Source organism: uncultured Adlercreutzia sp. (assembly GCF_958431955.1).
Taxonomy (GTDB): Bacteria; Actinomycetota; Coriobacteriia; order Coriobacteriales; family Eggerthellaceae; genus Adlercreutzia.
This window is the reverse complement of sequence record NZ_CAUASN010000020.1, coordinates 1-50,117: the sequence shown is the minus strand read 5'-3', so window position 1 is coordinate 50,117 and position 50,117 is coordinate 1. Positions and strand designations below refer to the sequence as shown.

Sequence of the window (50,117 nt, the reverse complement as noted above, 5' to 3'; positions counted from 1 at the left end):
AGCTTCTTGCCCATCGCACGGCCCAGCGTGTTCTTCGGCAGCATGCCCTTCACGGCATGCTCGATCACGCGCTCGGGGTGCTTGGCCATGGCCTCGGTGAACGTCTCCTGCTTGAGCCCACCCGGGAACCCGCTGTGACGGTAGTAGGTCTTGGTGGCAGCCTTGGTGCCGGTGACCTTGATCTTGTCAGCATTGATGATGATGACAAAGTCGCCGGTGTCCACATGGGGGGTGTACTGCGGCTTGTGCTTGCCCTTCAGAATCTGAGCGGCAGCGGTGGCCACGCGACCGAGGACCTGGTCCTCAGCGTCGATGATGACCCACTCGCGCTCAACCTCACCGGGCTTTGCATGATACGTCTTCACTGTTTCCTCCATTAACTTGCAGGTTCTGTCCGACGGGTGAAGCCTCCGCTCCTCCCGAGCGCTGCGGCGCGGGGCCGCCTCGCCTGGAAGCGCGGAACCGTCTTCCAGAGGTGTTTGTTTTCAAAAGTGCACAGCCCTTGGATGCCGGTTTCCTACGCCAGCACGCGGTGCTTCGGGCCTGGACAACCCTCGGCGGGTGCGTTTCCTCAAGCTCGTGCGTTTACGGGGCTTTTGAAAGCGAACTTTTGCATTCTCACCCGCCCGCGCGTATATGTCAACGGAGGAAGTCGGCGAATACCCACAATCGTCAAAACTTTCCCGATAAGAGGCATAAGCCCACTCGTAGATGCGGGCCACTCGCATCTGGTCCGGCCTATCGCCTAAGCCTGCGGCAGCTTGAAGAGAACCCCGGCGTTGCCCTCGGCGAAAGCGGGGGCGCCCTGCGCATCCAGCACAAGACGGTCGCTCAGCCGATTGCCGGGCAGATCGCTCCCGATAACGGCTTCAGGCCATACGGCGAGGTAGCCAACAGGGGTGCCGTCCTGGTATTCGGGCATATCGACGACGAAGTAAACGACGCCATTTTCCGCGTAATCCACGACACCCGTCTCGCCCCTACCCGCTATGGCCCCATCGCTGCTTACGGCCAGAGGCGTGAAGTCGAGCAGCTCGAAAACGAACTGGTCAGCGGAGAAAAAGCTCTCGTCTTTGGGAAAAGACGCCGCGTCTATTAGCATGCTTCCGTCTTCCGCCACCTCGCTGTTTTCGCAGAAGCGTTCAGCCGACTGCCGGAGGTAGTCGTCGTCTATCGACGAGCCGTCGGAGCGGGCCAAGCTCAGCACGGCATAGGTTCGTGCGCTGTCTGCTCCCTCCGTTAACGGCATGAGAGCTTCTCCCGATGTTAGGCCGAGCAAGGTGATGTCGAAATCGCCGACGTGCTGGGTCTCTTCGATGCGCACGCCCTCCCCCCGCTGAAACAGCTCGGCCACCCGCCCCTGATCGGCGCTATCGGCAATGCCGGCCAAATCCTCGAAGGAGACGATTGCGTAGGCCGTCCCCGAAAGCGCCAGGCACACGGCAGCCACAGCGGCCACCTTGCCGAAAGCACCCATCGCACTCAAGCGGGGCAGACGGCGAGACCTTCGTTCCGCTGGCCCGGCGATGCCTTGGGACCCGCACGCCTTTCGCATAGCCGCACAGGTTCGCTGCTCGAAATCATCGGAAACAGGTAGCTCGTCGATGGCAATGCGGTAGTCGTTCCAATTCATAGCGATTCCTCCTCAAGCAGGGTTTTCAGCCGATCACGACCACGAGCCAGCCGCGTACCCACCGTCGCCGAGGGCACGCCGAGCATGGCGCTCATTTCGCGGAGGCTGTAGCCTTCGTAATAGTGAAGGTGAAGCACTACGGCATACTTCTCGGGAAGCGCCCTTATGCAGGCAAGCATCTCCCGACCGCGCTGCTCGGCCTCGGTCGCATCATCCGCAACCGCGCGGGCCTCGTCAAGCGGAACGTTGAGTCGCGATTTGCGCCGGCGCACATCGCTTGTCCGATTGAGTGTCGAGCGAATGAGCCACGCCTTCTCGTGTTCGGGATCCGCGAACACGAGCTTTTTCGACATGAGCGTGCAGAACACATCTTGCACCGCATCCTCGGCGTCGGCAACGGAATCGAGGCGGGTAGCCGCCAAGCGTACCAGCATACGCCCGTACTCCCGCGCAAGTCTCTCGATGCGATCTTCTTCCACCATCGCCTCGCTCCACCCTTCGCTGCCGCAATCTTCACCTTCACCCTACAACACGTTTCAGCAAGGCGTTTGTTTTCGCTCTCAAGCGAAAATCTGAAATGGCTGGGCAGCATACCGCGCAATCGTCGGCCGCGCAGCCCCGAGGAAGCGCTGGCGAACCGAGGGCCTTTCACCCTCTACCCGGATGCCAGCAACCTCTAAGAGCTCACATTCCCCAGAGGAGGAGGCTGAACGCCGCGATGGCTGCAACGCCGAGGGCCGCGACCCGACGGCCGGTCTTCACCTCGCAGAAAAAGAGTGCGGCCAGATAGCCGTAAAAGACTATATTTACCGTCACATCTGCCACCTCGCGAGGCAAACCCCAGAAATGCATCCCGACCATGCAGAGCACAATGATCGCCGTTGCGACAACTGCGATGACAAGCCAGGGATTTCTCGCACTCCAGAACTCGTTGGTGTTCTCATGCTCGATCCACCACAGAAGACCTCTCCGCTCCGACTTTCCTTCGCTCATGGCCAGCCTCCTTCCCATATCGGGCACCCTCGGAATGGGTGACCTGCCGTTGATTATATCCCCTGCCTTCTTTCCCCTTCCGCCGGCAGCCCGTTCGTGCGGCCGCCGTTACCGCGGGATATGTTACCTCCGACTAACGTTTGGGCGGGAGGCGCTTCCGCAGGCGCGCGGGTTGGCGCACAATGGTGGGCGCTGTGTGAAACCTTGGGGTGTAAGGAAGCCTGCATACTATGGAAGCAATGTCGCCGTTCGCGTTCATCACGTTGGTCACGCTCATCTCCGGTGCCGGGGGCACGGGGCTCGGCGGCCTTATCGGCGCCCTGTTCAAGAGCGAGTCCAACCGCACCATCAGCCTGCTTCTGGCCTTCGCCGGCGGCGTGATGACCGCCATGGTGTGCTTCGATCTTCTGGCCGAGGCCGAGGAGGCCGCCAACCAGATCTACGAGCACGGGGTGCTGCTGGTGATTCTGGCCGTGGCCCTGGGCGTGGCCGTGGTGTATCTGCTGAACCACCTCATCGACCGCAAGACGCGGGCCGAGGTGTCGCACACCGCCGACGCGGCGCATCCCGACACCCACGACGACATCGACGAGCTGGTGCACGCCGACCACCTGAACATGCACAAGCGCCACCACGACTCGCGGCTGTCGCTGTTCGTGGCCGGCATCGTGATGGCCTGCGCCATCGCGCTGCACAACATCCCCGAGGGCATGACCATCGGCGCGAGCTTCGCCGTGTCGAGCGACCTTATGTGGGGCACCGGCATGATCATGGCCGTACTCATCGGCCTGCACAACATCCCCGAGGGCATGGCCGTGGCCGTGCCGCTCATCTCGGGCGGTACCGGGCGCGTGAAGGCCACGCTGCTCACGGCGGCCTGCGGGCTGCCCACGGTGCTCGGCGCATGGCTCGGCTTCTGGCTGGGCGACATCGGGCCTTTGGGCCTCACCCTGTCGCTCGGTTTCGCCTCGGGCGCCATGCTGTATGTGGTGTTCGGCGAGATCATGCCCGAGAGCTACCTCATCTACCGCAGCAAGCTGCCCGCCTTCGCCGTCATGGTCGGCCTGGCGCTGGGCATGCTCATGATCTTCTTCTAGAAACCCCGTCGCCCTGCGGCGCCGTCCGCCCCGAAAGGACCCCCTATGCGAGCTGTAGTGCAGTGTGTAAGCGAAGCCAGCGTGAGCGTGGAAGGGAACGTCGTCGGCCGTATCGGGCGCGGGTACCTGATCCTTTTGGGCGTGGGCCACGGCGACAGCGAGGCGCAGGCGGAGCGGCTCTGGGAGAAGATCCGCAAGATGCGCGTGCTCGAGGACGAAAACGGCAAGACCAACCTGAGCTTGGCCGACGTGGAAGGCGAGGTGCTCGTCGTCAGCCAGTTCACGCTCTTCGCCAACTGCCGAAAGGGCAACCGTCCCTCCTTCACCGACGCCGCCGCGCCCGCCGAGGCCGATCGGCTCTACGAGTACTTCGTCTCCCTCGCCCGGCGCGACGTGCCCCGCGTGGACACCGGCGTCTTCGGCGCCATGATGGACGTGAGCCTGGTGAACCGAGGCCCCTTCACCCTCTGTCTCGACACCGACAACCTGTAGGGCCGGTGGCGAGAGCGGCGACTGCGAGCCGTCCTTCGACAAGCCGTCCGGCAGCCGCGATACCGGGCGCCATTTTAGGGCCCTACCAGTAGAGCTTCTCGTAGATGAGGCGGTGGGACTCATGTCCGTGCCAGTCGCGCAGGGCGATGGTGCCGGCGACGGTCCAGCCCTCGCGGACGAGCAGGTCGCGCATGGGGACGTTGGCCTCGTACACGTCGCAGCACAGATTGTGGCAGCCGGCGTCGCGGGCGATGCGCTGGGCGGTTCCCAGAATGTAGGCGCCCACACCGCAGCGGCGCGCCGACGGCTCCACGTTCACCCAGTGCAGCGCCCCGTAGTTGCCGTCGCCCTCGGTAATCCAGGTAAGGCCGCGGCCCTCCTCGTAGGCCGCGTCGCCTTCCACGTCCACGTCGAACATGCCGATGATGCGGCTTTCGCCCTTCGGCTCTGGCGCCGTATCGCCCTCATCCACGCCGAGCCACGCGGGATTGCTCACCACCACGTACACGCTGCCGGCATCCACCGCGCGCAAGAGACGGCGCGACGAGGGATAGCGCTTCGTGCCCTCCTTCACGCCGAGCTTCGCCATGGTGCGGCGCCCGTCGGCCAGAAGCTGCTGCAGCCGCGGCACATCCTCGCGCGTGGCCACCCGGGCCGCGTAATAGCCCAGCTCGCTCGCGCGCCCCTGGAACACGGGCACGTTGCCGCGGGCACCGTCATAGCGGCCGGGCGGGGCGCCCTTGCCGCCTTCCGCAGCATGATCGGCGCCGCCTTCGCTCTCGCGCTCGGTGATGAGGAACACCATCACCACAATCATGGCGCAGCCGAGCACGTCCATCGGCGTGACCGTGGTGCCAAGCCACACCGCCGAGATAATGGTAGCCGACACCGGCTCCACGCAGCCGACGAGACCGGCGCGCACCGGGCCCGCATCCGCGATGCCCTGCAGGTAGAACAGATAGGCGGCGAAGGTGCCCACGAGCACCATGAGCGCCATGACGCCCACCACCGCCGGCGTTACCTCCACGCCGAGGGTCCACGGCTGCACGCCGGCCATGGCCACCGTGCCGCCCATGGCCATGGCCAGACCCGTCACGATGAAGCTGCCCCATTTCGCCAGGGGCTTGCCGGGCATCAGCGTATAGAAGGCCAGCGCCACGGCTGACACGAGGCCCCAGCCAAGGCCCGCCGGCGCGATGGCCAGCCGCGAAAAGTCGCCCTGGGTGGCGATGAGCACCGTGCCGCCGATGGCGAGCACCAGCCCCGCCGCCTCGCGCGGACGCGGCAGGCGCCGGGTACGCAGGCACACGTATCCCATGATGAGCACGAGGCCCGTGCGCTCGAGCACGGTGCCGGTGCCGGCGTTGGTGTAGGCGATGGCCGAGAGGTAGCTCACCTGGGTGAGCAGCACGCCCAGGATGGCGAACCCGGCGATGTAGGCGAGGCTGCGCCCGTCGCGCAGGGCCGCCAGCAGATGGCGCGGCTCGCGCACCAGGCAGATAGCCAAAAAGATAACGGCCGCCACCGTGAGGCGCACGGCGGTGATCCACAGCACCGGCACGCCCAGCTCGGCCGTGAGCATTTGGGCGCAGTTGCCCGAGAAGCCCCAGCAGATGCCGCCGAGCGCCGCGAACACGATGCCGCGCAGCACATGGCTCTCCCCTGTCGCGGGCGTTTTCGCGGCCGGCTTCTCCGCCGGCGCCTGCGCGTCTATCGCATTCGCGGCTGAGTTCGCGCCGGCTGTACCCGCGAGCGCCGCGTTCGCGCCCTCCGGCTTCTCGTCCATTGCGCCCCTCCTCCCGTCGCACCCAGTTTCCAAGGCGATTTTGACAGGTTGCACAATTCCCGTAAAGGGGCGCGGGCGAAGTATTCCGGCGCCTTAAGCCCAGGGGTCTTCCGAAAAGAGCGGCTCGGGCGGGGCGGGGCGGTCGGAATAGGGGTCGTAGCCGTCGTCGTCCTCGTTTTCCGCCCGCAGGAAGGGGTCGTCGGGCGCAGGTCGGCCGACGGCTCCCGCCGCCCCCGCACCTTCCGCTGCCTTCGCCTTCGCGGCCGCCACCTGGCTCGGCAGCGGCTTCACCACGATGCGCGCGTGGGGGTCGCGCGTCGGATCGATGCTCACCGCGACGCCCCCTCTTCCCCGTCGCGCTCGCCGGCGCGGCTGATGTCGTAGGGGGTCGTCTGGTACACGTAGTAGTTCAGCCAGTTGGTGTACAGCAGCTGAGCGTGGGAGAACCACGTGGCCGGCGGCTCGGCGGCCGGGTCGTCACCGGGGAAGTAGTGGGCCGGCAGCGCCATGTCCATGCCGCGGGCCACGTCGCGGTCGTACTCGGCCTTCAGAGTCTCGCGGTCGTACTCGGGATGCCCGAACACGAAGAAGTTCTGCGAGTCGGTGGACTTCGCCACGTACACGCCGGCCTCGTCGGACACGGCGATGAGCTCCAGATCGGGATGGGCCTCAATGTCGGCGGCCCGCACCTCGGTGAAGCGCGAGTGCGGCGCGAAGAACACATCGTCGAACCCGCGCACGAGCGGCGAGGTGCGCTTGGCCAGGGTGTGGGGGAACACGCCGAACATCTTCTCAGGCAGCGCGTGCTTGGGCACCCCGTAGTGGTAGTAGATGCCGGCCTGGGCGCCCCAGCAGATGTGGAACGTGGAATGCACGTGGGTCTTCGACCACTCCATGATCTCGCACAGCTCGGGCCAGTAGTCCACTTCCTCGAAGTCGAGCTTCTCCACGGGCGCCCCCGTGATGATGAGGCCGTCGAAGTGCTCGTCGCGCACCTCGTCGAAGGTGGTGTAGAAGGCCTCCAAATGCTCGGCGGCCGTGTTCTTCGCGTCGTGGCTCACCGTTTGCAGCAGCTCCACCTCCACCTGGATGGGCGTGTTGGAAAGCCGCCGCAGAATCTGCGTCTCGGTGGTGATCTTGGTGGGCATGAGGTTCAACAGCAGCACACGCAGCGGACGAATGTCCTGGTGCATGGCGCGATGTTCCGTCATGACGAAGATGTTCTCGCTCTCAAGGGCCGCCGTGGCGGGCAGCGCGTCGGGGATGCGAATGGGCACGGCTTCCCCCTACTCTACGGCGGCGAGGGCCGCATCGATGTCGGCGATGAGGTCGGCGGCGTCCTCGATGCCGCAGGACAGGCGGATGAGATCGGGGGTGATGCCGGCCGCTTCCAGCTCGGCATCGTTCATCTGGCGGTGCGTGGCGTTGGCCGGGTGCAGCACGCAGGTGCGCGCGTCGGCCACGTGGGTGGCGATCTGGGCCAGCTTCAGGTTCGCCATGAACGTCTCGGCCGCCTCACGCCCACCGGCCACGCCGAAGCTCACCACCCCGCAGCTGCCCTCGGGCAAATACTTCGCCGCCAGGGCCGCTTCTGCATCGCCCTCAAGCGACGGGTGGCGCACCCAGGACACCTTCGGGTGCGCGGCCAAGTGCTCGGCGATGGCGCGGCCGTTGGCAGCATGCCGGGCCATGCGCAGATGCAGGCTCTCCAGCCCCAGGTTGATGAGGAAGGCGTTCTGCGGCGACTGCGCGCACCCCAGATCGCGCATGAGCTGGGCCGTGGCCTTGGTGATGTAGGCGCCGCCCTGGCCGAAGCGCTCGGTGTACACCACGCCGTGGTAGCTCTCGTCAGGCTCGGTCAGCCCAGGGAACTTGTCGGCATGGGCCGCCCAGTCGAAGTTGCCGGAATCCACGATGACACCGCCGACGGAGGCGCCGTGGCCGTCCATGTACTTGGTGGTGGAGTGCGTCACGATGTCGGCGCCCCACTCGATGGGGCGGCACAGCACCGGCGTGGGGAAGGTGTTGTCCACGATGAGCGGCACCCCGTGAGCGTGGGCCGCCGCGGCGAAGCGCTCGATGTCGAGCACGGCAAGCGCGGGGTTGGCGATGGTCTCACCGAACACGCACTTGGTGTTGGGACGGAAGGCCGCCGCCAACTCCTCGTCGGAGCAGTGCGGGTCCACGAAGGTGCACTCCAGCCCCATGCGGCCCATGGTGTGGGCGAGCAGGTTGTAGGTGCCCCCGTAGATGGCCGACGACGCTACCACATGATCGCCCGCGCCGGCGATGTTGAACACGGCGAAGAAGTTCGCCGCCTGGCCCGACGAGGTGAGCATGGCCGCCGTGCCGCCCTCCAGCTCGGCGATCTTCGCGGCCACGGCATCGTTGGTGGGGTTCGCCAGGCGCGTGTAGAAGTAGCCGGCCTCCTCCAGGTCGAACAGGCGCCCCATGTGCTCGGAGGTGTCGTACTTCCAGGTGGTGTTCTGGTAGATGGGCACCTGGCGCGGCTCGCCGTCGCCGGGGCGCCAGCCGCCCTGCACGCAGGTCGTTCCAATGGATTCGGTCATGGGGGCTCCTTCTGTGGTTGTAGCGCGTCGCCTCCGCCCGGAGTGCGGGACGCAGGCGGACGTGCGGTTCCTTCTCCGTTTCGCAGTCCCCTATTATAGAAAGCCACCGGCGCGAGCGCCGCCGCCCATCGGCCACAGGGCGAAGAAGACGCTGTCAGTCAATCAGCTCAAATGTGGCGCAAAATGGCGTTTTTGGTGCACAGCCACCGCGATTTCCTTCACTGAGCGCGTTTTCCCGTACCAAAAACGGCATTTTGAAGCCCTTCTTCACCGCTACGCGCACTCACGACGTGCGCCTTGCACCATTTCCGCAATTTCGCGCCATTTTTCGCACCTACTTCCCGCGCACGGCGTCCGACGGATGGATGGTCATGCTTTGGAAGCGGTCGGCCATGTAGGTGTCGCCGAACTCGTGGTCGTAGAACTGCTGGATGGGCGTGTCCACCGGGTCGTGGGACAGGCGCATGTACCAGCAGTCGAGCGATTGCAGCGTCATGACGGCGTCCACCAGCATGAAGCAGGCCGCCACCGCGGTGAGCACGTAGCGCCAGTTCCACGGGATGAAGTTCACGAGCCGCAGCATGAAGGGCAGAAGCAGCTTGATCCACACCACGCCGAGCAGACCCCAGCAGGCCATGAACGGTAGGCTCGTGCGACCGCCGAACAGCGAGCCGGGCATGTTGGAGTAATCCCAGGCCACCGCGCCGAACGCGTACTGCATGAACAGGCTCGTGAACGCCTCGAAGCCGCCGCCGATGACCGCCGCCACGAGGAAGATGACAATCCAGTTGCTCTTGTGGAAGCGGTTGAGGAACACCGTCATGAGCACCGCGCCGCAGCCGTAGATGGGCGAGAACGGCCCGAACAGAAGTCCCGCGCGGTCTTGCCACTGACCCGGCACCACGAACAGGAAGTGAACGATCTCCTCCATGAGCAGCCCCAGCACGCTGGCCACCACGAATATCCAGAACAAGTTGAAGAAGTTCAGTGTGATGTAGCCCTTGCCCGTGGGGTCGCGGCCGAGGGTGCCGTCCTCGCCCTCCTGGTGCTCCCGGCGCTCGCGGGCCTTGCGGTGGGCACGGCGCTCTTCCAGAAGCGTGGGGTCAAGATAGCTCTGCAGCGCGATGGTGAGCACCAGCATGACCAGGTAGAAGACAAGATCGATGCTCATGCCCGAGAGCATAATGGAGCACAGGCCGCCCAAGATGAGCAGCACGTACAACCCATAGGACAGAAGCGCCGCCCAACGCCGCTGGTTGCGCAGAAGCCGCACGCCGAAGACGATGAAGGTCGCGGCCAGGGCCACGAGCACCGCCAGGTGCAGGAAGGTGACCACGATGGTGGAGATGCCCTCGCCGCTCATGGCGCCGGATCCGAACATGGTCACGGCGCGGTAGATGGCCTTGCCGATGCCGGGCAGCGCCGCGCCGGAGCCCACGATGAGCAGCACGCCGAACACGCGCAGCACCACGGGCAGCCGCTTCTTGTCGGTGGGGCTCGTGAACTCGGCGGCGATGGTGGCCGTCGTCTCGTCGAAGGCCTCCTTCTTCTCGGCCACCACGTGCTTGGCCTCGGCGACGATCTCGCTCGGGTGCTCCACAGCCTGGGCCACCTCGCGCGCATCCTCGGCGGCCTGGGCAATCTTCTCCTCAGCGGCTGCGGCTATGCGCTCGGGGTGCCGCATATCATCAAGGACCTCGTGCACCTTCTCCTTGTCGCGGGCCACATCGGCCGCCAGCTGCGCGCCGTCGTTGTGCAGCTGGTCGTGCCACTCCTGGCGCGTCTCGGCGGCGTCGGCCCGCACGTACTCGCCGGCCTTCTCCAACTCGGAGGCCACTTCGTGCTCGATGTCCCGCGCGCGCTTCCCGTCGCCCATGGCCGTCTCCCTTCTCATCCGATGCCGATTCCAGCATCAGTATAGGAAGAGACACACGCAACCATGACCGGCGCGCCCAACGTCTGCCAACCCGATAATCCCCCGTTACAAGCCGGTTGACAGCAAGCCAACGAACCGAGGGGCGCCAGTCGATCTCGTTGCCAAGGCCATGGAGTCGCCGGGCTGCGACGGATAGGCCCCACTATTTGACTGAAAAGGAAAAAAAGGAAAAAATAGGAAAGAAAGGAAAAATAAGGAAAGAAAGGAAAGCGGCATGAGCGTGCGCGATACCATTTTCGCTCCCTCCTTCGGGAATCGGCCCTCAATGCTCGTCGGCCGAAACGGGCTCATCAACCGAATCGTCGAAGGGCTTGGGTCGGCGCCGGGTAGCCGCGACCGCGCCGTTCTTTTGCTCGGTCAACGCGGAAGTGGGAAGACCGTTCTTCTCTGGGAGCTAGCTGATCGCATGCGGAAGACGGGATTCGTCGTCGCCAACCCCACCATCGTCTCCGAGGATCTTTTGCCGCGTATCGTGGAGAAGCTCGCCGACGATGCAGGCTCTTTCCCCAAACGCCAGGTGAGCGGCGGGAGCGTCGGCGCCCTCGGCTTTTCCGCGGGACTTCAGCTCCAGCAAGCGCCTGAAAGCGGAAAGAGCCGGCAACAGCAGCTCACCGAGCTGTGCCGCGAACTGACACGCAAGGGCAAGGGCGTGCTCTTCCTCATCGACGAGCTGCAAGCCAGTTCCACCGAGCTGAGGCAGCTCGTCATCACCTACCAGGAACTCGTCGGCGAAGGCTTGAACGTTGCCCTTGTCATGGCGGGACTGCCTGGCGCCGTATCGGCCACACTCAACGACAGGGTTCTCACGTTCCTGAACCGCGCACCCAAAATAACCCTCGAACCCCTTGCCTTCGGCGACATCGACGCCTTCTACCGCCAATCGTTCGAGCAGCTCGGCCTCGCCGTCGCCCCTGACTTGCGCCGCGACGCGGCAGAATTCACGGCCGGCTCGCCCTATCTGCTTCAGCTCGTGGGGCATAACATTGTGCGCTACGCCCAGCCCGACGGCAGGGTGACCACATCCTGCCTCGCCGACGCCCTCGCCACCTCCCAGGCCGATTTCGAGAACGACGTGTGCCGTACCACGCTGGTCGCCCTCTCCGAAAAGGACATCGAGTTTCTAACAGCCCTCGCCTGCGATGGGGAGGAGTCGTCCATGGGCGCTATCGCTGAACGTATGGCGGTGACACCCGACTATGCCCAGAAGTACCGGAAGCGGCTCATCGACAGCGGCACCATTGAGGCGGCGGGGCGCGGACGCGTGCGCATGGCGGTGCCTTACCTGGCCGCGCACCTGCGCGGGGAGCTCGACCTCTAGCGAGCCGGCGCTTCGCCCCACGTCCTTCCCGGGCTGGCGTCCCCGTCGGAACGGCGCCTCACCCCGCGACCATCCTGGAGATGGCGGCCTCGCATGCCGCCCTCGCCGATTTTGCGTCATTATTTCCCGATTTCCACCACAGCGGTGCAGTCTTCGAGCAATCTCACAAAGCGTCTTTTCCAAAACCCCAGTTCAGGGCCATAAGCGTCGTGCTCCTCTGCCGCGCTTGGCCGCCGGGGAGGCGGAAATCGGGAAATATCGCCGCTTTTTGCCGAATGCGGCAATTCGCCCTATCCCCAGCAGGCGATGAGCAGGGCGATGGACACGAACACGACGGCCAGCCCCATCACGGCCATGATGTCGCTCAATTTGTTCACAGGCGTCTCCTCTCGCCACTTCCGCTTTCCTACTTCTTAAACGGATGGGCGGCCCCTTTTGTTGCGCGCCGCCCCACGATTCCACGAAAGCGCCACGACCCAGGAGCCCCACCCGGGGCACCCTTTCCATTCGCCAGAAGGCGACTGGTATGAAAACGCGAGCTGCCATCGGCGCAGACTGGCCGGTTTTCCTCCCCGTGCAACAATTTGGGGGGCCTCGTCGTATTACCCTGTAGAAGGGAAGGAGTCGCTTCGTGCACGAGGAATTCGAGAATATCGTCCTGCGCCAGCATCCGATGGTCTATCGGCTCGCGCTCAGCCGGCTGCGCTGCCATGCCGACGCGGAAGATGTCTGCCAGACGGTGTTCCTGCGGCTCTACCGAGCCGCCCCCGTGTTCGACGACTCGGAGCACGAGCGCGCATGGCTCCTGCGCACGACTATAAACTGCTGCAAGGACCTGCACCGCTCGGCATGGCGCCGCCACGTTGTCGTCGGCGAGAGCGGGCGCAAAGCCGCCGAGAGCGCCCTCATCGACGCGTCGATTCAAAGCGCAGGCGAGCGTGTCTGTGCAGAGACCCTCGCGGATTCCGTCGCCGATGCCATGGGAAAGCTCTCCGAGAAGCAGCGCACCGCCATCCATCTCTTCCACTTCGAGCAAATGACCTGCGACGAGATTGCCGACGTCATGGGGGAGCGTCCCTCCACCGTACGTTCTCACCTACGGCGTGGGCGCGCCATCCTCCAACGAGAGCTAGGAGACCTGCTATGAGTTTCAGCGACAGCTTCGGCCCCGCCTATCGCGCCGCCGTCGAGAGCACGCCCGTTCCCGACGACCTGGCCGCCCGCATTATCGGCCATGCCGTCCAAGAAGGCGCCGCGCCGGCCGCAGCGCGGGCCCGCAACCGCTGCGGTACCGTGGGCAGCCGCAACCCCTTGCGTCTCAGAGCAGCTCGGGTCATCGCCTGCGCTGCGGCCGCGCTCGCCCTCGTAGCAGCGCTGCCGGTGGCGTTGTCCCGCGGCGAGTACGAGAATCCCCCTGGAGGAACTCTCCCCCAGGAGGAGGCGCCGGCAGCCGCGCAGACCGACGACAGCGAAGCCGAGAGCAACTCGCCGACACCAGCGCCGCCCGGTCTCGCCCTGAAAGCCTACGCCGCCGATGGCACGGAGCTTTCCGCGCCCGAGCACGGCAAGGAAGAAAACGACCCCTGGGGAGAGCCCATCGTTCTCGGGCAAGCTCCCTTTGCCCTCTTCTACCCAAGCGGGGCCAGCGGATCGGGAGCCGACACCCTGTGGCCCGAGGAGGGCGGCGCCATCACCGCAGCCGTCTTCCTCCCCGAGACGTTCACCCTGGAAGGCGCGAACATCCAGCGCATCCAGATCTATTCCTCTGGATGCGAACTGTATCTGCAGAGCATCGACAGGGACGTGAAGGGAATGCTGAAGGTGGGGCTCGAGGGACTCGACCCACGGCGGCGGGGGTCGCAGGTTGGCTACGAGGACTGCGACGCCCTCTCTTTCTACGATCGGATGGAAAAGGACGACGCCGGCCGCGCCCATACCCACGAGGACGTGTTCCGCATGAAGCGCATGGGCTCGGTCATCGACCTCTCCAAGGAGGACGATGGCCGCGTAGGCACGCGCGACATCCAATTCGGGCTACTCGCCCTGGCGACCTCTCCCGACGCCAAAACCATCGGGCAAATGTCAGACAATCACTTCGCCGACACCCTGCCGCAGCCCGAAAACCCCTTCGACGGCACCATCCTCACCATCACCGCCACCTTCGATGACGGCAGCTGCGAGACCCAAGTCATCGAGTTGCACCGCGAGTCGGTTGTCGCGAACGACGAGGGAACGGAGCCGGCCATGCCGCTGCGACGCTACAGCGACGAGCTTTTCAAGAAGGATCCCACACCCTTCCTGGGAAAAAGGCCACCTCTATTGACGCATTACGCTGACGAGCTTTTTGCGAAGGAGCTCACCGCCGTCGATGTCGCCTACGGCGTGCTGCTGAGCAAGACAGCCGAGCCCTTCCCCTACGCCGACGAGCCCGCCAACCAATACGCCGACACGGTTATGCCCCCCATGCCCGCCTTCTCGCAGCCTTACTCCATCGATTAGGCCGCAGCGGCCAGCCGCATCCGTCCAGGCCAGCCCTACTCGCCGTAGGGGATGACGTTCGTGAAGGGGTAGGTGCCGTCCGTGGCGATGACGAGGTAGTTGTCGGCACCGCCGAACTCCTCGTCGGAGGCGTCGATGACATACACGTTGGCGAAATGGCCGCGCAAGCGCTCCACCTGGGAGAACAGCTGGTACATGGCATCGCCGGTGAACTCAACCACGCAGTTGGCCATCAGCAGGCCGCCCGGAGCGAGGCACGCCCGCGCCATGGCGATGCCCTCGTCGCTCGCGAAGAAGGGCGCCGCATCGCGCCCCACGAAAGCGTCGTTGATGATGACGTCGTAGCGGTCGGAAGCTCCGGCCTCGGCCCCCTCAGGCGCGCGTCTTCCCGACTCCCCCTCCCCGTCCGCAAGCTCGGCACTTCTGGCCGATGCGGCCGCCCGGCGCAGAAAATCCTCGCCGTCCTCTACGAAGATGCGCAGATCGTCGGGGCGCCCCTCGGCGGCCAGCTGTTCTTCGAGCCGATCCAGGAAGAAGTGCTCGCGGGCGATCCGCACCATAGCGGGGTCTATCTCCACGACATCGAGCTTGGCGCCCGGATGATCGGCCAGCAGCTGCTTGGGGTAGGCGAACCCGGCACCGCCGATCATGAGCACGCGCTCCACCGCCAGCGGGCAGGTCGCCGAGGGCAGCTCGGCCTCGAACAGGTGGTCGAAGGCCCGCAGGTACGCGAAAGGGCAGCGCGCCCACCGCTCGTCGGTGTAGGTGGCCGACTGCAGCACGCCGTCCACGTTCAGCACGCGCACGAGCGAGCCATCCGCCGCCGGCATGGCGTACACCGCCGCCTCGCCGAACCGCGTGGGAAACGTCAGGCGGCCCGTGCGGCCACGCATCCTATCCAGCCAATCCGCCAGCACGCAGCTCCTTCCGCTTTCGAAACACCGCCTTATTATACCTGCGGGCGATCTTTCGGGGACACCGCATGGCACTGCACGGACGAGAGAAGAGTTGCCTACGACAAGCCGCCGACAGCGAATTCGCCGATCTCGGTCTTGCCGTCGCTCTCGTACACGGGAACATATGTCGACACCTGCATCTGCGCCTCGTAGCAAGCGTCATCGATAACGGCCCCGAGGTCGACTTCGGGGATGCCCGTCGCCTTGGCCAGATCGGCCACACCTTGCTGGCGCATCGCCTCGATCCCACTTGCCTCTGGATCGGAAATGCCTCCACGCACCGCCGCATCCAAGTACGTCGACGCCTGATCGGGGGTCACTTCCATCCCAGCGGGCAGGAGGCGAGTGAGCTGCTCGGCAAGAGCCCGGTTGCTCTCCTCTTCTCGAGTTTCCATAAGCTGGGTGGCCTCCTCCGGGTCTTCCACAACCCCAGCGCCTTCAGCCTCCAGCAACTCGCTGTAGTAGGCATACCCAGTGCGCCCGTTGGTGGCCTGCACGGCTACCAAATCGACTTTGGCTCCTGGCTGCTCAGCCTGCTCCCCCGTCCCGTACACCAAACCATCGTCGTTGGTGCGCGGCGAAATGGAGTTCAGATCGAGCTCTGGCTCATGAACGCTCACCGACGTGGCATCGCCTTCACCGGGCGCCCCCGCTTGCGGCCCCGCACATCCCACAAGGCCGGTGCACCCTATTGCGAGGCACACTGCCAGCGTCATCGCTCCTCGCGCGCCCACAGTCAGGCTTTTCGTCATGGTGTCCCCTTTCCCGCTAGCACAGCAAAATAAACCACTTCGACACGCACGCAGACTACGGTTTTGAAGTCAATGCCGAGCAGCCTTCCGTTGATTTACATCGTTCCCAGAATGGTCTTTCCGTCCTGGGCGTACAGCGTTACACCGTCGAGCGTGTGGTTATAGGCCCCCATTGCACCAGCTTCGGGGGAAGGGGGATCCTCCCCGAAAAAGTCGTCAAGAGCGATGTAGCCCTCGACGCCCTCGGCGTTCTGCGCCCGAATGAGGTCGGGGTAGAAGGCCTTCATCTCCTCCGTCGTCCCGCTGAAGCCCTCCGGGATATTGGCGTCGAGGGCGCTGCCGTAGGTCTGGCCCGCCTCGTTGACGGGGAAATCGACCCCGTTGATGTCGCGGTGCTGCACCTGCTCCTGGGCGCAGCCGCCAAGCGCCGCGCTGACCGCGAGCGCGGCCAGGACCATGCCGAAAACGGTCTTCCACTTCCTCATGAGAGCTCACCCCTTACGTCGGCCTTGGGCGGCCGTCGCCGCCCCTTTGAAATTTTCCCTTCGATGAGCCATACACCCGAGCACGCGAAATTCTTACAAACCTGATAAACTTTTTTATAAGTTCTTCGCCTCAACCCTGCTGCTGGCAACAGCGGTCTTGAGATGCTTTGCGCCAAGGCCAGCCCGCCTATGCGGGCCGGCCTATCTATAGATCATCCCTATTCGGCCGCACCATCGAATGTAATCTTGAAAACATCAATCTGAGTTACTCCATCCGCCAAATAAACGGGAATAAATTCAGGGTCTTTCCCAGTAATGGCGGCCGCTTTTTCGGGATCAGCAGGAAGTTCCTCTCCGTCAAAATCAGATGCGTAGACGTATCCTTCCTTTCCCGCCTCTCCTTCAACAAGAATGAGATCTGGAGCCTCCGCTCCATAGGCGTCCCTCATATAAAGGCTGCCGAATGTTTGCCCAGCATCGTTGACCTCATAAGCGGCAAGCGGAGCAAGGGGGGCGATCGAAGCGGATCGCGCATACGGTGTAAAGCCCGACCCAAAAGACGAGTACGCGGACAACGAGGGCCGCCAGACGAAACCCGTCGCTGCTGCTTGATATTGCTTTGTTGAAGTAGTGCCCGAAGCCATAGAGGACCATGTCGAAGTGCTTTTGTTAGAAACGGATTTATTCTTTGATATGCAACTTCCACCCGCTTTGTATACCCTGAGTTCCACCGCAAGATAACCACTTGACACAGCCGTCGAAGTACTGATCTTTCCTGTCCCCCAGCCCACTCCAGACATGACACTGCACGTTGTGGTAAGCGCATACTGCTTTCCATCATATGTTTTGTATACAGGCCCCGCAGAGGTTCCCGCAAAGGCGACTCCCGCAAAAGCGAGGCACGCTATAAGCGATATGGCGAGCGCGCTCATCGCCAGCCACCGTCTCCGTAACATCGTCGAAATCGATTGCATCGCCAGCTCCTTTCATTAGATTACATCGTTCCCAGAATGGTCTCTCCGTCCTGGGCGTAAAGCGTCACGCCGTCGAGCGTACGGGGCACAGCGGCTTCGGGAGAAGGGGGATCCTCCCCGAAAAAGTCGTCGAGGGTGATGTAGCCCTCGACGCCCTCGGCGTTCTGCGCCCGAATGAGGTCGGGGTAGAAGGCCTTCATCTCCTCCGTCGTCCCGCTGAAGCCCTCCGGGATATTGGCGTCGAGGGCGCTGCCGTAGGTCTGGCCCGCCTCGTTGACGGGGAAATCGACCCCGTTGATGTCGCGGTGCTGCACCTGCTCCTGGGCGCAGCCGCCAAGCGCCGCGCTGACCGCGAGCGCGGCCAGGACCATGCCGAAAACGGTCTTCCACTTCCTCATGAGAGCTCACCCCTTACGTCGGCCTTGGGCGGCCGTCGCCGCCCCTTTGAAGAAAACGGAAAATTTTCCCTTCGATGAGCCATACACTTGGGCGCGCGAAATTCTTACAAATCTGATAAACTTTTTCATAAGTTTTTAGTCTTCCCTTTTAAAGAATCTGCCCATGCCTCTGTCGAGAAAATTTTCTGAGGAGATTTCCAGTGCGCTGTAAGAAATCGCCCACCTCGGGGGTAAGGCTTATATAAGGGCTCGTTGCGCAACATTATCTGCCCTTTGACGTTGGAGGTGATGCTATCGACAATGTCCGTGACATCGAGCGGGCGTTCAACGAATACGGAGATCGGATATCTTGGCTGGCCATGCGATATTTCCAATCGCGCGATGTTGCAGACGACATCGTGCAAGAGACTTTTCTCAGGCTGTGCCGCACCAAAAAGGAATTCGCCAGCGAGACACATCTTGAGAATTGGCTGATCAAAGTGGCATCCAATCTCTGCAAGAATCGCATTCGACGTCTTTCGAACCATCCGACCGTGGAGTTCGACGACAACGCCGTGGCAACCCTCGACCAGAGGGCTTTTACTTTGCACGCCATGGAGGAGTCTGAAGACGAGGCTCGGGATTTTCTGCTCGAGCACTTGGAGGAGATGCCTGACGGGTTGCGGGAGATCGTGAACCTCCGCTACTTCGAGGAACGCGACATAGCCGACATCGCCAAAACCACAGGGCTCAGCGAGGCTAATGCCTACGTGAAGCTCCACCGAGCCCGCAAATTTCTCAGAGAAAAGATACGCAAGGAAGGATCGGCCCATGCTTAAGCGCGACGCCACATACTACGCAGCAGAGTTGGAGCGCTGCAAGTTGAGGCCCGAGAGCGCCCAGAAAATCCTCCGACGACTGCAAGCAGAGCACGAGAAATCTGCCCCGGAGAAAAAGCGAGACTTTCCATCGCAACACACATTACCCTGGCTCAAGGTTGCCGCCTGCCTCCTTGTAGCACTGGGGTGTTCGACCATCGCCACCTCTCTCCCCGAAGCCTTGCTTGCGCCCGCCCAGCGAGCCATCGCCCACGCGCCAGCCCGTCCTAATATTCGCCTTGACGTACGGCCGTCCTACGGATTGGTAGAAACCAGGCATGGGAACGCTGTGGTTCTCCGTGTGGAGCTCGTAGACCCCGAAATCAACGCCCAAGAGACTACTATTACAATTCCAGATGCGGCCGGCATCTCCCTCTATCCCGAAGATGTCGACTGGCTCCTCATTGATTCCAGCGCCGAGCTGACCACATCGGTGCACTTTGGCCACGCCGAGGCAAAGAAGTTCCTGCTTGTGGCCTACACTCCCATAGCCCAAGAGGCCTTCGCTCGGTTCGAGTTAGAAGGAGAAGAGCTCGTAGGCACCTCCGACAAGACCGCTCAAAAAACCATCAATGAACTACGAGATCTTCGTTTTACCGCAACAACTGAAGACAGAGAATATGTCTACTCTATCGACTTCAGCGATTATCCCGACTACCACTCCATAGGACGCCACCTCAACCGATCCAATGGTCTTTCCGCCCCATTCGCCTTGACGAGAGAGGTTCACCCATGAAGCAAGCAACGCTCGAAAACCTGCCCCTCATCAGCCGGCGGTCCTTCGTGGGCCTCGGCATCATCGCCTGCGGCTCCGTGCTCTTTCAGCCGAAACTGGCTCACGGGATCACCTGGGGTGGGAGCAAGAAAACCACTGTCGGTTCAGTGACGTACACCTACTCATCCGGTCTTGATTCCGGATTAAAGCCAACGGCCTATACGAAAATCACCGCAAGCAATTCCGTTTCCGCCGGAACCATGCAAGCTCAGGCGGTCATGACTAACCTGTTCGGTAGCGTCATTGCCTCAAGCCAGTGGGTATCCAACCGCGCGCAGGCCTCCTCCCTCACCGCCCAGCTCACCATCTCTCGGCCGACTGCGGGATACCGATCAAGAGGCAACGTAAACTGTGGAGGAAGAAAAGACTTCTGTGACCAATCACCAGCGGGCTACTCTCTATCTCCCGGTCTTCCCGTGAATAACAGCGGCCAGACTTACGGTACCTACGGAGACGTGGAGGCGGGAGCCATTCCCGACCTCATTGCCATCGTGGCCGACAGCAGCCTTGAGGGTTATGCCCTCTACGAGCAGTTCAGCGCCGTAGACGCACCTGATTCCATTCCCGTGTACGACGTGGACGGCGCCACGCAGATCGGAATCTTCACCTTCGGCGACAAGTAAGGCCCGCAACCGGCAACACCTTTCCAGCAAAGGGGCCTCGCAGCTTCCGCGAGCTGTGAGGCCCTTCATCGGATAGAGAGCTTTGCCCCCAAGACCTAGCTTCGTCCTACAGGGCGGCAGCCCCGATGCAGCCGGCCATGGCGGCGGTGGCGAGGGCGAACAGGGCGACTCCGGCAACGATGGCAATCATGGTAGATCTCCTTTCCGTGCGGAACATTTTCGATGAGACCACTATGACAGCCCCACCTTACCGCCCCGTTGCGCGTCCCTTACAATAATGTCGCTTTGCGCCAAGCTGCCGAAAAGGGGCGCAAGAGCCAACAAATATTCCGAGTGAGGAATACTTTTCTTGCGGATTAGCGGGGAGAGAAAATATACCGAATGAGGAATACTTTTACGGCGCGGCTATTCCCCGACCTTCGCGAGGAACTCGTCGGCGGTGAGGTCTTCCCAGCTTGCGATGAGGAAGTCGGCGCGGGCGAGCAGGGCCTCACGGGTACCGGAGATATCGTTGTCGTAGATGGCGCCGGTGCGATAGCCCGCGGACCGCAGGGTGTCCAGGGCATAGGCGGCGTCCTCGAAGCCCCAGGTGTGGGCGCGGTCGGTGCCGAGGAAGCTGCGCGCGTGGTCGTAAACGGCCGGCTCGCGCTTGCTGGTGCGCAGGTCGTCCACCGACACGACCGCCTTCATGTAGGGGGCGAATCCGCAGCGCTCAACGCAGATGGCCAGCATATCGGCCGGCGTAGAGGAGGCCACGGCCATGGGCACGCCGCGCTCGGCAAGGCCCCGCACGAAGGCGAGCGCCCCGGGCCGGGCTTCCACCTCGTTGGCGTAGAAAGCGCGCATGCGCTCGAAGATCATGGCGAGCACGTCCTCGCTGCTGGCCCCCAGGCCGCACCGCTCGTGCAGGTAGGCGCTCGCCTCGGGCAGCGACATGGTGGTGATGGCGTCGGCGTCTTCCTTAGTCAGCGTAATGCCCGCCTCGGCCGCCAGCGTGCGGTCCACGTCGTGCCACGCGCCCATGGAATCCACGAGTGTCCCGTCGCAGTCGAAGATAACGCCTATGTTCTCGGCCACAGCCTGCTCCTTCCGACAAAATGGGCGGGGTAAACCCCGCCCCTAGGATTTGCGATCGTCTCTCGCCTGCGTTCCTACCCGCGTTCCTACTCTTCCACGCGGATGACCGAAGGGGTGTCCAGCACCACGTTGTCCAGCGCCAAGGCCTCTTCCAGCGCCTCGCGGATGTCGCGCTCGCGGCAGCGATGGGTGACCACCACCTGGTCCACGCGCTCGGCGCCCGAGCGGCCGCGCTGCACGATGGACTTCACCGAGATGTTGTGGCGCGCGAACACACCCGCCATGGTTTCCAGAACGCCGGGGCGGTCGCTCACCGAGAAGCGCAGGTAGTAGCGCATGACCAGCTCGTCCATGGGTAGGATGGGCAGCTCGTCGGTGCAGGTGCAGCCCACGATGGGGGCCACGCCCTGCTGAACGTGGCGCGCCACTTCCAGCACGTCGCCCATCACCGCGCTGGCCGCCGCTCCGGCACCGGCACCTTCGCCGAAGAACATGGTCTCGCCCACGAAGTCGCCCACCACGTAGATGGCGTTGAACACGCCGTTCACCGTGGCCAGCTGGTGGCTCTCGGGGATCATGGTGGGATGCACGCGCACGTCCACGCCGCCCTCGCGACGGTGCGCGATGGCCAGAAGCTTGATGACGTAGCCCATATCGCGGGCGGCATCGATGTCCACCGGGCTGATGTTCGTGATGCCGTCGGTGAACACGTCGTCCAAGGTCACGCGCGAGTTGAAGGCGATGGAGGCCAGAATGGCGATCTTGGCGGCCGCGTCGAAACCGCCCACATCGGCCGTGGGGTCGGCCTCGGCGAAGCCCTTGGCCTGGGCCTCGGCCAGCGCGTCCTCGTAGGACAGGCCGTTGTCGGCCATGCGCGTGAGCATGTAGTTGGTGGTGCCGTTCACGATGCCCATGACCGAGGTGATCTCGTTGGCGATGAGCGAGTGCTTCAGCGGGTCGATGATGGGAATGCCGCCGCCCACGCTGGCCTCGAAGGCCAGTTCCTTGCCAGCTGCCTCGGCCGCTTCCATGACTTCCTTGCCATGGGTGGCCATGAGCGCCTTGTTGGCCGTGACGACGGCCTTGCCCGCAGCCAGCGCACCCAGCACCACCTCGCGCGCCACGGTAGTGCCGCCGATAAGCTCCACCACGATGTCAATTTCCGGGTTGCTCAGAATGTCGTGGAAGTCGTAGGTGAAGATGTCGGCCACCCCGCGGGCCTCGGCCTGGGCGATATCCCGTGAGCACACCTGGGCCAGCTCGATTTCAACGCCATAATGGCGGGCGAAAGCCTCTTTGTGCTTCTGGATAATGTCGATGCAGCCGCCACCCACGGTGCCGGTGCCCACCAAGCCGATCTTCACTGCCATGTTGCGTCCTCTCCCGAGCGCGAAAGTTCTCTCTGATCGGACGATTATAAGGGCGCACGGGGCAAAAGCCGCGACGGCTCAGGGGAGAGGGCCGTAATTCACGGCCGTCTGAGGCTTCGCGATGCTACGCGAAGATCTCCTTTTCCACGACGAGCTCGTTTTTGATGTGGCCGACGAGCTTCTGCAAGGCGTCGATGCAGTTCGGGCGCGGCAACGGGCAGTTCACTCGAAGAGGTAGACATCCTCGCGCCCATCGGCGAGGGCCCGCAACTCGTCCGTAAACCCGCCAATGCTGAAAACGGCAAAGGTCGGCGCGCTCCTATAGGGACCGAAAACCGGGTCATCTAAAGCTCTTTGCGCCTGTTTCTCAAGATGCTCCAACACGCCAACTCCCACCGGCTTCGTCCAGAACTTGCACTCGCCAAACAAGACTCGCCCTTCTTCCGTGCTGAGGGCCACCGCGTCAAGTTCCACATCGCGGGCGCCCCACCATGCACCCACACGATTCGGCATGAACGGAATCACCCCCTGCGCGCCCAGGTCCCAGAGGCGGTCGCGGCACACGTCCTCGTACACGTAGGCGACTTGCCCGTCGATGAAGTTTCTTCTTATCGCCTTGAGCGCTTCCTCTCCGCGACCAGTCTCCAAAAGGCCCATCTGGGGAAAGACGAACCGGAACCAGAAGCGCAGGTAGTTGTCCTTAATACGGTACAGCCCTTTCTTGCTCTTCTGGGGATTCAACTCAGTCACCGGCACCACGCGCTCAAGCACATCAAGCTGCTCGAGCACTTTCAAGTACTTCGATAGGCCCGTCTGCTTCACGTTCAGCGCTGCGGCAATGTCACCGCTTTTGCGGTTTCCCATAGCTACCGCCCGCAAAATGGAGAAATATGTGCCTACCTCGCTCACTTCCTTGGACAGAAGGAAATTGGGCTCGTCGTACAAGTAGCTGTTGGAGTTCAGCACGCTCTTCGCGATGCCCCGGTAAATATCCTGGGCGCTCCTAAAGCTCTCGATATACTTGGGCACGCCTCCCGTAACGCTATAGCGCTCGACAAGATCGCGATACGCAGCCCCCTCGGGAAAGAAGTCGCCGTAAAACCGGAAGGGTATCTGCTTCATGCGAATTTGGGCCGTGCGTCGCCCGTAAAGCGGGCTGCTGTAGGACAGCACTTGGCTCTCCATGAGAGAGATGAGCGAGCCGCAGAGAATGATCATCACATTGCGTTTGCCGAGCATCGTATCCCAAATACGCTGGAATACCGAGGGAAACGCGCGGTTCGCCTTGCCGAGATACTGGAACTCGTCCAGGGCGATGATGAGCCTCTCGTCGGTTTTCGTAAGCCGGTCGAACAGGATATCCCAATTGTCAACGGGCGCCTGGGCGAGCAGATCATCGTCGAGGAACGCCGCCACTTGCCGCTGAAAAGCGGCGCGATTCTGTTCTTCCGATTCCTCTGTTGCCAGAAAATAGAGGCCGCGCTTATCTCGCATAAACTCAGCGATAAGAGCCGTCTTGCCCACGCGGCGACGACCGTAGATGACCACCATAGCCGCCTGCCGGCTGGCAAACTGCTCTTCCAATGTGGCCATATCCTCAACACGGTCGACAAATGTTTCCATGGCGAAAAGCCCCCTCCGCTGCACGGTCTTAGAGATGGAGAGATATTATACTACAAAGTATTATACTCAAAAGTATAATACTTAGATCTATAGAGGAAACCGCCTATCAGGGCGGGGAGAAGGCCCGTTCGCCAAGCTTCTCCTCCGCTCTGCCAAAGACTTCTACGCGAAGATCTCCTTCTCCACGACGAGCTCGTTTTTGATGTGGCCGACGAGCTTCTGCAGGGCGTCGATGCAGTTGGGGCGGATGTCGGCGCCGATGAGCACGTACATGAGCGAATCGCCCACCTCGCAGCGGCCCTCGTTCAGCCACGTGCGCACATAGTAGACGCCGGGCCAGGTGAGCGCCTCGGCCTCAGCAGCAGCCAGGCCCTCGGCGTCGTAGGAGAATTCCACGGCCACCACCTCGCCGAGTCCTTCCACGCCCTCGCGCACCTGGGCCTTCGGCGTAATGCGCACCACGCCGTTATGGGTGAGGAACATGCCACACTGGGCCGCGGCCGGATCGGCCTTGGCCTCACGCAGCCACTGGTCCACGGAAGGTTCGATCTTCGCCATGTTGGTTCCTTTCATCGGGCGCCACCGCAGCAGCAATTATCCACTGACGAGAACATACCATAGAACCGTCGCTTCACGACCCAGCCCTCGCTCTTGCACACCCTATCAACAGCTCCTTAAATTCCAAAGCTCTTCAGCAGCACCTCTTATTAACACCGAAGAACAACAACGGGGCGCCCCTCCCGCACCTCTTGGAAAAACACCTGGTCAGATCTGTGAGCTTCGCCACTTCCTTATTGCCTTCTTATTATCATTCAATTAACAAGGGGGCATGGGGCACATTGCTGGAACACGCCTGCCTCTCGAGCGAAGATGCGTGAACGGAGCGAGATGCTGGGTGGTTTCGTGTCTCGCCTTCCAGTGAAGCCGCTCAATTACCGGTTGGGCGATTTAACGAGTCGGACATACGCAGGCAGCCGGCAGGCTGGTAAGATACGGCCATTCACGAGAGAAACATGGGTGCAGACATGCCCCCCCCCGCCGAGATGCCTGCGAGCGCTCGGCGAAAGACATACCTGATGCCCGAGAAGAAAGGAAGCGGAAATGGCCCTGCCTGCCTCCGACCTCACTAAGAAACCCGACATGCGCACCACCATGGAGCTGGGCGCCGTGCTGCCCGAGACCGCCGAGGTGCGCGACGACCACCTGTTCATCGGCGGCGTCGACATGGTTCAGCTCGCCTGCGACGAGGGCACCGCGCTCTACGTGTTCGACGAGGCCGACCTGCGCCACCGCATGGAGGCCTACCGCGAGGCCTTCCGCAGCCGCTACGAGAACTCGGACATCATCTACGCGTCGAAGGCGTTCCTCAACAAGGAAGTGGTGCGCATCGCCGAGGCCGAGGGGCTGTGCCTGGATGTGTCCGGCGGCGGCGAGCTGGCCTGCGCCCAGGCCGTGGGCTTCCCCATGGAGCGCGTGTTCGTGCACGGCAACAACAAGACGCCGCGCGAGCTGGAGGAGGCCATCGGCGCCGGCGTGGGCTGCATCGTGCTGGATTCCCGCATCGAGCTGGCCCGCGTGAACGAGATCGCCGGACGCCTCGGCGTGGTGCAGGACGTGTACATGCGCATCACCCCCGGCGTGGAGGCCGACACCCACGAGTACATCCGCACCGGCTGCGAGGATTCCAAGTTCGGCTTCACCATGCGCGAGGACTTCGCCTTCAACTGCGTGGGCGACGTGCTGGCCGCCGAGAACGTGCGCCTGGCCGGCCTGCACTGCCACATCGGCTCGCAGATCTTCGCGCTGCACTCCTTCCGCGAAGCGGCGGCGGTCATGGTGGAGTTCATGGCGCGCATCCGCGAGCGCTACGACTACGTGATCGAGGAGCTGGATCTGGGCGGCGGCCTGGGCATCGCGTACCTGGCCGACGACGCCCCCTCTTCCATCGACGACTTCGCCGAGGTCACCTGCTCGGCAGTGCGCGACCTGTGCGAGCGCCACGGGCTGCCCCTGCCGCGCCTTTTGGTGGAGCCGGGCCGCAGCCTGGTGGCCAACGCCGGCGTGACGCTGTACACCGTGGGCATTTTGAAGACGCTGCCGGGCATCCGCAAGTACGTGGCCGTGGACGGCGGCATGTCCGACAACATCCGCACAGCGCTCTACCACGCCGACTACGAGCCCACCATCGCCAACAAGGCGGCCCAGCCGCGCGAGGAGATCGTCACGCTGTGCGGCAAGCACTGCGAGAGCGGCGACGCCGTGGTGGTGGACATGCCCCTGCAGAAGGCCGAGCTGGGCGATATCGTGTGCGTGTTCGGCACCGGCGCCTACAACATGACCATGGCCAGCAACTACAACGGCCAGCCGCGCCCGGCCGTGGTGTTCGTGCGCGACGGCGAGGCGCGCGTGGTCACCCGCCGCGAGACCTACGAGGATCTCTACCAGCGCGACCTGTAGGACAGCGGGGGCTGCAGGCAGGGAAGACACCCGAGCCGCAGTACGACGCTGCGGAAAAGCGGCCGCAGCAGCATCGGCCGCAAGTTTCGCGAAAATGCACGACTGAGGGATGCAGGATCCGCGCATTTGCGCGGATCCTGCTGTTTTCGCCCGCATCTTCTATGCATTTGCGCGGATCTTGCGAGAGAGGGAGAGAGGATGGGGAGATCCGAAGGCGGGAGCACGGGATCCGAAGGCGGGGGGGGGCGACAGTAAGTTCTTGTCGGTTCCGTAGCAGGGGGTTCGCAGATTAGTAATGGGCGCGACCTTCGCCCACCTCCTCCATTTCCCAGTCGTTAGAGTGGGAGTTCGATACGACTATCGCGCCCCGAAGCGCGCTCTCATGCCGAGGCCGACCCCTCCCACCGGCCCGGCTCTTACTGGCGACAAGGATCGAGGACTACTTCATGAACGCCATTTTCAAGCGATGCAGCGTGCGCCAATTCACCGACGAGCCTGTGAGCATCGACGACATCGAGCGGCTCATGCGCGCCGCCATGGCCGCCCCGTCGGCCGGCAACCAGCAACCCTGGGAGTTCTTCATCGCCCGCGACGAGACCACCCGCATGGCCCTGGCCGCCACGAGCCCCTACGCCGCGCCGGCGAAGCTGGCGCCGTGCGTCATTGCCGTGTGCACCCGCACCGAAGGCCTGCGCTTCCCGCGCTGCACCCCGCTCGACATGAGCGCCGCCGTGGAGAACATCCTGCTGGAGGCCGCGAACATCGGGCTTGGCGCCGTCTGGCTCGGCATTGCGCCCGAGGCCGACCGCATCGCGGCGGTGGACGTGGCCCTCGGCAGCCCCAAGGGCGTGGAACCGTTCGCGCTCGTGGCGGTGGGGCATGCCCTGAATCATCCCGAGCCGAAGGGGTCTACCCGCTACGACGAGACACGCGTCCACTGGATTTAAGGCACGCGGCTCCCCTTGGCTTTGCGCTGGGCGTCGCGGTGGGCGTGGTTGCGCTCGGCAGTCACGTCGCTGAAGGCACGGGTGAGCCCCCGCAAGGCGTTCAGCATGGTCGCGCGGTCCTCGGCCGGCGCGCGCATCACGCCGTCGCGCAGAATAGCCCATTCGCGACCGCCCTCGAATATCTGCGCCGCATCGGTAATGCCCGCAGCCCGCACCGCGTCGAACAGCGCGTCCACCATGCGCTCGCGGTCGGCCCCGTCCATGGAGGCGAGCCAGCGTTTCAGGGCCTCGGCCCGGCGCTGGGTGCGCTCCGGCAGCTCCGGTAACGTGACGAAGGTCGCTGCGCCCTCGCCCGACGCCACTTCCCAGCGGTACACCGAGTGCTGCTCGAAGCCCCGGCCGGTGGCGCTCACCACCTGGGTGGGCATGCCCGATTCCATGAGGATGCCCACCATGGAGTCCTCCGGCACCTGCTTGGTCATGCGGCCGGCCAGAGGCGCGTAGTCGTCCTCCGAGAACGTGCCGACCATGAAGCCCGGGCCGTCGTGGCTGTACAGATGCGCGATGCGGGCCTGCACCGGCGGCGCCGCGGTGAGCGCCGCATACTCCGCCAGGTTGCCGCCCTTGGAGTGGCCGCCCAGAATGAGGGCTTCGGGCAGACGCGGGTCGGCCGCCACCGCCGCCAGATAGCGGGCAGCCATGTCCTGGGCCGGCACAGGCACCATGTAGGCCATGTTGAAGTCCTCCCGCCAGCCGGTGAGCGTGGTGTCGGTGCCCCGGAACCCCACGTAGGCGAACTGATCCGGGCACACGAAGGTGGTGGCGGCGAATTGCAGCCCCAGCTCCTCGTCGAAGGCGGCGGCGTGATCGTAGATGAGCAGATCGCGGAAGCGCGGGCTCGCCGCCATGAGGAAGAGCTGCTGCTTCATCTGGGCCGCATGCATGCCGGAGAACATCGTGGGGAACAGCTCCGCCCGCAGCAGATCGGCGAAGCGCACCGAGCTCGCGGGGGCATCGGCCATCTGCAGGGCCTCGAGCCGGTCGTGCGCGGCGGCCGACGATGCTGCGGCGGAGCCACGGCCGTCCGGCCCTCGGGTCGGCGCAACCTCGTCTGCTGTCCCTTCCGGTGCCTCCCCTTCCGCAAGCGTCTTCCCCAGCGTCGCCGTCCGAGCATCCCTGCCGTCGGACTCGCCGGGGCCGTCCTCGCGCCCATCGCCGGTGTTCTTGCGCCTGCGGCCCCGCCTCAGACCACTCTCGCGCACGCGCCGCCACTCCGCCCGCAGCGCCGCGAGTCCCCGGAAACGCCGCGCGCCCGTGCCGGTGCCTCCGGCCTCGCCCGCAGCTTCTTCCCCGCGTCCCAGCACCCGCGGCATCACACCCTCGCCGCGGGCCATGCAGAACTGGGCGAGCAGCGCCGAGTCCACGGCGTTGAGGGGCTCCTCGCTAAACGGGGCCAGCTGCTCTTCTAAATATGTGAGTACATCGTTCATGATTTCATTATGCCGCACTGCACGCGCGCCCGCACACTCCCCTCTCCCCCAGACACAAAGCCGTTGCCAATCCTCCCGCCGCTTACCATGACCACACTGGTCGCCTTCCGCTACAATGGCTGCTGCAATTTCGTTCAAGCGCGTCGCCGGCGAAGTCCTGCGGCTCGGCTGCAACCCAGCCCCCTAGGCCGCCCGCGCCCCGACGCCCGAGCACCAGGAGCAATCATGGCCACCGACCCCGCTTCCATTCCTGCCCCGGCCCGCGATGCGGTCGCACCCGCCCGCGACGCCAACCCCGCCGGCGGCGACATCCCCGCCGGCATCGGCAGCGCTGCCGCGCCCCGCGAGCACTTCGCGAGCCGCCTCGGATTCATCCTCTTCTCGGCCGTCTGCGCCATCGGCCTCGGCATCGTGTGGCGCTTCCCCTACATTGCCGGCGAGTACGGCGGCGCGGCGTTCATCCTCATGTACCTGGTGTTCCTCGTCATCCTGGGCCTGCCCGTGATGGTAATGGAGTTCGCCGTGGGCCGCGCCTCCCAGCGCTCCGGCGCGCTCGCCTTCGACATCCTGCAGCCGTCGCGCCGCTGGCACTGGTTCAGCTGGTGGGGGTATGTGGGCTGCATGCTGCTCATGATGTTCTACACCACCGTATGCGGCTGGATGCTCGCCTACACCGCCAAGATGGGCACCGGTACCTTCGCGGGGCTCGATCCCGAGGGCGTCGCCGGCGTGTTCGGCACCATGCTGGCCAACCCCTCCGAGATGGTCGGCTGGATGCTCGCCGTCATCGTCATCGGGTTTTTCGTGTGCAGCTTCGGCCTGCAGAAGGGCGTGGAGCGCATCACCAAGATCATGATGATCTGCCTGCTCGGCGTCATGGGGCTGCTCGTGGTGCGCTCGGTCACCCTGCCCGGCGCCGCCGAGGGCCTCGCGTTCTACCTCGTGCCCGACTTCGGGAAGATGTTCGCCGGCGGCGCGGCCGGCTTCGGCGAGGCCGTGTATGCCGCCATGGGCCAAGCGTTCTTCACGCTGTCGCTCGGCATCTCGGCCATGGAGGTGTTCGGCAGCCGCATCGGCAAGCAGAACTCGCTCACCGGCGAGGCCCTGCGCATCTGTGGGCTCGACACGCTGGTAGCCATCTTGGCGGGCCTCATCATCTTCCCCGCCTGCTTCGCCTTCGCCGTCGCCCCCGACTCGGGCCCCTCGCTCGTGTTCATCACCCTGCCGAGCGTCTTCGAGCAGATGCCCTTAGGGCAGCTGTGGGGCACGCTGTTCTTCGTGTTCATGAGCTTCGCCGCGCTGTCCACCATCATCGCCGTGTTCGAGAACCTCATCACCTTCACCATGGAGAAGTGGGATCTGTCGCGCCGCGACGCCATCAAGCGCACGGCTATCCTGGTCACGGTGCTGAGCCTGCCCTGCGCGCTCGGCTTCAACGTGCTGGCCGGCGTGACGGTGCCGGGCATCGGCGACATCCAGTCCATCGAGGACTTCATCGTGTCGAACAACCTGCTGCCCCTGGGAAGCCTTCTGTACGTGGTGTTCTGCGTGAGCCGCAAGGGCTGGGGCTGGAACAACTTCCTCGCCGAAGCGGACACGGGCGACGGCGTGAAGTTCCCCCGCTGGGCCCGTGGCTGGCTCACCTTCGGCCTGCCGGTGCTCATCATCGTCATCTTCATCATGGGCTACGTGCCGAAGATCATGTTGTGGATGGGGCTGGCGTAACGGGCCTTGCCCCGTGCGGCCGTAACGCTCTGCGCGGCTGCAAGTCATAGCGCCCGCGCAGCGCCGACGCGAGAACCTTCTGCGGTTTCTTCTCGACGGCATCCCGCGCTTCCGCTATACTGCGTAGATGCGCCTAAGCCCGGGTGGTGGAACGGCAGACACGACGGTCTCAAAAACCGTTGCCGAAAGGTGTGCGGGTTCAAATCCCGCCCCGGGCACCATGAAGCAACAGCGGCTCCCCTTGGGGAGCCGCTTTTCGTTGCGGGCAGGGGACGGCAGGGCAACGATGCGCCTCGGCAGGACGACGGTGCGCCCAGGCGGGACGACCTGGCAACGCGCTCAAACGGTCTCGTGGTAGTAGATGAACGTGTCCTCGTATGCGCCGTCCTTGTTGAGAAAACCGCCGGGAATGCGCCCGATGCGCTGGAAGCCCAGCTTCTCGTACAGCGCCATAGCCCCCGTGTTGCTGGCCACCACGGCGTTGAACTGCAGGCCGCGGAAGCCGAGGCGCGCCGCCTGACGCAGCGAGTCCTCCACCAGAAGGCGTCCGAGCCCGCACCCGCGCGCCTCCGACGACACCGCGTAACTGGCGTTCGACACGTGCCCGCAGCGGCCCACGTTGTTGGGATGCAGGATGTAGAGCCCCACGACCTCTCCGTCCAGCTCGGCCACTCCCGTATAGGACTGTTCCGCGAAGAACGCCCGCGCGCTCTCCGCCGTCAGCGGGTCAATCTGCGGAAAGGCGCGGCCGGCCTCCACCACGGCATTCCAAATCTCCGTCAGAGCGGGTACGTCCTCCTCGCGGTACGGCCGCACAACTCGCCCTGCCAATCCATCAAGCGCGCTCATTGCCACATCTCCCTTCTCAATCCCATAAAGAAAGGCTCCCTCGCGGAAGCCTTTCCCGTAAACGCTATGCCCGCGGCCTAGATGTCGGCCAGGGTGAAGTCCTTCTCGCCGTTGAACACGGCCAGGGCGTCGGCCACCGTCCAGTCGGCCAGGGTGATGGCGGAGATGGCCTTGGTCAGGCGCACCGCCTCGTCCAGGGAGCGCTGGTGGATGTTGCGGCCCGTGGCGTTGCCGCAGGCACCGCCCACGTGAATCTGGTCGTAGAGCTGGGTGAGGAAGGTCTCGGCATCCACCGTGGAGCCGCCCGCGCACACCAGGCCGCAGCGGCCGGCAGCGGTCGAGGCGATCTTCAGCGCCTCGGCGGGAGTGCGACCGTCCTCGGGCTTCGGCGGGTTCACCTTCACGAAATCGGCGCCGAGGCAGAGTGCCACGCCGGCAGCACCGGCGATGAGGTCCGGGTCCTTCTCGGCGGTCACGGCCTTGCCGCGGGGGTAGATCCACAGCACCACAATGAGGCCGTTGGCATGGGCCTGGGCGATGAGCTCGCCGGCCTCGGCCATCATGGTGGCCTCGTACTCGGAACCCAGGTAGATGGTGTAGCCGAGGCCCACCACGTTCACGCCGGCCTCCTTCATGGCCAGCACGGCGTCCAGATCGTACAGCTGCGGGGAGTAGGGATCCTCCTGCTTGGTGCCCACGATGTTGGTCTTGGAGTTCATCTTCACGAGGTAGTTGATCTCGGGATAGTCGGCCGCGTACTGAGCCACCAGACCGCGCTGGCCGGCGAGCACGCCGCAGACGCCCTCGTTGCCGATCTTGAACAGGTGCTCCGGATCGAGGTCGGCGATGTCGATGCCCTCGCCGTAGAAGTCCGCGTTCAAGTGCTCGATCTTCTGATCGCAGGCGAACAGCATGAGACGGCCGGTCTCGCGCGTGGCCTTCATGTAGTTGGAAATGTACTCGTCACGCATCTCGGGCATGACGTCGGCGGGAACGCGCACCTGATCACGGGTGATCTTCGGCATGGGTATCCTCCTTGGGGTCGCATCAATAACGGCGCCTATTGTACCGAAACAAACTCTGACCGCGCGTTCTTTCACAAAGAAAGTGGCGAAGGGAGGGGCTGGGGATCCGGAACTGCGGGCATCGCCGCTTCACCCCACGGCACAGCTGCGACGAGCCCCCTGCTACTTCGACGCGCTGTCTTTCGGCGTGTCCGTCTTCTTCGTCACGCGGCTGTACACGACAAGCGCCACCACGGCCACCACGGCGGTCACCGCGAAGATGGCCACCGACTCCGCGATGTTGCCCGACACGAGCCCGGCCGCTGCATAGGTGGACAGCACGATGCCGGGAATGCGGGCGAAGTTCGAGATGAGCACGAAGTTGCGCATGGTCATGTGCGTGAGCGGCGTGATGTAGGTGAACACGTCCTTCGGCAGCCCGGGGATGAGGAACAAGATGAACACGATGGCGTTGAACTTCTCGGAGCTCTCCCACTCGCGGAACTTCCCCATGTACTTCTCAGGCACCATGGCCTGCACGAACGGCGCGCCCAGCTTGTGCACGAGCACGAAGATGAACGAGCTGGAGATAACGCAGCCGAGCCAGATGATGAGCGCGCCCACCCACGGCCCGTAGATCATGCCGGCGGCCACCTGCACCACCTCGCCGGGGATGAAGGCCACGACGATCTGCAAAAACTGGATGGCCAGCAGAATGAGGAAGCCCCAGGGGCCGGCGTTGCGGATGTCGGAGGTGACGCGGTCCACCCCGCCCGGCTCGAACAGCTCGTGGATCATGGGCCAGACGGCCACACACACCACGATCATGATGACGAAGAACGCAATAAGGCCCGCGAACTTGAAGATGTTGGCCGCGGGCATCTCGTGACCGGCGACGGACTTCTCCTCGTGGGCCTTGGCCCCCAGCTTCTGGAGGCGCTCGGATTTGGGGCGGTTGTTCTCGTGTGTACTCATAGGCTCCAGTGTAACGGAGTGCCCCGGGCATCGGGGCACTCTTCGGAAAGTCTTTACCTTGGTGACGGAATTGTAAGCAATCGCGTCCCCGCCACAGCGGCGCAAGAGGGCATGCGCCCGGCGCGCACGCATGCTCCGGCGCCCTCGCGACCGGCAGGCCGGGCCCGGAGGAAGCGGGACGGCAAAACGGCCCTAGTCGTCGTCCTTGCGGGCCTTGTCGTACTCCTCCTTGAAGGCGGAGAACATGCCGCTGGCGCGCTTGATCTGGCGACCCGTGGCGTAGGCGCCGGCGTTCACGGCCTTGCCCGCCGCCTTCGTGGCGGAGGACACCGCCGGTTTCACCGACTCCACGGTCTCCCGCGCCCGATCGGCCACCACCGCCGTGGCCTCGCCGGCCTTGGCGGCCAGGCCGCCCTCGGCCGCGAGCTCGGCCGCCTCGTCGGCCACGAGAATGGCCCCGAGCACCGGGTTCTCCTCGTCGGCCGCGCCGTTCACGGCAAGCGCCGTGCCCACGCCGCGCTTGAAGCCGCGGATCATGGACCCGGGCACCTCCTTCACGCCGAGCAGCGCGTTGGCGGTGGCGCCCTGGGTCACGCGCAGGGAGCGCACCTCCCCGGTCTTCGGGTCGAAGGACACATCGCCCACCGTGCCGTACACGGTGCCGTCCTCGCTGATGACGGGCAGGCCCTCCCACAGCACGCAGTCGTCGTAGCTCACGCCGAGCGCCTGGCAGGCTCCCTTGTCGGTGGCCGCCGGGTCCTTCAGCACCACGATGCGGCCGTCCACCACGTCGTAGCCGTTGTAGGCCACGAACACGTCCTTGCGGCGGAACATCCACAGCAGGTCGGGCCGCTTCACGATGAAGCCGACGAAGCGGCGCTGGCTGGGATGGAACACGCAGTGGCGCACCTTTCCCAGCCGCCCTACCGCCTCGGGCTTCTTCGGCGTGCTCTTATCGCGGAGCACGCGCTTGCCGATAAGCTCACCGGTGGTGCCGTAACGCTTGGCCATGATCTACTTTTCGTCCTTCTTGTCGGCGTCCAGGGCCTCCTTGGCCTCGTGGGCGGCGCTCTTCACGGCCTCGCCTGCATCGGCAGCGGCGTCCTTCACGTCCTCGACGGCGTCGGACACGGCGTCGGCATCCTCGCCGGCGTTCTTGCTCACCTGGTCGGCGATGCGCTGGCGGGCGGCCTCGATCTTCTCGCGCAGCTCGTCGCCCTTCTCGTTGATGGTCGGCGAGATGTTGCTGGCGGCCTCCTGGATGGAAGCGGCCACATCGGCGCCGCGCGCGGCGGCCTCGGAGGCGATTTCCTGACCGCGGGCGGTAACGTTGTTCACCACTTCGGCGCCCTTCGTGGCGGCCTCCTGGTAGATGTGCTGGGCGCCGGCCGCGGCCTGCCCGCCCCACTGCTGGGCGTCGCCCAGGATATCGTTGGCCTTGTCGGCCACCATGGCGCGGGTCTCCGCGCCCGGACGCGGAGCGGCCAAGAGGGCCGCAACGGCGCCGACGACGCCACCGATCAGAAACATTCCAAACTTGTTGGCCATGACTGCCTCCTTTATCGACAGGTTATCAAGTTCGCTCATTATAGGGTGCGGCGAACCCGAAGGGGCCGCGAAAGCCCGCTTCTCACCTTACGGTAAACAAGTTGTCAAACATCATCGATAAGCAAATCTCTCATAGAAAAACTCACCCCCTGCGCAATATGGGCACAGGGGGCGAGAAATCGTGCGCGAAAACGACCGAGGCCGAACATTTCGTTCGACCTCGGATTCGGCCTCGGGTAAAAGCAAACGAGTACGGGAAGGGGCCGGCGAACGCCGACCGCCAGACCGCGCTGCTACCAGGCCGTCGGTTCCCTAGAACTTGGCACCGCGGGCGTAGGCCTCCACGACGAGGCTGTCGAGCACCTTGGGCAGGGTGAGCCCGGCAGCGTCGCAGGCCATGGGGAACAGCGAGTGCGGGGTCATGCCCGGGGACACGTCCAGCTCGAAGCAGCGGGCCTGACCGCCGTCCCACACGAGGTCCACGCGGCCCAGATCGCGGGCGCCGTAGGCGCGGTACACTTCCAGGGCGGCCCGCTCGATCTCCGCGCGGATGGCGTGGGCCGTGGCTTCATCGGGCGAGAGCGACGCCGAGCGCACGGGGCAGAAGAACTCCACGGCGTCGTTGCGCATGCGGGCTGCGGCGTCGAAGAACTCGCCCTCGCGGGCCACGATCTCCACCGGCGGGAGCGCATAGGCGTCCCAGCCGGTGCCGAGGATGGCCACCGATACCTCCACGCCGTCGATCCACTGCTCGATGTTCACCGCATCGTCGAAGGAGAGCGCGTCGAGCACCGCCTCGCCCAGCTCGTCCTGGGAGCTCACCTTGTGCACGCCAAGGGCGCTGCCGCCGTGGGCCGGCTTCACGCACACCGGGTAGCCCCCGATCACGCGATCGGCCACCATGTCGAGGGCCGTGGCGGCGCCCATATCCTTGAAGGCGTCGCGGGACAGGTACACGCCCTGGGGCCAGCTTGCGATGCCCTCCTCGCCGGTGATGTCGCGGTACTTCTCCAGCGAGGAGTGCAGCGCGTCCTTGTTCCAGGCGCGATGGCACACGCTGGCCGGCGAGCCCACGAAGGGCAGGCCGACGAACTCGAGCAGGCTCTGGATGGTACCGTCCTCGCCGTGCTTGCCGTGCAGGGCGTTGTACACCACGTCGGGCCGCTCGCTGCGCAGCGTGGGCACCAGATCGGCGTTCGTGTCCAGCGGCACCACCTTGTGGCCGGCCTCTTCCAGGGCCTCACAGACCACCTTACCCGATGCCAGCGACACCTCACGCTCGAAGGACTTGCCTCCCATGAGCACTGCTACTTTCATGTTGCCTCTCTTTCACCTATGAGTAGGGCACGGATGCGGGGTGTGCCTCCGCGCGCAGTTCCGCAGCGACTGCAAGTGTCCAGTGGACACTTGCACCAAGCGAGGACTGTCTGAGCACGGAGGTATATCCCGCAGCCGCGCCCGGACGACCGCGGAGTATGCCCCCTGGCCCCCGCTGAACGTTCGTCGTTATTCCGCCGCTTCCTCTTCGGCGGCGGCCACCTTGTCCTCGGCGATGTCGATCTGAGCGGCATCGCCCTCGCGGGCCTGCATGACGGCCTCCTCGTTCTGCTCGGACGCCACCAGCACGTCGTCCCAGTTCTCGCGTTCCTTCTCGGCCATGACGGCCTCCTTTCCGTAACCCGGCAGCGCGCCGGCGTTGATGAACACGCGGTACAGCTCCAGACGCTCCTCGATAACCCCGGCCAGACGGCGGATGGCCTCGGTGATGGACTCCGGCGTCTCGAAGCTGAAGTTCACGCGCATGGAGTTCTTGCCCGTGATACCGTCGGGGAAAAACGAGTTCCCCGGCACATAGGTTACGCCCGATTCCAGCGCCTCGGCAAGCATCGAATCGGTATCCATATAGTCGGGCAGCGTGATCCAGAGGAACATGCCGCCCTCGGGGCGCGTCCAGGTGGCCTCGGGCGGGAAGAACTCGTCCAGGGCCGCGAGCATGGTGTCGCGGCGCTCCTTGTACACGCCGATGAATTTCTGTAGCGTCTTCTGCCAGGGGATGTCGGCGAAGTAGTGCTGCACGATGAGCTGGTCGAACGAGCTGCCGCACAAGTCGGCGCCCTGCTTCACCAGGTTGATGCGGGCAAGCACCGCCTCGGGAGCGGCCACCCAGCCCGTGCGCAGGCCCGGACCCAGCATCTTCGAGATAGTGCCCAGGTAGATGACCGAGTCGTCCATGGCCTTGAGCGGCACCTGGTGGCCGCCGTCGTAGCGCAGACGACCGTAGGGGTCGTCCTCCACCACCATGAAATCGTACTCGCGGGCCAGCTCCAGCAGGCGCCGGCGGCGCTCGGCGGTCATGGTGACGCCGCCGGGATTTTGGAAGTTCGGGATGGTGTAGCAGTACTTCAGGCGCGGGTTGCCCTTGCCGATGCGCTTGAGCTCCTCTTCCAGAAGATCCATGCGCATGCCCTCGTCGTCGAAGGGGATGGCGCGGATGTCGGGCTCGAAGGCGGAGAAGGCCTGGAGCGCCCCCAGGTAGGTGGGGCCCTCGGTGATGATGATGTCGCCCGGATCGATGAAGGCCTCGGCGATGAGGCTTAGGGCCTCCTGGGCGCCGGTGGTGACGAGCACCTGGTCGGCCTTCACGCGGATGCCCAGATCGCGCATCATGTCGGCGAGCACCGCGCGCAGGCCCGCAAGGCCGTCGGTGGGGCCGTACTGCAGCGACACGGCCCGGGCAGCCGGGTCCTCGATGGCGGCCAGGGTGGCGCGGCGCACGTCCTCCTCGGGAAGGAGCGAGACGGCGGGCATGCCGCCCGACAGCGAGATGACGTCGTCGCGGGTGGCGGCGGCGAACAGGTTGCGCACGGCCGAGGGGCGCATCTTGCGCACGCGGCGGGCGATCTTGTCGCCGGTGGTGTCGAAGGTGATGTGAGCTGATGACATGGCTATTCCACCATCCCTTCCATGAGCGCCCGGGCCGCCTTCAGGGCCGCCAGGGCGATGAGGTCATCGGTAAAGTTTACTTCAACGCGGGCCAGACCTTCGCGCTCGTTCAGCCATTCCGTCGTACCGACAAAAGTAGCCGCCGAGCGGTCGTCGAACTCAGCCTGGAAGTCGATGACGAGGTGCTCCAAGATATGGGGAAGCGAGGTGCGGTCGAGGATGGCCCCGAAGGGCTCGCCCTGGGCGTTCAGGCACGCGTGCTCGGCCAGATGGGGGCGAGCCCGCAGAAGCCGGGCGGCCGCCTCGGGCGACAGATGCGCGGCCGGACCGCCCGCCACGCGCACGAGCAGCACCATGCGGTCGCGCTCGATGGCCACGCGCTCGACGGCGAGGGGCGCCATCAGACGCCGCTGCCCGAGGCCGTGCCGCTGCTGGAGGCCGACCCGCTGCCCGAGGCCGTGCCGCTGCCGGATGCGCCAGCCGCGTCGGCGGCACCGGACGCATCGTCGGAGGCACCCGAGGCGGCCGCGTCGTCGGCAGCCTTGTCCTGCGGGTCGTTGATGTCGGCGGGAATCTTCCCGGACAGATCGCCCACCGGCTCGTCCTGAATGGTCTGGGCATCGCCGCCGTCCCCGCCATCCGCGGACGCGTCGCCGGCATCATCGGCCCCGTCAGCTGCGGCCCCGTCGGTGTCCCCCGAGCCGCCCCCTTCCCCATCGTCGGGAGCCGGCGTGTCTCGCACGGCCTTGGGATGGGCCGAGGCGCCCGAGGTGGGCGTGCGCGAGAGCAGCGTGAGTCCCTTGCCCGACTCCTCAGCCGGAGCGAGATCGCCGTCCCGCAAGCGCTCGACGAGGGCCTCCAGCGTCCAGCCAATGTCGCGCCCCAGTGTGTCGGTACCCGTGAACGTGCCGTCCACCAAGGCGAGCTCGTCGCGGTCGAGCGAGAAGCGGTAGCAGCCGCCCCCCGTGAGGCTCCCGAAGGTGAACTCGATGGTCTTCGCGTTCGGATCGAGCGTGTAGTGGTAGGCCACATCCTCGGTGAGCTGGATGCGCTCGTCGTCGATGACGATGGGCGTGGAGGTACCGGCCAAATACCACGTGCCCTGGATGTCGGCCGCATCGTCGTGGGCAAACCAGCGCAGCCACGAGAAACCGGCGATCACCGCGCCCGCGAGGGCCACCACGAGCAGTGTCAGCACGAGGGCCGCGACCTTTCCCCGGGTCCAGCGGCGGCGGCGCGCCACGGGGCGCTCGCGCCGGCTCGTTTGTGCCGTCGCCCGGGGGCCGCGGTCGGACACTGCCGACGATGCCGCCCGGGAGCCGCGGTCAGATGCGACCGAGCGCACCGCGGAGGGCGCAGCCGAAGTTGCCCCCTCGGCGGCCAGGGCGTCCGCTTCCCTTCTCGTCCGCTCGGCGTGGGCGCGGCGACGGGCGGCGATGCCCGCCCCGCGCGACTGCGTACCCATGGCGCTCTTAGACCTCTTCCGGCCCGATCACCGTCTTGCCGCCCATGTAGGGCACGAGCACCTTCGGCACGGTGATGGTGCCATCGGGGTTCTGGTAGTTCTCGATGACGGCGGCCATGGTGCGGCCCACGGCCAGACCCGACCCGTTCAGCGTGTACACGAAGCGGCTGCCCTTGAAGTTGGCCGGATCGCGGTACTTGATGTTGGCGCGGCGGGCCTGGAAATCGGTGCAGCAGCTGCACGAGGAGATTTCCTTGTAGGCGTTGTAGCTGGGCAGCCACACCTCCACGTCGTAGGTCTTGGCTGAGGAGAACCCGATGTCGCCGGTGCACAGGCTGATGACGCGGTAGGGCAGCTCCAGCTTCTGCAGGATGTTCTCGGCGTCTTCCACCATGGACTCCAGCTCGGCGAAGCCGGTCTCGGGGGTGGCGAACTTCACCATCTCCACCTTGGAGAACTGGTGCACGCGGATGATGCCGCGGGTGTCGCGGCCGGCCGAACCCGCCTCCTCGCGGAAGCACGGCGTGAAGGCGCAGTAGTGCAGCGGCAGCTGGTCGGCGTCGAGCACCTCGCCGGCGTGCAGGTTGGTCAGCTGCACCTCGGCGGTGGGGATGAGGTAGAGGCCCTCGGTGGTGTGGAAGAGATCCTCCTCGAACTTCGGCAGCTGGCCGGTGCCGGTGAGCGTGGCGGCGTTGGCCATGGCGGGCACCCACCATTCCTTATAGCCGCGCTCGGTGTGCTGATCCAGCATGAAGGAGATGAGCGCACGCTCGAGGCGGGCGCCGGCGCCCCCCAGCACGTAGAAGCGGCTCTCGGCCAGCTTCACGCCGCGCTCGAAGTCGATGATGTTCAGGGCCGGCCCCAAATCCCAATGTGCCTGGGCCTCGAAGCCCTCGGCGGCGAAGTCGCGCGGGGTGCCCCAGCGGCGCACCTCGGGATTGTCGTCCTCGTCCTCACCCACCGGCGTGGAGGCGTCGCACAGGTTCGGCAGCGCCATCATGAGGGCATCGAGCGCCTCCTCGGCCTCGGCGCGGGCCGCGGCGGCCGCTTCCAGCTTCTCGTTGATCTGGCGCACCTGCTCCTTGGCGGCCTCGGCCTCGTCCTTCTTACCCTGGCCCATAAGCGCGCCGATCTCCTTGGAGATGCGGTTGCGGTCGGCCTGGAGGGCCTCCTCCTCGGCGATGACCTCGCGGCGGCGCACGTCGAGGGAGCTGAACTGCTCGGGGTCGAAGGAGGCATGGCGGTTCTCCATGGCGCGGGCCACCTCGTCGAGATGTTCACGTACGTACTTGATGTCCAGCATAGGTTGCTCCTCGGAGTCGGGCGTTTGGATTCGACCAGTATAGCACCGGCCCGCAGAGGCGGGCCGGCATCTTCGCAAAGAGCGCTCAAGGGCGCGGGTGGTGGCGCGGGGCGTAAGGGCTCCGAGACCGCCGGCAGGACCGGCGAGCGCGGCGGCGCGCAGACGAGGGGGCGCACCAGACGGCCCCGGCGACGAGAGGCGTCGGGCTAGTTGCCCTCCTCCTCGTCATCGTCGTCGAACAGCGACCAGTCGTCCTCGGTCTTCTCGTGGTTCTTGTACTGCTTGCGGGTCTTGCGCTCCAGGATGAGGCACACGATGATGCTGATGACAAGGCCGCCGCCGACCAGAATGCCGATGCCCGGCATCGTCTCGAACAGGAAATGGTAGAGCTCTTCAACGTTCATGGATGCATCCCGCCTTCTTCTTGCAAGCGCCTGCGTCCAGGCGCCGGGAGGTTTCGCCACGTGCGGTGCCAGTATACTATGATGCGCCCGCTGAAACGCAATCTCCATCACCGAGCGCCGCCCGGCAGGCGGCGAGAGCCGCATCTATGCGGCCAGCTCGCCCTCGTCCAGGTACCACTCCTCCTCGGCCCAGCGGGCGCGGTCGGGCGCGTTCATGGCCGCCGCCGCAATGCCGAGCACACCGGGTACCAGCGCGCCGAGCAGCGCTGCGGGCTCGGGCAACCACGAGCCGCCGAAGGCCGTCAGGTGGGCGGCGGCGCACACCCCCAGCATGAGGATAACGGCGCAGGCCACCGAGCCGGCCATATCGAAGGCCTTAGTCCCGCGCACGCAGAACAGGCTGTAGACGGCGGCGGACAGCACCCAGCTGATGCCGATGACCCAGGTGCCGCTCTGCGCGAGCATCGAGAGGCAGGCCGCCTGAGGGTTGCCCGAGAGCTGCAGGTGGAACACGGCATCCCAGTTCATAACGTCCAGCGAGCCGAAGCTGGCCATGACGAGCGCCGTCACGAAGGCGAAGGCGGCCGAGATGGCCGACTGGATGACCGGCAGAAGCACGCCCGAGAGCACCGGAGCCACCCCCGCGAAGCCGAAGGAGCCGAACAGCGGCTGAGCCAGAGCCGCCACCGCCTGGGTCGTGCCGCGGCGCCCGACGAAGTACCACCACACGCCCGTGACAGCCGCCAGGAACAGGGCGAGCGCCCAGTCGCCGTGGGCCCCAAGGGCCACCACCAAGCCGCCGTAGCCGAATAGCGACCCCACGGAAGGGCGGACGGCCGCGACGGCGGCCGCAAGAGCGACCACCACCCAAAACGCCACCGGCGAGTCGGTGAGCAGGCCGAACGAGGAGCCTGCGTTCAGGTGGATGTTCGCGCAGGCCACGGCGGCCATGAGTCCCACGGCCACGGCGGCCACCCCGTGGCCCAGCACGGTGAGTCCGCGCAGGCCCAAGCGGTCCACCAGAGGCGGCAGGGGGTCGACGGGCAGCGCGGGTTCGGGCGCCGCGACGGCATCCTCCTTCCCCTTCACGATGTCGGCGAGCACCTTCTTGCCCTTCTTCGCGTTGCCGAGCAGGGGCATGAGAGCCTCGGAGAACTCGGCCACGGTCTCGAAGCGCTCGTCCTTGTCGGGGTCGAGGGCGGCGAACATCACGTCGTCGGCCTCGGCGGGCAGCTCGTCCCAGCACAACGAGGGGAGCACGAGCTCGGCGTCCTCGATGGCCTCCTCGGCCTCGCGCAAGTCGTCGGCGAAAAACGGATTCTCGCCCGAGAGCATCTCGTAGGTGAGACTGGCGAGCGCCCATTCGTCGGTGCGCACGTCGAGCGGCTCCTGGCGCATCTGCTCCAGCGGCATGTAGCCGATGGTGCCGCCGCCGGTGGTGCCCGAGCCCGAGGCGTCCATGAGGGCGGCCAGGCCGAAGTCGGTCACCTTCGCCACGCCCTTCGAGTTCACGATGACGTTCTCGGGTTTGATGTCCAAATGCAGGGTGTTCTCGCCGTGGGCGACCTCCAGGGCGTGGGCCACCGCCGAGAACACGGCGGCCACCACGTCCAGGGTGATGCTGTCGTCGATCTCGTCGATGATCTGGGCGAGCGTCTTACCCTCGATGTACTCCATGATGACGTAGGCGCGGCCGTCCTCCACAGCGCAGTCGTACACCGTGACGATGTTGGCGTCGGAGAGCTTGGCCACCGAGCGGGCCTCCTCCAGACCGGGGATATGCTCGAACAGATCGGCATCGTCCGGCTCGTCGAAATCGGCCGAGGCCCCGGGCGCCGGCGCCGACACGGAGGCGACCGCCGAGCGGGCCGCCTCGGCGCGCACCGTCGCGCCGCCCTTGCGCCGGCGCTGGCGCTCGGAGCCACCGTCGATGGTGCGCGAGGCGCGCACGGGGCGCAGGTGGCGCACGTCGACCGCGCTCTCGTCGAAATAGTCGCTCATGGGCGCGGCGTCTTGCACCTCCACGGCCGGCGCCGAGGGGGCCTCGGGAGCATGGCGGGTCTTGCGCGGGCCCACCCGGCCCTCCAGCCCGCGGCGCGGCGCGGCGCCGCCGAAGCCGGCGGTGCCCGCGTCCCAGGGGATCAGCGATCCGTCGAGATCGACGACTCCCGCGCCCTCGTCCTCCCACGGGGGGATCTCGTCGGCAGAGGCGGCGCGCTGCGACGGGGACGAGCCCCGGCCGCGGCGCTCGTCGACGCCCCGCAGGAAATCGGGGTCGGCGGGAAATCCCCCGGCCGGGGTCGCAGGTGCGCTTCCGGCTGCGCTCCCGCGGCCCGCGCCTCCTGCCGCGATGCCCGTCCCGCGATCGGCCGCCGCGACCGGGGCGTCCTCGCCCGCGCCCTCCAGATCGGCGGCCATGCGCGCCTCCAGGGCTACGAGGCGGGCACGGGCCACCTCGTCTTCCGACAACTCGATGCACTTGATGGCCACGTCGCGCTTCAAGTGGGTATCGAAGGCATGCACCACGGTGCCGTAGCCGCCGGCGCCGGCGCGGTCGATAACCCGATAGCGATTGAGGATGAGTTTCATGGGAGCCATGGAGCGGAATACCTCTTCTTGTCTTCATTTGGGCTGCGTCGTTTGAGGTAGCGCCATTCTACCATCGGCGCGGCGCCAATGCGACCGCCTATCGGCGCGCGCGGGCGGAGCGCCGTCGGCAGGACGACGCCCGCGCCCGTGGCCGGCGCCCTGCGACCGCAGCGCGGGTCCGCCCGCAGCCTACAACTGCAGCCGCAGCTGCCATTCGGGACTCGTTTTCGTTTTTTGGCCAAAAATGGCCCCGAGTGCGCTCGCAGAACCCCGAAATTCGACTTCACGGCCCCTCGTGCAGGCTAATCAACGGCTTAATGAACGAATTTCGACAGTCCGAGAGCCCAAAAGAGCATTGAACTATGATCTTTTGCAGCGATACGAGCGCACTCGGGGCCACTTTTGGCCAAAAAATAAAATCGACTTGTCGAAAGGACGCTCTCATGCTCACCATCGGTTGCCATCTCTCCAAACGGCGCGGCTATCTCGAAATGGCCGAGGAGGCCGCCTCAATCAACGCCAACACCTTCCAGTACTTCACCCGCAGCCCGCGCGGCAGCGAGCAGGCCGCCCTCGACGAGAAGGATGTGCGCGCGTACCTCGCCTTCTGCGCCGAGCACGACATCCGCGACGCGCTCGCCTACGCCCCCTACGACACCGACCCGGCCACGGGCAAGATGGCCGAGCGCGACTTCGCCCTCATGGTGTACGCCGAGGACCTGGCCCAGCTGGCGGAACTCGAGGGGACGATGTACCTCGTGCGGCCGGGCAGCCGCCTCGGCATCAGCGTAGAGGAGGGGCTCGCAGATGTGGCGGACGCCCTGAACAAGGTCATCACGCCGAGCCAGAAGACCACCGTGCTTTTGGACACCATGGCCGGAGAGGGCACGCAGGTGGGTACGAGCTTCGAGCAGCTCGCCTCCATCATCGGCCAGGTGAAGCACGCCGATCACGTGGGCGTGTGCTTCGACTGCGCCGGGGTGTGGGCCGAGGGCTACGACATCGTGGGCGACCTCGATAGCGTGCTGGGAGAGTTCGACCGCGTCATCGGCCTGGACAAGCTGCGGGCCGTGCACCTGAACGACGCCACCCACGAGCGCGGCAGCCACGTCGATCGCCACGCCCGCATCGGCGAGGGGAAGATCGGCTTCGATGCGCTCGCGGCCCTCGTGAACCACCCGAAGCTTGCCGGCGTGCCCTTCTACCTGGAAGAGCCCGACAGCACGCTCGTCATCTACGAGCGCGACGTGGCCCGCTTCCGCGAGGCGTATACGGGCAAGTAGGCGACAAGGAGCGCGATAGCTGCGGCAAGGCCCCCGCTCGCCTCGGCGAGCGGGGGCCGTCCCGTCGATGGGTGCGGTTTAGCGCGCGTGGCGGCCGCGCGCCTGGGCTTGGGCCTGGGCCACGGCGGCGGGCACCGGGGCGGCCGCGCCGCCATAGGGGCGCACCACGCCGGGCTGGCTCGCGCGCGCCGTTGCGGAGGCGGCGGCTGCGCGGGGGCTCGTCGCACGCTGGGCGCCGCGCGGAGCGGCCTCCTGGGCGCGGCGGGCGGCCTGACGGGCCTCGAGCTCGGCAGCGGCGCGGGCGGCGAAGGCGCGCTCAGCCTCGCGGCGGGCCTTGCGGGACATCTTCTTGCCCGGCATCACGATGGCCTGGGCGCCGCCTCCGGCCTGCACCCAGGAATCGACCTCCTGCCCCGTGGGCAGGGGAATGCTCGTAGGAGTCCAGCCGTTCGTGGCAGGCTGGGGCGTGGGCGCCTGCGCCGGGCGGCCGCCCCGAGGCGCCGGCGCCGCCGCTGCGGCTTGGCGGGGAGGAGCGGGACGGGCAGCGCTCGCCGGCGCAGGCGCCGGGGCCGGTTGGGTAGCCTGGGGGCCGCGGGGAATCGTCGGGGTGTTGCCGCGGCCGCGACCGGCGGGAGCGGCCTGGCGGGGCGCGCGCTGCGCAGCGGCCGCCGGGACCGGGGCTGCACCGGGCATGGGCGCAGGAGCCGGAGCGGGGGCCGTGCCGGGCACAGCGGCCGTCGCCATCGGGGCGCCCGCCTGCGGCATCCCGGGCGCGGGGGCGGGAGCCGCCGCGCGGGGCGCCGGGGCCGCCTGGGAACCGCGGCCGCCGCCGTAGCTGCGGGCCGCGTTGTTGCGGCGTCCGATGACCATCTGCATCTCAGCCACCTTGCGGCGTTCCGCCTCCAGGCCGTCGGCCATGCCGCGCATACGGCGGTCGAGCGTGGTAATCCACAGGCACAGCGCCAGCACGGCCACGGCGAGCACGCCGAGACCCACGGCTACCAAGCCGAACGGCGAAGACAAGAACTCAAACACAGGAGCAACCCCTCCCCGAGGCGGGTAAATCATCAGTTATTGGGATGATAAACGACGCGGGTACGATTGTCGATACAAAAATGCATGGCCCATCGGCCAAAAGGACGAACGACCGCAAACGCAGAACGAGCGTCAACAAGGGCGCCGCCCACCCGATCGCGAGACAGCCGGCCGAGCCGCGCCCCCTCAGCCCTCGGGCACCTGGGCCACGAGCTGCGCCAGCTCGGCCACGGTGGCCTCGTTGCGGGCGGCGGCCTCCTCTTCCTCGCGGCTGGCGGGAGCCGCCACCTCGTCCAGCGCGGCCGCGGCGGTCGTCGGCACCTTGGCGCATCCCGGGCAGCGCAGCGTCACCTTCGTGCCCACCCCCAACTCGCTCGTGTACACCATCTGGGCATCGGGCCCGAAGAAGCCGATCATGCGGTCGTGCACGTTCTTCACCGCGATGCCCAGGCCCGTGGACGACTCCACCTGGGTGATGTTCGCGCAGGTCTCCTCGCTCATGCCCACGCCGTCGTCGCCCACCACGATGACCACGTCGTCGCCGTCAGCCTCGGCATCGATGCTGATGGTCAGCTTGCCCTCCGAGGGCATGGCGTGCTTGATGGCGTTCTCCACGAGCGGCTGCACGAGGAAGGGCGGCACCATCATCGACTGGAGCTGCGGGCTCGCCTGCACCTCCAGGGCCAGACGCTCATCGCCGAAGCGGGCTAGCTCGAAGTTGAAGTAGCGCTGCACCTGATCCAGCTCGCGGGCCAGCGAGATGCGCTCGGTGGAGTCCTCCAACGTGCGGCGGTAGAACACGGCGAACTCGCGCAGCAGCGTGCGCGCCTTCATGGGATCGGTGCGAATGAACGACGCGATGGTGTTGATGGTGTTGAACAGGAAGTGCGGGTTGATCTGCGTTTGGAGCATCTTCAGCTCCATGGCCGTGGCCAGCTTTCGCTGGGTCTCCATCTCCACGGCGGCCATCTGGGTGGCCAGAAGCTGGGCGAAGCCGTGGGCGATGGAGCGCTGGGTCTCGGTGATCTTGTTGGCGTTGCGGTAGTAGAACTTCAGCGTGCCCTCCACCCGGCCGCCGACCCACAAAGGCTCCACGATGGCGGCCTTGATGCGGTTCTCGGAGGCGCCCGTCGGCAGCCCGATCTCCTCGGGCGTGAGCAGCACGAGGGTCTCGCCCTGGCGAATGGCCTCGTGGGTGGCGTTCGTGCGGATGGGGATGCCGGCGGGGTTGTGGGCCTGCTGGTAGCCGGCGTAGCCGAGCACCGACTCGCGGTCTGTGAGCGCCACGGCAATGGCCGAGGTGTTGGGCAGCAGCAGCTCGCACACCTCCTGGGACGCCTGCTCGGTCAGCCCCTCGCCCATGGCGTCGATCATGGAGCTGGCCAGCTGCAGCATGGCATCCGACTGCAGGGCGCGCACCGAGTCGGGATCCATCATCAGCCGGATGACCACCACCACCGACACGGTGAACACCGCGCCGGACACCACGAGCACCGGCACGGGGAAGTCGGGCTGCGAGAACGTCCACACGAGCGTGATGGCCGCGATGGCGGCAATGGTGGCCCCCAGCATCTCAAGGTTGAACTTGGACACCCCGATACCGCGGCTGAACGCCGACTCCGCCTCGCGCTTGGCCATATCTCCCCCTGATCGTCTCATGAGTTGACGCCAGTATAACAGAGAAGCCTAGCCCCACAGGCCCAGCTGATTCACCACGAGCAGCACGGCCGCCACCACGAGGAAGCCCGCGAACAGGAAGCGCAGCTGGCGCTCGGGAACCCGCGGGATGAGCTTGGCGCCGAGGGCCGCGCCGGGAATGGACCCGCAGGCCACGGCGATGCCCGCCACCCAGTTGATGTTGCCGAGCACCGCCTGGGCGATGACCCCGGGCACGGCCAGGATCATGACGGCGATAAGCGAGGTCCCCGAGGTGAGCTTCATGGGAACCCGCAGCAGCGACATCATGAGCGGCACCATGATGAAGCCGCCGCCCACGCCCACGTACCCCGAGGCCAGCCCGGCGAACAGCCCGATGGCCGCGCCGATGCCCATCTCGCGCGCGCCCACGCTCGGCGCCTCGAGATGCGCCCGCTCGATGGCCGCGGCGCGGTCCTCGGCGGCAGCCTGCGCCGCGGCCACGCCGGCGTCCGGCAGCGCGCCGTCGCTCTTCGCGGCGCGCGGGGCCGCCTTCGGGGCCTTGAGCGCCTTGCGGAACATGGTGATGGAAGAGTACGCGATGATGAGCGCCGCCGCGCCCATGACGCACCAGTCGGGCGACGCGGCGGCCAGCGCCACGCCCACCGGCGAGGTGCAGGCGCCCCCGATGCCGGCGGCGATGCCCAGCTTCGGCAGGCAGGTGCGGTTGCGGATGTGGGAGACGGCCCCCGAGATGGAGGTGGGGATGATGGTGAACAGCGAGGTGGCGGTGCACATGAGGGAATCCATGGCGTAGCCGAGCTTGAACGCCGGCACGAGCAGCATGCCGCCGCCCACGCCGAGCAGGCCCGCCAGCACGCCCACGACAAGGCCCACCACCAGCGAGACGACGAACAGGACGATGGTTGCCTCCATGGGGCTACTCCCCCATATCCAGGCGAATCTGGGTGGTGGCGCCCGGGTCGATGGAGGGGCGCGGCACCGCGACGGGCGTGGGCTCGAGCGTCGCCATGTCGACAGCCGGCCGCGGGCGGCTGCCTCGGGCCCCAGCCCCGGCGACGCCGTCGGCGCCGACGGACGCCTCGTCATTGGGCATTTCGGCCCTCTCCTGCTCCGCGCGGGCGCGCGCGGCCCGGGCGGCGGCGCGCTCGGCCGCATCGGCCGCGGCCGCCTCCACCCTCAGCATGCTCGACTTCACGAGGGCCTGGGAGAGCAGCTGGTCGGATTCCATGCGGCCCATGGCCTCGGGCCACACGTACTGGAACTCGAAGTACTTCGCGCAGTGGGCCTCGGCGTAGGCCGACGCGGCGCCCGTGGCGGCCTTCGCGGCCAGGCGGTAGGCCTTCTTGTCGGAGCAGGCGAAGCTGCGCAGCCACGCCGTGATGCGGATGCGGTTGCGCAGGCCCGGCTCCAGAAACGGCCCCGGATAGGGCTCGAGCGAGGCGGCCTTCACCTGCTGCAGGTCGATGAGCGCGCGGCTGTACTCCAGCTTGCGGTACTCGTAGAGCCAGCGGAAGATGTCCTGGCGGAAGCGCGTGCCCTCGCTGTTGGTGGCCGGCGGCAGGTGGCGCAGCACCCACTGGTTGTCGAACCAGATGTCCGAGCCGTACATGCGCAGATCGAGCATGTAGTCCAGATCCTCGCCGCGGGTGATCCACGGGTCGAAGGCGAGCCGGCGGAAGGCCTCCTTGTGCACGGCCAGGCAGCCGCCGCACACGTGGTTCGAGCGCGACAGGCGCGGGCCCTTCATGGCCTTGGTGATCCACTGGTTGAAGTAGCGCCCCTGCTGCCAGAAGCGGTTGTACCACTTGTCCTCCCACTTCGAGAGGTAGGAGCCCTCGTCGTTGAGGTAGTAGCCCGTCTTCGCCACGATGGGCACCCCCTGGCGGGTGAGCTTGCCCAGGCCGTACATGGCCTTCTTCAGGAACTCGGGGTCGTCCACCACCTCGTCGTCGTCCAAGAAGACCACCGCGTCGAAGCCGAGCACGTTGGCCACGAGCAGGCCCAGGTTGCGGATGGCGCCGTAACCCGACAGCCCGATCTCCTTGGAGAGGCGCTCGATGTTCAGCTGGGCCATGCGCTGCTCGATGAGGGCCAGCTCGGCCGCGCCGATGACGAGCGTGGTCACGCCGGGATGCTCGTTGCAGATGGCCTGCACCTTCTCGGCGGCCTGGGCCTCGATGGACACGTCGGCTGATACCAGGATGACCACCAGCCCCAGCCCCTCCAC

The 50,117-nt window shown here is 65.7% G+C and carries 48 protein-coding genes and 1 tRNA gene; 13 read left to right on the top strand and 36 right to left on the bottom strand.

All coding sequences use genetic code 11. The features are described from left to right. The 4 genes from rplM to Q5064_RS07545 form a co-directional block, all read right to left on the bottom strand. The coding region (rplM, locus tag Q5064_RS07560; RefSeq protein ID WP_302963532.1) for a 50S ribosomal protein L13 at positions 1-365 on the bottom strand (365 nt) is incomplete at its 3' end. A 380-nt stretch (positions 366-745) separates the two neighbouring features. Then, a complete protein-coding gene (locus Q5064_RS07555; protein WP_302963531.1) occupies positions 746-1,633 on the bottom strand; it encodes a hypothetical protein in 888 nt (295 codons plus the stop codon). Then, entirely contained in the window at positions 1,630-2,115 is a 486-nt protein-coding gene (locus Q5064_RS07550; protein WP_302963528.1) for an RNA polymerase sigma factor, read from the bottom strand. Before Q5064_RS07550 ends, Q5064_RS07555 begins: the two co-directional genes overlap by 4 nt. Before the next feature lie 202 nt (positions 2,116-2,317). Continuing rightward, positions 2,318-2,626, bottom strand: coding sequence for a hypothetical protein (locus tag Q5064_RS07545; RefSeq protein WP_302963526.1), 309 nt, complete (start codon positions 2,624-2,626; stop codon positions 2,318-2,320). A gap of 230 nt (positions 2,627-2,856) precedes the next feature. On the opposite strand from Q5064_RS07545, the gene Q5064_RS07540 reads away from it, so the two are divergent. Next, positions 2,857-3,723, top strand: a complete 867-nt coding sequence (locus tag Q5064_RS07540) for a ZIP family metal transporter (protein WP_302963524.1) — start codon at positions 2,857-2,859, stop codon at positions 3,721-3,723. Between the two features lie 45 nt (positions 3,724-3,768). Then, complete coding sequence (gene dtd / locus Q5064_RS07535) at positions 3,769-4,215, top strand: D-aminoacyl-tRNA deacylase (RefSeq protein WP_302963522.1); 447 nt, start codon at positions 3,769-3,771, stop codon at positions 4,213-4,215. Between the two features lie 82 nt (positions 4,216-4,297). Here the strand turns inward: dtd and Q5064_RS07530 are convergent, their stop codons facing one another. From Q5064_RS07530 to Q5064_RS07510, 5 genes are all read right to left on the bottom strand, one after another. Then, positions 4,298-6,001 carry a GNAT family N-acetyltransferase gene (locus Q5064_RS07530; RefSeq protein WP_302963521.1) on the bottom strand — a complete coding sequence of 568 codons (1,704 nt, stop codon included), beginning with the start codon at positions 5,999-6,001 and terminating at the stop codon, positions 4,298-4,300. A 93-nt stretch (positions 6,002-6,094) separates the two neighbouring features. Next, the gene (locus Q5064_RS07525) at positions 6,095-6,334 is read right to left on the bottom strand and encodes a hypothetical protein (protein ID WP_302963519.1); all 240 of its coding nucleotides are present in this window, start codon (positions 6,332-6,334) and stop codon (positions 6,095-6,097) included. Continuing rightward, positions 6,331-7,278, bottom strand: coding sequence for a homoserine O-succinyltransferase (gene metA, locus Q5064_RS07520; protein WP_302963518.1), 948 nt, complete (start codon positions 7,276-7,278; stop codon positions 6,331-6,333). The genes Q5064_RS07525 and metA overlap by 4 nt, the downstream gene beginning before the upstream one ends. Positions 7,279-7,287: 9 nt before the next feature. Beyond that, entirely contained in the window at positions 7,288-8,571 is a 1,284-nt protein-coding gene (locus Q5064_RS07515; RefSeq protein ID WP_302963516.1) for an O-acetylhomoserine aminocarboxypropyltransferase/cysteine synthase family protein, read from the bottom strand. A gap of 334 nt (positions 8,572-8,905) precedes the next feature. Next, entirely contained in the window at positions 8,906-10,447 is a 1,542-nt protein-coding gene (locus Q5064_RS07510) for a putative ABC transporter permease (RefSeq protein ID WP_302963514.1), read from the bottom strand. A gap of 274 nt (positions 10,448-10,721) precedes the next feature. On the opposite strand from Q5064_RS07510, the gene Q5064_RS07505 reads away from it, so the two are divergent. The 3 genes from Q5064_RS07505 to Q5064_RS07495 all read left to right on the top strand — a co-directional run bounded on the left by Q5064_RS07505 (position 10,722) and on the right by Q5064_RS07495 (position 14,324). Then, the gene (locus Q5064_RS07505; RefSeq protein ID WP_302963513.1) at positions 10,722-11,825 is read left to right on the top strand and encodes an ATP-binding protein; all 1,104 of its coding nucleotides are present in this window, start codon (positions 10,722-10,724) and stop codon (positions 11,823-11,825) included. A 631-nt stretch (positions 11,826-12,456) separates the two neighbouring features. Next, a complete protein-coding gene (locus Q5064_RS07500; RefSeq protein WP_302963511.1) occupies positions 12,457-12,972 on the top strand; it encodes an RNA polymerase sigma factor in 516 nt (171 codons plus the stop codon). After that, a complete protein-coding gene (locus Q5064_RS07495) occupies positions 12,969-14,324 on the top strand; it encodes a hypothetical protein (protein WP_302963510.1) in 1,356 nt (451 codons plus the stop codon). Before Q5064_RS07500 ends, Q5064_RS07495 begins: the two co-directional genes overlap by 4 nt. Positions 14,325-14,359: 35 nt before the next feature. Here Q5064_RS07495 and Q5064_RS07490 read toward each other — a convergent pair whose 3' ends face one another. From Q5064_RS07490 to Q5064_RS07470, 5 genes are all read right to left on the bottom strand, one after another. After that, positions 14,360-15,241 carry a spermidine synthase gene (locus Q5064_RS07490; RefSeq protein ID WP_302963508.1) on the bottom strand — a complete coding sequence of 294 codons (882 nt, stop codon included), beginning with the start codon at positions 15,239-15,241 and terminating at the stop codon, positions 14,360-14,362. A gap of 95 nt (positions 15,242-15,336) precedes the next feature. Continuing rightward, positions 15,337-16,032, bottom strand: a complete 696-nt coding sequence (locus Q5064_RS07485) for a hypothetical protein (protein ID WP_302963504.1) — start codon at positions 16,030-16,032, stop codon at positions 15,337-15,339. A gap of 95 nt (positions 16,033-16,127) precedes the next feature. Then, a complete protein-coding gene (locus tag Q5064_RS07480) occupies positions 16,128-16,517 on the bottom strand; it encodes a hypothetical protein (RefSeq protein WP_302963503.1) in 390 nt (129 codons plus the stop codon). 218 nt (positions 16,518-16,735) lie between these two features. After that, positions 16,736-17,317, bottom strand: coding sequence for a hypothetical protein (locus tag Q5064_RS07475; RefSeq protein WP_302963500.1), 582 nt, complete (start codon positions 17,315-17,317; stop codon positions 16,736-16,738). Positions 17,318-17,511: 194 nt separating this feature from the next. Continuing rightward, positions 17,512-17,889, bottom strand: a complete 378-nt coding sequence (locus Q5064_RS07470; protein WP_302963498.1) for a hypothetical protein — start codon at positions 17,887-17,889, stop codon at positions 17,512-17,514. A 266-nt stretch (positions 17,890-18,155) separates the two neighbouring features. Here Q5064_RS07470 and Q5064_RS07465 point away from each other — a divergent pair, with 266 nt between their 5' ends. From Q5064_RS07465 to Q5064_RS07455, 3 genes are read left to right on the top strand one after another with little or no spacing between them, the layout of a single operon-like run. Beyond that, positions 18,156-18,707 carry an RNA polymerase sigma factor gene (locus tag Q5064_RS07465; RefSeq protein ID WP_368389101.1) on the top strand — a complete coding sequence of 184 codons (552 nt, stop codon included), beginning with the start codon at positions 18,156-18,158 and terminating at the stop codon, positions 18,705-18,707. Next, on the top strand, positions 18,700-19,482 hold the full coding sequence (locus Q5064_RS07460) for a hypothetical protein (protein ID WP_302963496.1): 783 nt from the start codon (positions 18,700-18,702) through the stop codon (positions 19,480-19,482). The genes Q5064_RS07465 and Q5064_RS07460 overlap by 8 nt, the downstream gene beginning before the upstream one ends. Then, a complete protein-coding gene (locus Q5064_RS07455) occupies positions 19,479-20,144 on the top strand; it encodes a hypothetical protein (protein WP_302963493.1) in 666 nt (221 codons plus the stop codon). Before Q5064_RS07460 ends, Q5064_RS07455 begins: the two co-directional genes overlap by 4 nt. 106 nt (positions 20,145-20,250) lie before the next feature. Here Q5064_RS07455 and Q5064_RS07450 read toward each other — a convergent pair whose 3' ends face one another. The 5 genes from Q5064_RS07450 to Q5064_RS07430 form a co-directional block, all read right to left on the bottom strand. Then, positions 20,251-20,376, bottom strand: a complete 126-nt coding sequence (locus Q5064_RS07450; RefSeq protein WP_302963491.1) for a hypothetical protein — start codon at positions 20,374-20,376, stop codon at positions 20,251-20,253. Positions 20,377-20,549: 173 nt separating this feature from the next. Further along, on the bottom strand, positions 20,550-21,221 hold the full coding sequence (locus Q5064_RS07445) for an HAD family phosphatase (protein WP_302963489.1): 672 nt from the start codon (positions 21,219-21,221) through the stop codon (positions 20,550-20,552). 86 nt (positions 21,222-21,307) lie between these two features. After that, a complete protein-coding gene (locus Q5064_RS07440; protein WP_302963486.1) occupies positions 21,308-22,591 on the bottom strand; it encodes a homoserine dehydrogenase in 1,284 nt (427 codons plus the stop codon). A gap of 222 nt (positions 22,592-22,813) precedes the next feature. Continuing rightward, positions 22,814-24,214, bottom strand: coding sequence for an ATP-binding protein (locus Q5064_RS07435; protein ID WP_302963484.1), 1,401 nt, complete (start codon positions 24,212-24,214; stop codon positions 22,814-22,816). Between the two features lie 162 nt (positions 24,215-24,376). Next, positions 24,377-24,772, bottom strand: a complete 396-nt coding sequence (locus Q5064_RS07430; RefSeq protein WP_302963482.1) for a molybdenum cofactor biosynthesis protein MoaE — start codon at positions 24,770-24,772, stop codon at positions 24,377-24,379. A 543-nt stretch (positions 24,773-25,315) separates the two neighbouring features. On the opposite strand from Q5064_RS07430, the gene lysA reads away from it, so the two are divergent. Beyond that, a complete protein-coding gene (gene lysA / locus Q5064_RS07425; protein ID WP_302963481.1) occupies positions 25,316-26,671 on the top strand; it encodes a diaminopimelate decarboxylase in 1,356 nt (451 codons plus the stop codon). Positions 26,672-27,117: 446 nt separating this feature from the next. Further along, positions 27,118-27,618, top strand: coding sequence for a nitroreductase family protein (locus tag Q5064_RS07420; RefSeq protein WP_302963479.1), 501 nt, complete (start codon positions 27,118-27,120; stop codon positions 27,616-27,618). On the opposite strand, the gene Q5064_RS07415 is transcribed toward Q5064_RS07420, so the two are convergent. Beyond that, positions 27,615-29,108: an Mbeg1-like protein gene (locus tag Q5064_RS07415; RefSeq protein WP_302963477.1), complete on the bottom strand. Its 1,494-nt coding sequence runs from the start codon at positions 29,106-29,108 to the stop codon at positions 27,615-27,617. The genes Q5064_RS07420 and Q5064_RS07415 overlap by 4 nt on opposite strands. A 225-nt stretch (positions 29,109-29,333) precedes the next feature. On the opposite strand from Q5064_RS07415, the gene Q5064_RS07410 reads away from it, so the two are divergent. Continuing rightward, positions 29,334-30,833, top strand: a complete 1,500-nt coding sequence (locus Q5064_RS07410) for a sodium-dependent transporter (RefSeq protein ID WP_302963476.1) — start codon at positions 29,334-29,336, stop codon at positions 30,831-30,833. A 137-nt stretch (positions 30,834-30,970) separates the two neighbouring features. Beyond that, a tRNA-Leu gene (locus tag Q5064_RS07405) sits at positions 30,971-31,054 on the top strand. A gap of 118 nt (positions 31,055-31,172) precedes the next feature. Here Q5064_RS07405 and Q5064_RS07400 read toward each other — a convergent pair. From Q5064_RS07400 to Q5064_RS07345, 12 genes are all read right to left on the bottom strand, one after another. Continuing rightward, positions 31,173-31,682 (bottom strand): GNAT family N-acetyltransferase, encoded by a 510-nt coding sequence (locus Q5064_RS07400; RefSeq protein ID WP_302963475.1) that lies wholly within the window; start codon positions 31,680-31,682, stop codon positions 31,173-31,175. Positions 31,683-31,759: 77 nt separating this feature from the next. Beyond that, complete coding sequence (locus tag Q5064_RS07395; RefSeq protein ID WP_302963473.1) at positions 31,760-32,707, bottom strand: aldolase; 948 nt, start codon at positions 32,705-32,707, stop codon at positions 31,760-31,762. A 162-nt stretch (positions 32,708-32,869) separates the two neighbouring features. Beyond that, the gene (locus Q5064_RS07390; RefSeq protein ID WP_302963471.1) at positions 32,870-33,661 is read right to left on the bottom strand and encodes a TVP38/TMEM64 family protein; all 792 of its coding nucleotides are present in this window, start codon (positions 33,659-33,661) and stop codon (positions 32,870-32,872) included. A gap of 192 nt (positions 33,662-33,853) precedes the next feature. Further along, positions 33,854-34,672 (bottom strand): PRC-barrel domain-containing protein, encoded by an 819-nt coding sequence (locus Q5064_RS07385; protein WP_302963469.1) that lies wholly within the window; start codon positions 34,670-34,672, stop codon positions 33,854-33,856. A gap of 3 nt (positions 34,673-34,675) precedes the next feature. Then, positions 34,676-35,209 (bottom strand): YtxH domain-containing protein, encoded by a 534-nt coding sequence (locus tag Q5064_RS07380; protein ID WP_302963468.1) that lies wholly within the window; start codon positions 35,207-35,209, stop codon positions 34,676-34,678. A gap of 312 nt (positions 35,210-35,521) precedes the next feature. Next, a complete protein-coding gene (locus Q5064_RS07375) occupies positions 35,522-36,526 on the bottom strand; it encodes a D-alanine--D-alanine ligase (RefSeq protein WP_302963466.1) in 1,005 nt (334 codons plus the stop codon). Positions 36,527-36,715: 189 nt separating this feature from the next. Then, the gene (locus tag Q5064_RS07370; protein WP_302963464.1) at positions 36,716-38,152 is read right to left on the bottom strand and encodes a PLP-dependent aminotransferase family protein; all 1,437 of its coding nucleotides are present in this window, start codon (positions 38,150-38,152) and stop codon (positions 36,716-36,718) included. Between the two features lie 2 nt (positions 38,153-38,154). Beyond that, on the bottom strand, positions 38,155-38,553 hold the full coding sequence (locus Q5064_RS07365; protein ID WP_302963463.1) for a hypothetical protein: 399 nt from the start codon (positions 38,551-38,553) through the stop codon (positions 38,155-38,157). Then, positions 38,553-39,617: a hypothetical protein gene (locus Q5064_RS07360; protein WP_302963461.1), complete on the bottom strand. Its 1,065-nt coding sequence runs from the start codon at positions 39,615-39,617 to the stop codon at positions 38,553-38,555. Before Q5064_RS07360 ends, Q5064_RS07365 begins: the two co-directional genes overlap by 1 nt. A gap of 7 nt (positions 39,618-39,624) precedes the next feature. Beyond that, positions 39,625-40,920 carry a serine--tRNA ligase gene (gene serS / locus Q5064_RS07355; RefSeq protein WP_302963458.1) on the bottom strand — a complete coding sequence of 432 codons (1,296 nt, stop codon included), beginning with the start codon at positions 40,918-40,920 and terminating at the stop codon, positions 39,625-39,627. Positions 40,921-41,126: 206 nt separating this feature from the next. After that, complete coding sequence (locus Q5064_RS07350) at positions 41,127-41,324, bottom strand: DUF6724 family protein (protein ID WP_302963457.1); 198 nt, start codon at positions 41,322-41,324, stop codon at positions 41,127-41,129. A 144-nt stretch (positions 41,325-41,468) separates the two neighbouring features. After that, on the bottom strand, positions 41,469-43,922 hold the full coding sequence (locus tag Q5064_RS07345; RefSeq protein ID WP_302963454.1) for a serine/threonine-protein kinase: 2,454 nt from the start codon (positions 43,920-43,922) through the stop codon (positions 41,469-41,471). 434 nt (positions 43,923-44,356) lie between these two features. Here Q5064_RS07345 and Q5064_RS07340 point away from each other — a divergent pair, with 434 nt between their 5' ends. After that, positions 44,357-45,196, top strand: a complete 840-nt coding sequence (locus tag Q5064_RS07340; RefSeq protein ID WP_302963452.1) for a deoxyribonuclease IV — start codon at positions 44,357-44,359, stop codon at positions 45,194-45,196. Between the two features lie 78 nt (positions 45,197-45,274). On the opposite strand, the gene Q5064_RS07335 is transcribed toward Q5064_RS07340, so the two are convergent. From Q5064_RS07335 to Q5064_RS07320, 4 genes are all read right to left on the bottom strand, one after another. Beyond that, positions 45,275-46,231 carry a hypothetical protein gene (locus Q5064_RS07335; RefSeq protein ID WP_302963450.1) on the bottom strand — a complete coding sequence of 319 codons (957 nt, stop codon included), beginning with the start codon at positions 46,229-46,231 and terminating at the stop codon, positions 45,275-45,277. Positions 46,232-46,417: 186 nt separating this feature from the next. Continuing rightward, on the bottom strand, positions 46,418-47,869 hold the full coding sequence (locus Q5064_RS07330) for a histidine kinase (protein ID WP_302963448.1): 1,452 nt from the start codon (positions 47,867-47,869) through the stop codon (positions 46,418-46,420). Positions 47,870-47,917: 48 nt separating this feature from the next. Continuing rightward, positions 47,918-48,802, bottom strand: a complete 885-nt coding sequence (locus tag Q5064_RS07325) for a sulfite exporter TauE/SafE family protein (RefSeq protein ID WP_302963445.1) — start codon at positions 48,800-48,802, stop codon at positions 47,918-47,920. A gap of 4 nt (positions 48,803-48,806) precedes the next feature. Then, a partial coding sequence (locus tag Q5064_RS07320) for a glycosyltransferase family 2 protein (RefSeq protein WP_302963444.1) occupies positions 48,807-50,117 on the bottom strand: 1,311 nt, incomplete at its 5' end.

Coding starts and splice junctions, on each gene's coding strand:
- Q5064_RS07555 (WP_302963531.1), bottom strand. CDS start 1,633: ATGAATTGGAACGACTACCGCATTGCCATCGACGAGCTACCTGTTTCC.
- Q5064_RS07550 (WP_302963528.1), bottom strand. CDS start 2,115: ATGGTGGAAGAAGATCGCATCGAGAGACTTGCGCGGGAGTACGGGCGT.
- Q5064_RS07545 (WP_302963526.1), bottom strand. CDS start 2,626: ATGAGCGAAGGAAAGTCGGAGCGGAGAGGTCTTCTGTGGTGGATCGAG.
- Q5064_RS07540 (WP_302963524.1), top strand. CDS start 2,857: ATGGAAGCAATGTCGCCGTTCGCGTTCATCACGTTGGTCACGCTCATC.
- dtd (WP_302963522.1), top strand. CDS start 3,769: ATGCGAGCTGTAGTGCAGTGTGTAAGCGAAGCCAGCGTGAGCGTGGAA.
- Q5064_RS07530 (WP_302963521.1), bottom strand. CDS start 6,001: ATGGACGAGAAGCCGGAGGGCGCGAACGCGGCGCTCGCGGGTACAGCC.
- Q5064_RS07515 (WP_302963516.1), bottom strand. CDS start 8,571: ATGACCGAATCCATTGGAACGACCTGCGTGCAGGGCGGCTGGCGCCCC.
- Q5064_RS07510 (WP_302963514.1), bottom strand. CDS start 10,447: ATGGGCGACGGGAAGCGCGCGCGGGACATCGAGCACGAAGTGGCCTCC.
- Q5064_RS07505 (WP_302963513.1), top strand. CDS start 10,722: ATGAGCGTGCGCGATACCATTTTCGCTCCCTCCTTCGGGAATCGGCCC.
- Q5064_RS07495 (WP_302963510.1), top strand. CDS start 12,969: ATGAGTTTCAGCGACAGCTTCGGCCCCGCCTATCGCGCCGCCGTCGAG.
- Q5064_RS07485 (WP_302963504.1), bottom strand. CDS start 16,032: ATGACGAAAAGCCTGACTGTGGGCGCGCGAGGAGCGATGACGCTGGCA.
- Q5064_RS07480 (WP_302963503.1), bottom strand. CDS start 16,517: ATGAGGAAGTGGAAGACCGTTTTCGGCATGGTCCTGGCCGCGCTCGCG.
- Q5064_RS07475 (WP_302963500.1), bottom strand. CDS start 17,317: ATGTCTGGAGTGGGCTGGGGGACAGGAAAGATCAGTACTTCGACGGCT.
- Q5064_RS07470 (WP_302963498.1), bottom strand. CDS start 17,889: ATGAGGAAGTGGAAGACCGTTTTCGGCATGGTCCTGGCCGCGCTCGCG.
- Q5064_RS07460 (WP_302963496.1), top strand. CDS start 18,700: ATGCTTAAGCGCGACGCCACATACTACGCAGCAGAGTTGGAGCGCTGC.
- Q5064_RS07455 (WP_302963493.1), top strand. CDS start 19,479: ATGAAGCAAGCAACGCTCGAAAACCTGCCCCTCATCAGCCGGCGGTCC.
- Q5064_RS07440 (WP_302963486.1), bottom strand. CDS start 22,591: ATGGCAGTGAAGATCGGCTTGGTGGGCACCGGCACCGTGGGTGGCGGC.
- Q5064_RS07435 (WP_302963484.1), bottom strand. CDS start 24,214: ATGGAAACATTTGTCGACCGTGTTGAGGATATGGCCACATTGGAAGAG.
- Q5064_RS07430 (WP_302963482.1), bottom strand. CDS start 24,772: ATGGCGAAGATCGAACCTTCCGTGGACCAGTGGCTGCGTGAGGCCAAG.
- lysA (WP_302963481.1), top strand. CDS start 25,316: ATGGCCCTGCCTGCCTCCGACCTCACTAAGAAACCCGACATGCGCACC.
- Q5064_RS07420 (WP_302963479.1), top strand. CDS start 27,118: ATGAACGCCATTTTCAAGCGATGCAGCGTGCGCCAATTCACCGACGAG.
- Q5064_RS07415 (WP_302963477.1), bottom strand. CDS start 29,108: ATGAACGATGTACTCACATATTTAGAAGAGCAGCTGGCCCCGTTTAGC.
- Q5064_RS07410 (WP_302963476.1), top strand. CDS start 29,334: ATGGCCACCGACCCCGCTTCCATTCCTGCCCCGGCCCGCGATGCGGTC.
- Q5064_RS07400 (WP_302963475.1), bottom strand. CDS start 31,682: ATGAGCGCGCTTGATGGATTGGCAGGGCGAGTTGTGCGGCCGTACCGC.
- Q5064_RS07395 (WP_302963473.1), bottom strand. CDS start 32,707: ATGCCGAAGATCACCCGTGATCAGGTGCGCGTTCCCGCCGACGTCATG.
- Q5064_RS07390 (WP_302963471.1), bottom strand. CDS start 33,661: ATGAGTACACACGAGAACAACCGCCCCAAATCCGAGCGCCTCCAGAAG.
- Q5064_RS07385 (WP_302963469.1), bottom strand. CDS start 34,672: ATGGCCAAGCGTTACGGCACCACCGGTGAGCTTATCGGCAAGCGCGTG.
- Q5064_RS07380 (WP_302963468.1), bottom strand. CDS start 35,209: ATGGCCAACAAGTTTGGAATGTTTCTGATCGGTGGCGTCGTCGGCGCC.
- Q5064_RS07375 (WP_302963466.1), bottom strand. CDS start 36,526: ATGAAAGTAGCAGTGCTCATGGGAGGCAAGTCCTTCGAGCGTGAGGTG.
- Q5064_RS07370 (WP_302963464.1), bottom strand. CDS start 38,152: ATGTCATCAGCTCACATCACCTTCGACACCACCGGCGACAAGATCGCC.
- Q5064_RS07365 (WP_302963463.1), bottom strand. CDS start 38,553: ATGGCGCCCCTCGCCGTCGAGCGCGTGGCCATCGAGCGCGACCGCATG.
- Q5064_RS07360 (WP_302963461.1), bottom strand. CDS start 39,617: ATGGGTACGCAGTCGCGCGGGGCGGGCATCGCCGCCCGTCGCCGCGCC.
- serS (WP_302963458.1), bottom strand. CDS start 40,920: ATGCTGGACATCAAGTACGTACGTGAACATCTCGACGAGGTGGCCCGC.
- Q5064_RS07350 (WP_302963457.1), bottom strand. CDS start 41,324: ATGAACGTTGAAGAGCTCTACCATTTCCTGTTCGAGACGATGCCGGGC.
- Q5064_RS07345 (WP_302963454.1), bottom strand. CDS start 43,922: ATGGCTCCCATGAAACTCATCCTCAATCGCTATCGGGTTATCGACCGC.
- Q5064_RS07340 (WP_302963452.1), top strand. CDS start 44,357: ATGCTCACCATCGGTTGCCATCTCTCCAAACGGCGCGGCTATCTCGAA.
- Q5064_RS07330 (WP_302963448.1), bottom strand. CDS start 47,869: ATGGCCAAGCGCGAGGCGGAGTCGGCGTTCAGCCGCGGTATCGGGGTG.
- Q5064_RS07325 (WP_302963445.1), bottom strand. CDS start 48,802: ATGGAGGCAACCATCGTCCTGTTCGTCGTCTCGCTGGTGGTGGGCCTT.